The sequence below is a fragment of the Propionibacterium sp. oral taxon 192 str. F0372 genome (assembly GCF_000413315.1).
Taxonomy (GTDB): Bacteria; Actinomycetota; Actinomycetes; order Propionibacteriales; family Propionibacteriaceae; genus Brooklawnia.
In genome coordinates this window covers 1200736-1258406 of the sequence record NZ_KE340297.1, presented here as the reverse complement: position 1 = coordinate 1258406, position 57671 = coordinate 1200736, and the positions used below count along the sequence as shown (strand labels likewise).

Below are 57671 nucleotides of genomic sequence, written 5' to 3'. Positions count from 1 at the left end.
AATGGAAGAAAGCAGATGTTTTGCGTATTGGGGTAGTAGGTCGCAGTCCATTGCGGATGTTGGTCGGCAATGGGCTGGGTTCATTGCCGATATCGGTAGGTTGAATCCTGCCCTGTCTCACTGGTTCACCCAGGGCAAAAAACGCTACCGCCTCGACAAACCTGTCGACCTTGACGCGGCCTCACTCACCGCTCGCCTCGAAGCAGGACGACACTGGAGTGATGCCACCATCGAAGAACCCCAACGATACATCATAAAAGAACTCGGATTTTCGGATATACTGGTGAACAATCCACAACTTGATGTAGCTATGGCACTACAAGCAGGGGCATATGATCTTCCCAAAACTCTTCCACTCAACTCCTGCTATCTAGAGTTTCGTGATCCTCGTGAGGACACCACCGGGATCTACGACCCAGACATGGCCTTCAACCTCGTGAAATGCCAGATCACCCACTGGAACCCCGACGCCGTCACATGGGAAAACCGTCCTTGGCTGTACCTCCAAGACCCTCCCGATTTTTATCCCATAGTCGGATGGATTAACTACTTCAAAAACGTTCACCTCACCGACGTACCCATCGGCAAAACAATCCCCTTCAACGAAGGAACCATCATCCAAACAGCACCCCACTACCAAGACGTCACCGACCACATGATCACCACCCTCCACCACCACCTGCTGGCCAACGGAACCCTCAAACCCATCCGATAACACCGGCCTTCCACGCCCGAGGAAGAAGGCTCCGACATCGATGTGATGCCGGAACGGGCACGTGGACACCACCGAGCCATGCACATACTCAGCAGTTGATCCTCGCCCGCCACAACTGCCGCCCACGGTTGACAGGGCTGCCACACCAAGCAGCTAGGGTTGTCACGTGCCCGTGCTTGCAATAGGGGTGTCGCACCACCAGACGACCACCGACGAACTCACCGCGTTCTCGCAACAGCTGTCCGCAGCAACCGGTGCAATCGCTGGTCTCGAAGGAGTCAACGGGCTGATCACCGTCGCCACCTGCAACCGGTGCGAGGTCTACCTCGACGTAGACAAACTCCACCACAGCGTCCGGCAGATCCGCGACATCCTCGTCGCCCAGAAAGCCACCGAACTTGCCGGACGCATCGACGTGCGCACCGGCTGCACCGCGGTCACTCACCTCTTCGAGGTCTCCTGCGGCCTGGACTCGATGGTCATCGGGGAAAACGAAATCGTCGGGCAGGTGCGCGCGGCCCTCATCGGGACCCCGCACTCCTCCCCCATGCTGCACCGGCTTTTCCAGGCAGCCCTCAGCTGCTCCAAGCGCATTTCGGCAGGCACCACCCTGCGATCCCTGGGACGGTCGGTCGCATCCATCGGCATCGACCTCGCCGAACACCGGCACGGTCCGGTCAAGGACCACGAAGTACTCATCCTGGGCACTGGCTCCTACGCGGGGGTGGTCACCGCCGACCTGCAACGACGCGGAGCCAAGGTCATCGTTCATTCAGTCTCCGGCCGAGCAATCGCCTTCACCCGTAGTCATCCTGGTACACAAGTTTCGGCAGAAGACCTGGACGACGCCCTGCACTCCTGCAATCTGGTCGTGTGCTGCTCGGGCACCGGGGTACGCACCATCACCCCCGAGCTGGTTCGCCGGGTCACCCAACGACGCAACGACGAGCTGGTGATCGTCGACTTGGCCCTGGGCCGCGACGTGGACCCGGTCATCGCCGGAATCGACGGGGCACGACTGATCGACCTCGACGACATCGCCGCCCACGTCCCCGAAGGCCAGGTGGAGGCGGAACGCACCGCCCACCACATGGTTACCGAGGCCGTCAAAGAGCACATGATCAACGAGCGCACCCGGGAAGCAGATCCCGCCATCCGCGCCCTGCGTGACCAGATGAATCACCTGGTGGAACGCGAGATGGCGCACATCGCTGCGCACACCGACCCGGCCACTGCCGACACTGTGAGCCGCACCCTGCACCGAGTCACCAATGCCTGGCTGCACACCCCCACCGCGCAGGCCGGGAAAGCAGCCCGCGAAGACCGCATTGAGGAATTCACCCGCGCCATCGAACTGGCCTTTGGTTTAGACATCAAGCGCTGAGGAGGGGAGACAATGACCGCACTGAGACTCGGCACCCGCGGATCACTGCTGGCCCGCACCCAATCGGGGCTGGTTGCCGATATGATCACAGCAGCCACCGGGTATGAAGTAGAACTCGTCACCATCCGATCCGAAGGTGACGACCTCACCATCCCACTGGATGCCCCGAAACGCCCAGGGGCTTTCGTAGCCACCCTGCGCGACGCCCTGCTCAGCGGAGAGGTCGACCTAGCGGTGCACTCGGCCAAAGACCTACCCTCGGCACCGGTGCCCGGGCTGACCATCGCCGCCTTCCCGCCTCGCGCCGACCCGCGCGACGCCATCTACTGCCCCGCGGGTCTGGGCCCCCACGAACTACCCACCGGAGCCCGGATAGGCACCTCCAGCCCACGGCGGGCAAAAGGTCTCCACCGGGTGCGACCCGATCTGCAAATCATCCCGATCCGTGGCAACGTCGACACCCGCCTAGCCAAGGCGGATTCCGGGGAGGTAGATGCCTCGGTGTTGGCTGCAGCCGGCCTCGAAAGGCTGGGATACGCCGGGCGAATCACCGCATTCATCGAGCCCGAACTCATTCTTCCTGCCCCAGCACAAGGGGTATTGGCTGTCGAATGCCGCACCGAGGAACTCGCCGGGCAACTATCGGTGATCGATGACCTGCCCACCCGGCTGGCCGCCGTCGCCGAGCGTTCGGTGCTGGGTGGGTTGGAAGCCACCTGCACAACCGCGATCGGAGCCCTCGCCACCTGGATCGACGACATCCACCTCCAACTCCACGTCGAGATCAGCGAACACCGTGGCATCAACTACGCCAGGATCTCCCGCACAGGCGTGGTGACAACACAATTCGAGGCCACCGCTCTCGGGGCGATGGTGTGCGACGCGCTGCTGGGTGATGCACGCCAATGAAGATCCTGCTGGTTCGCCCCGATCGCAACACCACCGACGAAAAAGCGCTTGCCACGGTGGGGATCGACTCGATAACAGTGCCGCTGCTGCAGATGGTGCAGCCCGCCGACACCGGTGATGCAACCGGCCTAGCCGTACGGATGTCCCGGGGTGGGGTTCTGTTCCTCACCTCACCACGCACCTGGCAGGCCTGGGCCAATCTGGTTCCCGACCTGGAGGCTCACTTGGCCAGGGGTATCGCTGCCGGTCTGGAGATCTGGACGGTGGGTGCCCGTACAGCAGCCTCCCTACCCCAGGTAGCTGCGAAGGTGACCCACACAGGCTCCGGGGTGAGCGCCGCCGATCTGCTGGAGGAAATCGATAATCTGCCTCCCGGTGTCGCCCTACTACCCCAGTCCGCCCTGGCCAGACCGACCCTGGCGATGGGGTTGGGATTGCGGGGTTGGCAGGTGCACACTGCGGCGGTCTACTCCATGGTTCCGGTCCCCGATCCCGCCCTGCCTGACCCAGGCGAGGTCGACGGGGTACTGCTGCGTTCCCCCTCCGCGGTCCGCGCGCTAACCGAGCACTGGGCAGCAGGCACAGTCCAGGTGTTCGCCGTCGGCCCATCCACCACCGCGGAAGCCGAGCATCTGGGCTGGCAGCCGGTGACAATCACACACACCGCCCCCGACCACGTCGCCGAGACCATCCGCGCCACCGGCTGAACTCACTGAGTCCGCTCCTACATCCTCGCTCGTATGAGAGGACTACCCACAGTTCTTGACTCCAGGTATTAAGTGAAGAGACTCAAGATCAGCTAGTCCGTAGAACTCATGTCAATACTCAACATCAGTTAATGACCAGGGATACCCCGCCGCGTACCCTGGCGAGGGGTTAGCCTTGGTTCTGTTGCTGTATCCGAGAATAGATGGGAGTGTTATATGACTGATCCGATGCAGGAGTTGAATACTCGCTCGCGACGGCATGCGGCTGAATGGCGGCGCCGAGGGAAACAGTTGAAGGCTGCCATCGTCAACAGCAATGTGACAGCCAATGATGGTTTGACACAATTGCGCCTTTCAGCTTCTGGGGAGATCCAGGCCATCGGGTTCGCCGAGAGCTTCTCGTCAAAATCGATGATCGAGATGAGTACTTCAGTGATGAGGGTCCAAGGAGCACTCACCGATTCTCTTGGCATTACCGACGGCGTGGAGCGTCGCCATATGCGTAACATTCGGCTCGCCCGCAATGTTGCTGAGGATGATCCGGACTTCCCGATTGAGATGTGCCAGGTGACCATCCCACCAATGGCCGACATGGGTCCTTACACACCCCCTGCCGGTCTGGCTGAAGCGGTCGCGCGCATGGCAGAGGAGGGCTCCGCAGTTCTGCGCCCATACATGGATCCTGATGCTCCGGATCAGGGCTACAACGAATGGGCACGAGCTCGAAGTGAAGCAGTAGTTCGGGCAACCATTGAGGCCGTGAACTCGGCAAGAGAACACCAGGTGGTGACCGAGCATCTGACAGTGACGGTGGACCGGTCGGGCCGGTTATCCTCGGTGAAGTTCCGCCCTGCCATTGAACGATTGTCTGCTATGGAACTTGCCACTGTTCTCGCCGAGGCCATAACCGAGGGGCTCGGCGCGCTCCGCATTGATCCTACAAACATCATCCGGGAGGTTTGACATGTCCGCTCTTTCCTTTGACATGTTGTCGTTCATGGAAGCTGGTCTCACCAATGGCTCAACACAGATGACTGTGGTGGGAGAAGCTCTCAAAGATTTAACAACTATTCTCGTTCCACCGGACACCACGGCTTTTGGACTGATCATGAAAGGTTCGGTGGAGACCGCCGAGCCCTACACCACTAATTCACATCAGGAATTCTTGTCATCGGTCGGGAAATTGGTTCTTTCGATCGGTGATGAGTTGGCGGCATCGGCGGCAGACTACACGGCGACCGAGACAAATAACAAGGATGTCGCTTCGAAAATTCGCGAGCGCATCGATTCGCTCAACAATTGATAGGGAGTGGTCATGGTAGCAGCACTCGAACAGATCAATCAGGCCACTTCCATTCTGGAGGAGGGCTACAACACCTATAAGGATGTTCCGGAGTCCGATACGAGCCTGATCGACCAGCTTGGCTTGATTCTCAATGCCCAAGATTGGGTCCCAGGCGGCTTGATCACCGAACTGGTTTCCTTCTTCGTAGAGGTTCTACCAGATTTCCAGGATCTTCTGGATAAACTTGCTGGTGATCCTGAAGGGATCAAGAGTTGCGCCCAAGCGATCAGCAAGGTCGGGCAGGACGCAGGGATGGCTCAAGCTGTTGCCTTCCACGCCGCGACTCAGGCCGCAGGACAGAACTGGAGCGGGCCAGCGAGTGATGCCTTCAAGGAAATCGCCAAATCGACCCAGAATCTGTGCAAGGCATACGCGAAACTTCCAAACCTCATCGGAAAGATGGAAATGGTCGTGGCCGACAATGTCGGCGCGCTCCGGAAGGTTCTGCGCGACGGCATCCACGAAATGATTCAGCATATTGCCAGTCAAGTCATGCTCGGCTTGGGGTCCGGGACCGTAATGATCGGAGGATCCACAGTCGGAGGAACAATTGTAGGCGGCGCAACTGGATCATTCGAGGGCATGAAAGAGGGCTGGGAATCTGGCGGAGTCTGGGGAGCCACCAAGGGACTATTCACCGGTGGTGCTGAAGGGGCAGTCGAGGGCGCTAAGGAGGGTTTCGAAACTGGGAAGAAAGCTGCTATAGCACAAGCCATCGCGTGGGCCTACGAGTTCGCTGCAGATTGCCTGACACATTTTGTTGACCTGATGAATGATACGGTGTCGACCGGCGCCCAAGCCATGGGCAAAGTGAGAGGCGCCGGAGAAACACTGCACCGGGCCGGATGCGTGCTCCGCGGGGAGAAGGACCCTGGTCCCATGGGTGCTCCTGCCGCCGAGGGTTCACGCGCCGACCAGATGAAGGGCAACGAACCCCACGCCGAGGACTACGGCATGGCTTTGCTGAATCAGCACTTCGATCCGCCGAACACCGGAGATGTGCCCATTCCTGGCGCTCCCGAAGGTTGTGTCTATCATCAACTCGATCCGAACAATGAGCATGACAGAGAGATACTCAAGAGCTTGGGAATCACTCCAGACATGCTCCAGGATGAGAATGGCTTTGCCGCAGGAGTCTACGTTGCACAGGACAAAGATGGGAATTTCGTCGATTCGAACGGCAATCCACTTCCGGCTGACCGTCCTCAAGTGAGTGTTGTCATGGGAGCAACCGGTGACGGCCCCGGGCAAACAGCCATAGGCGGTGCCGATGCAGATGTCTACGAGGACGGAGTGGGGTCCATGACAGTTTCTCCGCAGACCGCCAATGCCATCGGGCTGGCCACCGCCCTGGAGCAAAGCGGTCATGGCGACGACACGGTCTATACCGGATACTCCTTGGGCGGCCGTCTCGCTGCGGAGGCTGCAATGGCAACCGGCGGAAGCGCGGTGACGATGAACGCCGCTGGCGTCTCCGATTCCACCTACGACCAGATTGCTGCAATGACCGGACAGACCCCCGAAGAAGTGCAGGCCAATGCCAATAACAGCATCAGAACCTACTCGACACCCGATGATCCGTTGACACTCGCCCAGGAGAAACTTCCTGGCGTTTCAGGGTCTATTCATGATGCGCCGGGTACGCATTACACCCTTGAAGACCCGGATTCCTGGGATCCTAGCAAGGGACACAGCATCAACGACGTTGTGGGTTCAATGCAGGACCCCAATAGGAACAGCGATCTCAGGAGCCAGCATCCAGGTGCTGGGGAGTGGAATAAGTAGGAGCACTGAGCCTTCTCATCGCTGCATGGGGGGGAACCAGTGCCGCTACTGGTCCCCCATGCGCGCTCGCGGAACAGCAGCCCACGCATCAAGAACTCCTCAATGAGCTTGTTTCCTGGGTTGTCTCCTTCACATCCGATCTGGCTCGCTGCTCGGAGAACCGTTGTTATCCACAGGTTTGACCCGAGCAGCCTCCCGGATGCCGGACACCCCACCCGAGCACTAGGGTTGGGCTCATGAACATCACCCACCGCCCGCGCCGTATGCGCCAAACACCCGGGGTGCGCCGTCTCGTCGCCGAGACCCGCCTGCACCCGGCCGATCTGGTGCTGCCGATGTTCGTGGTCGAAGGCCTCGACGAGCCCCGGGAGATCTCCTCAATGCCCGGGGTACGCCAGCACTCCCTCGAATCCTTGATCATCGCTGCGCGCGAGGCGGAGGATGCTGGTATCGGGGCCATCATGTTGTTCGGCATCCCACAGCGCAAGGACGCCATCGGATCCGGGGCATCCGATCCCGAGGGCATTCTCGCCAGAGGGGTACGGGCCTTGACGAAGGTGACACATCTGCCGGTCATCGCCGATCTGTGCCTGGACGAGTTCACTGACCACGGCCACTGCGGGGTACTCGACGAATCGGGCCGGGTGGACAACGACGCGACCTTAGCCCGTTACCAGCAGATGGCTCTCACCTTGGCCCGGGCCGGGGCGACAATGCTCGGCACCTCCGGGGCCATGGACGGACAGATCGCCGCTTGTCGAGCCGTTCTTGACAAGGCTGGGCTCACCGACACCATGCTGCTGGCCTATGCCGCCAAATACGCTTCGGCCTTCTACGGTCCATTCCGCGAAGCCGTCGATTCTTCCCTGGCCGGAGACCGTCGCACCTATCAGCAGGATGCTCCCAACCGCATCGAGGCCTTACGCGAAACCCGCCTTGATCTGGCGGAGGGGGCCGACATTGTCATGGTCAAACCCGCTCTCGCCTATCTGGACATCGTTCGCGAGGTATCGGACATGGCCGATGTCCCGGTCAGCGCCTATGTGGTGTCCGGCGAATACTCGATGATCGAGGCCGCAGCCGCCAATGGGTGGATCAGCCGCAGGGCCGCCATCTTGGAGGCACTCACCGGCGTGCGCCGGGCCGGGGCCTCCATCATCGTCACCTACTGGGCCGTCGAGGTGGCCAAATGGCTGAGCGAACGTCCCGTCCGGCACTCCAACCGTCACGATGACAAGCACTGCCCACGCTGACCAGATGATCGAGGAAGACATGAGCACCAGCAAAGAATTGTTCGCCAGGGCCCGCGCAGCCATGCCCGGCGGGGTATCCTCCCCAGTCCGGGCCTTCGGCTCTGTGGGAGGCACCCCACAGTTCGCCGCCGAGGCTCACGGCACCTGGATCACCGACGTCGAAGGGCGACGCTACGTCGACCTGGTCGGTTCCTGGGGGCCGATGATCCTGGGCCATACCCACCCGCAGGTGGTGGATGCGATCAATGCCACCGTCGCGAAGTCTTCCTCTTTCGGTGCCCCGTGCGTGCCGGAGCTGGAACTGGCCGAACGGATCATCTCCATGGTCGATCCAGTCGAGCGGGTGCGCTTCACTTCCTCAGGAACCGAAGCGGTGATGACCGCGATCCGTCTGGCGCGCGGGGTAACCGGGCGCGAGGTGGTGGTGAAATTCGCTGGGTGCTACCACGGACACTCGGATTCGCTGCTGGCCTCCGCGGGGTCCGGCGTGGCGACTCTCGGTTTGCCTGACTCACCCGGTGTCACCCGGGGCACCGCCGCAGGCACCGTCGTGCTGCCTTATGGGCGTCTTGATCTCCTGGATGCCCTTTTCGCCGAGCGGGGCGATGCGATCGCCGCAGTGATCACCGAACCGGTGCCGGCAAATATGGGCGTGATCGTCCCCCCACAAGGATTCAATGCCGGGTGCGCCAAACTCTGTCATGACAACGGAGCACTATTCGTGCTCGACGAGGTGCTCACTGGTTTCCGCTTGTCGTCAGCCGGTTACTGGGGTCTGGTCGGCCCAAAGGAGGGCTGGGCGCCCGATCTATTCACCTTCGGCAAGGTGGTGGGCGGCGGTTTCCCGCTGTCTGCCCTGGCGGGGCGAGCCGAGATCATGGACCAGCTAGCACCGGCCGGTCCGGTCTACCAGGCAGGCACGTTGAGCGGCAACCCGGTCGCCGCGGCGGCGGGACTGGCAACGCTAGAACTTTCCACCGGGGTGCACCCCCATCTCGACGAGTTGTCGTCGAGGCTGCAACAGATGGTCATCCGCGCGCTGGACGAGGCCGGGGTACCGCACACGATGAATGCCTGGGGCAACCTGTTCTCGGTGTTCTTCACCGACCGGCCGGTCACAGACTATGACTCGGCGAAGACCCAGGACACCGCCCGGTTCTCCCGTTTCTTCCACACCTTGCTCGACGAAGGGGTGTGGATGGCCCCGTCATGTTTCGAGGCGTGGTTCGTCAACGACGCCATGGACGAGGAGGCCTTCGATGTACTGGAGACCGCCCTGCCCATCGCGGCAGCTGCTGCGGCCCGAAGCTAACGACGTGATCTCTGGGCCATATCCCGACGTGGCCGGTGAGTACCGGCTCATGAAGGGCACTGGCAGCTACATCTTGGAGCTGGAGACTCACGACGTCGAGGAGGCCGACCGGGAGCAGGATGCCCGGTACAGCCGGGAACTGATGATCGGCTGGTTTGAAGCCACACACTCCTGAGGTTCGAGTATTGGCCCTGAGATTCAGGTATTGGCACCAGACCGGGGATCACTCGCGACCGGAGCGATCCTTCCACCCTGCCGAGGCCCGGGTGATGACCACCGGACAGAAGGCCTCGCGCAGCACATGGCGGGATGTGGAACCAAGTAGCAAGGATGCGAACCCTCCCCTTCCCTTCGAGCCGACGACCAGCAACGAAGCCTGTTTTGAGGCTTCCACCAAAGCGGCCTCGGGACGCCCCCGCACCGCCTTGACGGTGACCGGGACCCCGGGATGAGCGTTGCGTTCGTCGGCAATGAGCTCGGCAGCCTCGACGGCCATTGCGCGGTCCATCTCCTCGGCGTCAAGATGCCACACCTCACTGGATGCGACGTCGTAGGGACTGAAATCCCAAGCGGCAAGCGCGATGAGCGGCACTCGTCGCAGAGATGCGGCCTGAAAGGCCCGGGAGATGGCGAGGCTGCCCTGGGGGGAATCATCGACACCCACGACGACGGGGGCGTCAGGACGTTCCTCGGCCTGATCAGGGATGACGACGACAGTTCCCTTGGCATTCGACACCACGTGTGAGGCAACCCCGCCGAGCATCTTTGCCAGGGCAGGAGTTCCTCTCCCACGCGCACCAACGACGATTTGATCAGCCACCCCGGCGACCTCTGTGAGCACCTGGGCCGGGTGCCCCTCGACGACGGCGGTCTCCACGACAAGATCTGGGTATTCGGCGCGGATGGCATCGGCGGCCTGTTCGACGAATCGCTCGGCTTCAGCGCGGGCTACCCGCATATATTCCAGCCCGCCGTCGAGCATCATCGACGTCCCGCCAATGTGGGCCTGGAGATTGAGCGGCGCAATGGCGTGGAGGATCAGCAGCCGGGTCTCCCCGACGCGCTCCGAAGCGTGTTTGGCCGCCCAGCGAATGGCCTGCGAGGACTGCGATGAGCCATCGGTTCCGACGATCCATCGACCCTCACCATGGATTTCCTGGGACACGAGACACCTCCCAATTGTGGTGAAACTATCCTATCTGCGCAGGTCGCCAATGGATCGGCGGTCACATCCCGATCCATCCATGCAGACAGAGACGGTGTTGCCCACTAGCCCAGAAGGTATGCACTAGCCGTTTTATCTGAGTGATGGCGATGGGCGCGATCATCACTCCTCAGCCAAGTGCCCGCAACCTGGACATGACGGCATCCACATAGCCACCGCCAAAAATGATGACGTGCACCAGCAGCGGTGCCAGTTGGTACCACGGCACCCGCTGCTGCCAGCCGTCGGCCAACGGATGAACCTGTTGATAGGCGGCGAATGTCGCATCCCCGAAACCGCCGAATAACTGCATCATCGCTAGATCGGATTCGCGGTGCGCGTGGTACGCCACCGGATCGACGAGCCAATTCTCGCCACTCGCATCAACCAGCCGGTTCCCTGCCCACAGGTCGCCATGCACCAGCGACGGTGGTTCCGGTGGGCCACACAATTCACCCAGACGGGGTTCGAGGACATCAAGCAGCCGCAGGGCTTCGACCGGGAGCCCCGCCTCGGCGACTGCGCGATTGATCAATGGACGCAGGCGGCGTTCCAAGAAGAATTCCGGCCACGATGAGGCCGGGGCCATGTTCACCTCGACGGACCCCAGGAAACCGATGTTGTCACCGTCGAGCCCACCGAAACCCTGTGCTGGACGGGTGTGCAGTTCGGCCAGGCCTTCTCCCAGCCGGGCATCTGATCCAGGGCAGCGGTGACCCTCGTCGATCCATTCCATGAGGATCCCACGTTGGGAGACCGCCAATACCTCGGGAATGTGCAGGCTGGCGGGTGCGGCTTGCCGCAACGCCCGCAGACCGCGCGCCTCCCGTTCGAACATCAGTGGCTGCGGGTGTGGGTGGGTCTTGAGGAAGACCGGCCCGTTAGAGGTGTCGAGCCGATAAGCACGTGCGGTGTCGCCGCCGTGAACCGGCACGATGCGGATCGAGCCGAGCCCTGCGACGAGTTCCTCTGGCAGTCGCATACTCCAAACCTACCCGGCCTCCCACATCGTTCACGGAGAGAAGCGAGGCGCGGCCCTTGCGAGGCAAGAATCACATGTGAGCCGCAGTCCCACCATTGGTGCCTACCCCACCGGTTCCGCGAGAAACTCATGGAAGGCACCCCTCGCCCACACCGGGGACTTCGTGTTGCTCTCATCACCGGTTGGCGTCCGAGGCCATCGACCCGCTAGGCTGATCTACGGAGGATTCGCCTAGAGGCCTATGGCGCTCGCTTGGAAAGCGGGTTGGGTTCACGCCCTCACGAGTTCGAATCTCGTATCCTCCGCCGCCTCAATGAGGTAAAATGTCCTCGGACCGAAAAGGGTCCGAGGACATTTTGTCTCATCGCCCATCAAGATCAACGTGACTGATGAGAGCCTGCAACCAACCGCAGAATGGTCACATCGTTACCAGGAGATGACACAACCATCGAGCGACTCATTCACCGTAGTGGTGTTGGCAATGCGCGATGAGAACACCATCATCATCAATGCGGAGTCGTGCTCGTCGGTCATGCACCGCAACCAGTAGCCGTCTCCTTGAGGACTGGCACTCGGTCGCCACAGCCCCGCCCGGACCCGGTGAGGCACGACATCTTCACCGTCGGCGATGACGGATTCGAGTACCTCGGCGTAGTGGGCGCGAACAACATATTGATCATTCCTGCAGCTCAATCATCGACGACGGGGTCTGGGTGAACTTTGATAAATCTTGTCGCTGGCTTGTGTGAACCTCACCGTGCGCGTAGCATCACAGTCATAGCTCCCCACCGTCCTCCGGGATTGGTGGGGTTTTTCACTGAGGAGCACAATGCCCGTTTCGGCACCGCCGCCGTTGCGTGCGACGATCATCATCGACTACCAGAACATCCACCTGGTGGGGCACGACACCTTTGCGCGACCGACTCCACTACACAAGACGCTTATTGATCCGATCAAGTTCGCAGAACAGCTCATCAAGACACGAAACGATGCTCAGAAACCGGGGTATAGCAAAACAGTCATTGAACGTGTTCTTGTCTACCGCGGGCTCCCTTCCAGCGAATACGATCCTGCCGACAACGCCCGGAACCTTGCGCAGCGGAACCACTGGCAGCGGGATTCCCGGGTGAAGGTCAGCCTGCGCCCCTTGCGCTACCGCCTGAATCGTGATGCCTCAACCCCCTCTACGACGAGGACGGAAGGCCTAGCATCATCGAGAAACGCGAAAAAGGGGTCGACGTGCTGTGTGCACTGACGGTTGTTCGTGAGGCTCGGCGTTCAGACGGCGTCGTCATCCTGGCTTCACATGATAGCGACCTCGAACCGGCTCTTGACGAGGCGGTTGATCTGCAACAGGCCAAGATCGAGACGATGTGCTGGCAGCCTCCTAGGCCTAATTCATTTATCTACCAGCTGCGCTGCGAACGCCAGCGTCTGTGGTGTACGCGTATGAACGAAGAAGCCTTCGTCGCATCAAGGGATCTCACACCGTACCGCTGAAGATCTCTATACGGATCAATCGGTACCCTCAGCGAACGAGCCGCCGAACGGCCAGTTCACTTGGTGGCGGCGGGGAGCCACACTGCGGACCAGCCCATGATGGGCTCTTTCCAGCCAGTGGCAGGCTCCTCCAGAGGGATGAGGCCCACACCGGTCGGCGCGCCGTTGGAATAGACCATGCCGTCGCCCGCATACATGGCGACGTGTCCGTAGGGATTGCCGATCGGGGTACCGTCGTACCAGATGAGGGCACCGACCGGGATGTCCTTCATGTCGGTGTGCATCTGGCCAGCAGCCTTGATCGCCTCGGCGGCCTGCTGGGCACCAACGGTGCCCGCGGTCGAGTAACCGTAGAACTTCGACACCAGCGCGAGGCACATGTTCCCGTAGCCCTGGTCGCCGACCATCGATTTAGCGGTTGCCATGGCCTGCTCAACGGTCTGCGGGGTCAGCTGACCGGGAGCGATATTGGCCGATGGATCGAAGGACTTCGCCGCCGGGATAACCTCGCCGATGGCAAGCTGCTGGGAGGGCATCCCTGCGGCTTCGGAGAAGGACTGATTGCCGACCGCCGCGGTATCGGACAGCGCGGCGGCCCCGCCAGACGCTGCGAGAGTGGCGGCCAAGGCGGCCCGCTCGGCGGAGCGGGAGATCTGGCTGGAATCACGCTCGGCCTCAAGGACCATCTGGGAAGAAACGTCAGAGGAAGCAGAACGGGATATCAGGGCACCAGCAGACACCGAGCCGATCATCGCGGCCATTGAGACGCCGAGGGCGAATTTGCGACGCGGACGACGTTTGGTGACAGTCTGCGCAGGGGGGAGCTGGAAGGCACGGGCAGGTGCCGCGGAGGCTGCGACCGGGGTGACTGCGGGCTCGAAATCGATCGTCTCGACATCGGTAGGCACCTCGGCGAGGCGACGCCGCGCGGTGCAGGTGGTCTCGTAGTCAAGCTCAAATGTGGCCCGCCGCGGCGCGGGAGCCTCAACCTGAGCGCGCCTAGGGGTGTTGAGAGCTTCTGCGGTGAGGGTGCTGTCGATCACCTCAAGAGCTCTGCGTGCAGTCATCCATCAACCCCATGCTTTCCAGGGGAGCCCCCGGCTCCCGCCTTCAACCTGAGAAAATCATAAGAGGTTTCCCAAGGGTTCACAAATGAATCGTTACGAACGTTGCCAACATTTCCATCGATCCTCGCCACAGCGGTTCATCCGGGTCGTCGAGGGCACTCGGGAACGCTGCGGACGGGCATCTTCAGCAGGCAAGAGGCGCGCTCAGCTCTCAACTCTTTCTCAGCGGGGCCCTGAGAAAACCCCGGGGGGAATACACCGAGGACTACCCTTAGGGCGTGATTGAGGTCTCAGCCGTCTGTCTGTTCGACGATGACCACCGGGTGCTGACCGTGCGCAAACACGGGACCCGGGGATGGATGCTCGTGGGTGGCAAACCAAAAAGCGGGGAGACCCCGCTGGACTGCGTGGTCCGGGAGGTCGGCGAGGAACTCGGGGTCGATCTGGATCCCGGGTGCCTTACCCAGCTGGGAACCTTTGAATCCACCGCTGTCAACGAGGGTGTCCCATTGCTCGCTCACGTCTTCGTCTCCGGTCAGCGGATCACGCCCCGGGTACGTGCCGAGATCGCCGAGATGCGCTGGGTCGATCCCACCGATCCGGGCCCCGGCCAGGCACCGCTCAACACCGATCTCGTGTTCCCGCTGCTCACTGCCCAATGAGCAAGACTTTGCGGTAATCCAGCCGGGCACCCGAGCTTCGGCACCTCGCGTCGATTCCATCGGCCTGCGATGATTGCACCCCAGTTCACCCGTGGGGTGAACTCAGATGACCCGGTGAACGGCCCGGGCAATGAGCTTGGCGTTATTCGTCGCGGTGATCGCCTCATAGACCGATTCCATGGCAGCCTTCAGCCCGTCGGGATCGGCCGCATACCAGCACGATAGGAAGGCACGGGCACGGCAGAAGATCTTGGTCGCGGCTTCCAGCGCATCCTGGTCACCGGCGGCTTCTGCCGCATCCACAGCAGCCCAGTACCGCTCATCGGTCTCGACGGTCAGCACCTGAAGCATGTCGCGTTCGTTCGATGGTCCGTACAGGCCATCCTCCACGACATCGATGAGCGCATTAGCCGTGATGTCCTCTCCGCCAGTCCACTTGAGGGCCTCACGAGCCGCGGCAACCGCGATGCGACGTAACCCTGCGGCATCGGCGGCCCTGATGTCGTCGATGAGCCCCGAGGGGACGATCTGTGGTTCTTCGGCTGAGGTCACTTGATTCTCCTGTGCGTCGTCAGACTTGCTCCATTGTCCACCTTCCGCGACTTGCCACGTTGTCCGCTCTTCCGGGAAGGTTGCCAAGAACTATTCCAGCGTTATGAGGAAAGAGAAAAAGCGATCCGTCACTGGTGCCCTCAGATCACCACCAATGCACCGGCAGCCAGCATTGAGGTGATCAACGTCGCGATGTCGAAGGTGCGCTGAGCGACGTGCTTGACGACCAGCGTTCCGAGCCAGGTACCGACGAGCACCACGGGCAGCAGCATCGCGGCGGTGCCCACCACCCGAGGCGTGAACAATCCGAGGGCGGCGGCGATCATTGCCAGCCAAGCCCACATCACCCCAGAAGGCTACTCGCCAAATGATGGGATACTGACCACCGCCAAATTCCACCGCACCGTGATCCACGGAATCAGTGCCGAGCAGCCAGCGGTCACGAATTAGGGAAGGAAGGAACCTCGGTACATCACCCGGTTGACGCTCCAGTCAGCATCGAAGACGACGAGATCGGCCCAGTGGCCCGGAAGCAGACGCCCCACCCCCTCCAGCCCAAGGTAGTCGGCAGGGTTCGCAGTGGCGGCGCGCAGCGCGACCTCGGGGCTCACCTTGGCGCCGATCGCCACCTGTACTGCCCGCGACAGGGTGAGGGTAGATCCAGCGATGGTGTTGGTCCCTGCGATGTGGGCGATCCCGTCCACCACCTCGACGGGCAGATCGCCGAGTACATAAGACCCGTCGTCACAGCCCGCGGCGGCCATCGCATCGGTGACCAACACCACCCGCTGCTTGGCGCCCATCACCCACCCGGCCAACTCCGGGCGCAGGTGCACCCCGTCGACGATGAGTTCGCACCACACCCGGTCGTCGTTGAGCAGGGCCAGCACAGGTCCTGGCCTGCGATGATGCAGCCCCGGCATAGCGTTGAACAGGTGGGTGGCTCCACGCACCCCCGCCCCAATCGCCTTGATGGCCTGCTCATAATCGCAGTTGGTGTGCCCCAGCGCGGGCATCACCCCACGCGAAGCCATCAAACCGATCGACTCCATGGCTCCCGGCCTCTCGGCCGCGATGGTGACCATCCGCACCGCACCCCGTCCGGCATCCAGAATCCCGGCCACTTCTCCGGGCAGTGGATCACGCAGCCGTTCGACGGGATGGGCACCTTTGTATTCGGGCGCGAGCCACGGCCCCTCCAGATGGATGCCAGCCAGCTCACCGCTCTCGACGAAACCGGCGAGCATCTCGATCTGTGCCCGCAAATCGGCCAATGACTGGGTGACGGTGGACGCGATCATCGTCGTCGTGCCATGACTGCGGTGCAGCCGGGCGGCAACCAGAGGATCCTCGGTGAAGGCGACTCCACCCCCGCCATGATTGTGGGTGTCGACCAGACCGGGAGCCAGGGTCACTTGCCCCAGGTCAAGATCAACTACACCACCATCCCCTGCGGCGTCCACCGAGACGATGTGCTCCCCTGCGACGACGACCACCGCGTCGGCCAGCATCTGCTCCCCGGTGAACACCCGCGCTGCGCGAATCCTCATGGCCGCCCTTCAGTGCTCATAACCGTTCTTCAGTATCGCTGCCATTCGGGCTTATTGTCGCGGATGAAGGCGTGGAAATCCCCAGTGGTCAATCCAGCGGCGGCGGCCTCATCGACGACGACGGTCGCGAACCGGTGCAGTTGCAGCACCGAGGCAGGCACCATCGCGGTGAGCGGTCCCTCGACAGCGGCCCGTACCGCATCAGCCTTGCTCTGCCCATTAGCCACCAGCACCACCTCGCGGGCGTCGAGAATGGTCCCAAGCCCCTGGGTCAGACAGTGGATGGGCACCTGCTCGGGGGAATCAAAGAATCGCGCATTGTCGGCGCGCGTTCTAGGGGTCAAAATCTTGATCCTGGTCCGCGACGACAACGAGGAGGTCGGCTCGTTGAAACCGATGTGGCCGTTCGCCCCGATGCCCAGGATCTGCACATCGACGCCACCCGCAGCGGCGATCGCTGCCTCGTACTGTTCGGCGGCCAAGGCCAAGTCGTCGGCGAAACCGTCGGGCACGTGCACCCGCGAGGGATCCAGCCCCAGCGGTTCAGTAACGGTGCGCCGGATCACCTCCGCATAAGATTCCGGATGCCCTTGAGGTAACCCGACATACTCGTCGAGGGCGAAAGCCGAGGCATGCGAAAGATCGATGCTGCCTGCAGCAACCAGGGCGGCAAGTTCCGAATAAAGGGCGAGCGGGGAGGAACCGGTGGCGACCCCCAGCACCACCGAAGGCCCAACCCGACGGGCCACCTGGGCCACCTTTGCTGCGGCGACGGCGCCAACTTGAGCGGCGTCCTTGCAGATCACGACTTCCATGAACCTCTCCAGCATTCCAGCGCCTCGGCGCAATACGTCGAGGCGATCACAATTGAGTCACAAATTCTCTGGACCGATGATGCCCACTCACTACCTCAGGAAGCCTCACGACAACCGGCCAGCACATGCAGGATGGGGTCGTAGTGAGCCCTCACGGCCTCCAGATATGCATCCAGATTACCGGCGACGGCGGATTCCAGCATCCGTTCGTGGGCATCCGCGGTGGCTTTGATTTCTTCCCGGCCTGCCTTGGGGAACCTCGCCCCGATGGCCGTGTGAATGTCCCAGAAAGCGGTCACCAGCTGGGAGTAGACATTGTTGCCGAGTTCCCTTGCCAGCAGCAGGTGGAAACGACGGTCGGCATCGGCAAAATTCTCGCCACGTCTGGCGCAAGCATTGATCTCCTCGACGCACTCTTGCAGTTCGACCGCATCTGTCCCGGTCAATCGCTCGACGATACGGGCACCCAAAGACAGGTCGAGCCCCCTGCGCACCTCGACGATTTCCTCGAGCAGCCCGGCGTCGGAGCCACGCTGCATGATGCCGCGGAAGACCATGGCATCGACCAGGGGACGCATCGACAGATCGCCCACGAATGTTCCCGTACCGTGCCGTACACAAAGGATGTCAAGCGCCACCAGGGTACGCACAGCCTCGCGGACATTGGACCGGGATACACCGAACTCTTCCATGAGCTCGGCCTCCGTCGGTATCAGGTCTCCTGGATGAAGTCCCCTTGCCAAGATGAGGTCCTTGATCGCTGATGTGGTGGTCTGTGCAGCATCACGTCCCTGTTTCATCGCTTGCCTCCCATGAGGTCAACGTGTTTATAATCGCATCATATCAGACATCGGACGTCTGACATTTAGGAGACTTTCATGAAGAACGAACCGGCTCTCGACACTTCCCGTCGTGGATTCATGGGCCTCGTGGGGGCTATCGGCGCGGCATCGGCGCTGGCCGGAACCCTGTCGGCCTGTGGCCGTAAGCAGGACGGTGGCACCGCGGGGGCAACCGCTGGCGCAGCATCGGCCAACCCCGAGGGAACCATCACCGCAGCCATCTCTTACGAACTGGGCACCAATGGTTTCGACCCGATGACCACCACCTCGGCGCTGACCATCGCGGCCAACTGGCACGTCTTCGAGGGTCTCTACGAGATTCTTCCCTCAGGAAATCGCGAGGTCTACCCCGCGCTGGCCAATGGGGAGCCCACCAAGGCCGACGACACCACCTACGAGGTCACGTTGCGTGAAGGCGCGGTCTTCCACGACGGAACCGCCGTCACCGCCGACGACGTCGTCTTCTCTTTCGAGCGCGTGATGAACCCGGACAACAAGTCCCTGTACCGCGCCTTCATCCCGTTCATCGAATCGGTGACCGCCAAAGACACCACCACCGTCACGATCAAGCTGAAATACGCCTTCTCCCTGATCGCGGAGCGGCTGGCAGTTGTCAAGATTGTCCCCAAAGCCGTCGTGATGGCCGACCCGAAGGCATTCGACGCCAATCCCGTAGGTACCGGCGCGTGGAAGATGACCGACAACTCGGCCACTTCGAAGCAACTGGTTTTCGAGCGCAATGCCGATTACACCGGCGAGCGCCCGGCTAAGGCCGCAAAGATGATCTGGAAGGTCATGCCCGACGAATCGACCCGCACCAACGGTCTGACCTCGAAGGCCGTGCAGGTTATGGATTTGGTTCCCGATTTGTCGGTCGAGACCCTAAAGGCCTCGGCAACCGTCGAATCGGTGCAGGGCTTCTCCCTGCTGTTCGCGATGTTCAACTGCGGGTCTGCACCATTCAACGAACTCAAGAACCGTCAGGGCTTCCTCTACGCCCTGGACATGAACAAGATCATCCAGACCGCCTACCTGGGCAATGCCTCACCGGCCACATCCTTCCTCCATGAATCCCATCCCGAGTACAAGAGGGCCTCTACCGTCTACTCCTTCGATCTGGACAAGGCCAAGTCGTTGTTCGCCGAGACAGGGCTCACCTCGATCCGCCTGCTGTGCACCGACCACGGCTGGGTGCAGAAGGCCACCCCGATCATCAAGGAGTGCCTGGAAGCCGCGGGGCTGACCGTCGAGTTCAGCCAGGACAAGTCTGCCGCGGTCTACAACGCGATCGACGGCAAACCCGAAGCCTACGATGCGGTGATCGCCCCTGGCGATCCTTCGGTCTTTGGCGCTGATCCCGACCTGCTGATGCGCTGGTGGTACTCCGGTGATACCTGGACCGATTCCCGGATGCACTGGAAAGGCCAAGATTCCTGGACCAAGGTGCAAGAGTTGCTCGACAAGGGCGCTGCCGCCTCTGGCGCTGAGCAGAAGAGCATCTGGGGTGAGCTGTTCGACTTCATCTCGGACAATGTGCCGCTCTACCCGCTGTTCCACCGCAAGTCGACCACCGCCTGGGACGCCGGCACCTTGGTCAATTTCAAGCCGATCTCGCTGACCGGCCTGAGCTTCGTGGATGTGGGCACCAGCCTCGCCTGATCCGCACCCGGGACCAGCACCGAAGCCTGATGCCGGTCCCACCGGGGTGGACCGCCCGCAACGGGTCCCGTGAACGACGTGGATTCCACGTCCCGGCGGCCGACGAATGAGCCGCAAAACGCCTCGCGGGGGTGGCGCACATCACCCCCGCGAGCACTCCCAATCCACTGTCAACGATGACAACCCGGACCGAAGGAGAACCCCTCGTGACCACTTTGCTGAGACTGATCGGACGGCGCTTGGTCGCCTTTCCGGTCATGGTGCTCGGTGTGACCCTCTTGGTCTTCTTTGTGATGTCTTTCTCCCCTGCCGACCCTGCCCGGTTGGCTCTCGGCGAGGCAGCATCGACGGAGGCCCTTGAGGCATACCGGGAGGAGCACGGGCTCAACGACCCGCTGCTCGTGCGCTACATCCGCTTCCTGGGCGGGATGCTCCATGGAGACCTCGGCACCTCGGCCGGGAACGTACCGGTTACCGAATTCGTCTCCAAGGCCTTCCCGATCACTCTGCAGCTGACCCTCATTGGCCTGCTCATCGCCGCGGTGATGGCTCTGGTCTTCGGGGTGCTCGCCGCCCTGTATCGGGACCGCTGGGTCGACCAGGTGATTCGTGTGCTATCCATCGCCTGCCTGGCCACCCCATCATTCTGGCTGGCTATCCTGCTAATCCAATGGCTGGCCAATGTGCCGGGTGGCGCGGCATTATTCCCGGCGGTCGTCTCTCGGTGGGTGCCCTTCGCCGACGACCCGGGAATCTGGTCCAACAACATCTCGCTGCCGGCCCTGGCCTTGGCGGTGCCGGTAGCCGGATCGCTCACCCGCGTCGTGCGCACCTCAATGGTCGAAGAACTCGACCGCGACTATGTGCGCACCGCGATCGGCGCCGGGATTCCCAAACACGTGGTGGTCGCCCGTAACGTGCTGCGCAATGCTTTGATCACCCCGATCACCGTTCTCGGCCTGCGTGTCGGCTACCTGATGGGTGGCGCGGTGATCATTGAGATCATCTTCAACATCCAGGCAATGGGCCAGTTGATCCTCGACGGCGTGACCCGCAACGACGTCTTCTTGGTGCAGGGCGTGACCCTCACCGTGGCCATTGCCTTCATCGTCGTCAACATCATCGTGGACGTGCTCTATGTCCTGGTGAACCCGCGAATCAGGACGGTATGATCATGCGTCGTGGACTAACCGAGAAACTCTCCGAGCCGGGGCTGCGTCTCAAGCAACTGCCGCTCGGTTCCGCAATCGCCCTGGGCGTACTGGTGCTGGTGGCGCTGATGGCCGTCCTCGCTCCATGGATCTCCTCCTTCGATCCGCTGGCCTCGGGCACCCCGATGACCCGGCCGGGAGCCGAGCACTGGTTCGGCACAGACCACATTGGCCGCGACATCTTCGCCCGCGTCGCATACGGAGCCCGGTCCTCGCTGATCATCGGCCTGAGTGCCACCCTGGTGGCCCTGGCTGCGGCCTCGGTGCTGGGTTCGCTGGCCGCGACCGGCGGCAAATGGTTCTCCGAGGTGCTGATGCGCGTGCTGGACATCATCATGTCCTTCCCCGGCATTGCCCTGGCGGCAGTCTTCGTCGCCGTGTGGGGCTCCTCGCTACCGGTACTGATCTTGGCCATCGCCTTCCTCTACACCCCGCAGCTAACCCGCGTGGTGCGCGCCAATGTGCTGTCCCAGTTCGGTGAAGACTACGTCTCGGCCTCGCGGGTGATGGGAGCTCCCATCGCTTGGATCCTCATCCGGCATGTCGCCCGCAACTGCATCGCCCCGGTACTGGTCTTCGCCACCGTACTGGTCGCTGACGCGATCGTCTTCGAGGCCTCGTTGTCGTTCATCAATGCCGGTGTGAAGCCGCCCAACCCTTCGTGGGGCAATGTGCTGGCCGATGGCAAACAACTGCTACTCAACGGTGGGTGGTGGGCCACCTTCTTCCCCGGCTTGGCCATCTTGGTCACCACCTTGGCGTTGAATATCCTGTCCGAGGGCATGACCGACGCCATGGTCTCTCCCAAGTTGCGTCGCAAGGTGGAACTGGACGACCCCGCCGAGAGCACTAGTCACCGCACATCCCCGGTCCTCGCATCCAGTGCCGAGATGGTCTCCCTCGGTGACCGGCTGGAGATGCTGCGCACCGCCGAGCAGACCCGCACCGACCGTTTCGTATACACCGAAGATGCGGCCCCGCTGCTGGATGTGAAGAACTTATCGATCCGCTTCCCCGACGCCCACGGCGAGGTCAACGTGGTCGACGACGTATCCTTCATGATCCGCCCCGGTGAGACGATGGGACTGGTCGGCGAATCGGGATGCGGCAAGTCGATCACCTCCATGGCGGTGATGGGTTTGCTGCCCAAGACTGCCCAGTTGTCCGGGAAGATCGAGTTCAACGGAGTGAATTTGCTGGGGCTGTCGCCCAAGGAGCACAACGATCTGCGCGGCCATGAGATCGCCATGATCTATCAAGATGCGCTGTCCTCACTGAACCCGTCGATGCTGATCAGGGCCCAGATGAAGCAACTCACCTCGCGTGGCGGTCAGCGCACCGCCGAAGAACTGCTGGAGTTGGTGGGTCTCGACCCGGTGCGTACGCTCAGGTCCTACCCGCACGAGTTGTCCGGTGGCCAGCGCCAGCGGGTGCTCATCGCCATGGCCCTGACCCGCAACCCGAAACTGGTCATCGCCGACGAGCCAACCACCGCCTTGGACGTCACAGTCCAAAAGCAGGTGGTGAACCTGCTCAACGAACTGCGTGAAAAGCTTGGCTTCGCCATGTTGTTCGTCTCCCACGACCTGGCCCTGGTGGCCTCGGTGGCCCACCGAATCACCGTGATGTACGCCGGTCAGGTGGTGGAGACCGGCCCGACCACCGACATCCTCACCGATCCGCGCCACGAGTACACCCGCGGCCTGCTGGGTGCGGTGCTGTCCATCGAATCGGGCACCGGGCGGCTGCACCAGGTTCCGGGTGTGGTTCCCTCACCGCGTGAATTCGTCGCCGGTGACCGATTCTCGCCACGTTCCTCGCATCCAGAGATCGGACGCGACACCAAACCGGTAGTGCGCACCATCCCCGGAACCACCCACTCCTATGCATCCCATCCGGAACTGGAGGCACTGTCATGAGCGAACAGACCACACCCACTCCCGGCGGGCCCGTGCTGGAGCTACGTGGAGTACACGTCATCCACAAGACCCGCACCGGTGGGCTGTTCCGCCCGGGAACAGTGCACGCGGTCAACGATGTCGACTTCACCGTGGCCCGGGGCGAGACCGTCGGAATCGTCGGTGAATCCGGCTGCGGCAAGTCGACCCTGGCCCGCGTGCTCGTCGGCCTGCAACGTCCCACCAAGGGAACGGTGCTGTTCCACGGCGAGCAGATGCGCTACGACGCCACGACCCGCCGCAAGCTGGGCCGAGGAGTCTCGGTGGTCTTCCAGGATCCGGCGACCGCGCTGAACCCGCGGATGGTCGTGCGCGAACAGCTGATGGATCCGATGCGGGTGCACCACATCGGCACCGAGGCCGAGCGCCTTAAGCGGGTGAGCCACCTTCTCGAACTGGTCGGCCTGCCACAATCAGCCCTCGACGTGCTGCCCCGCCAGATCTCGGGTGGCCAGCGCCAGCGCGTGGCCATCGCCCGGGCCCTGGCCCTGGGGCCCGACGTAATCGTCGCCGACGAGCCGACCTCTGCCCTCGACGTCTCGGTGCGCGCCCAGGTGCTCAACCTGCTCACCGACCTGAAGGCAGAGCTCGGCACCGGGATGGTCTTCATCTCCCATGACATCTCCACCGTCCGCTACATCTCCGACCGGATGGCCGTGATGAATGCCGGGCAGATCGTCGAGACCGGCCCGGCAGAGAAGCTCTTCAACAACCCGGAACACCCCTATACCCGCACCCTGCTGGGCGCGGTTCCGTCTCTTTTGTGAGGAAAGAAATGAATATTCTGAACGGCATCGTTCCCCCCGTCATCACACCAATGAACCCCGATGGTTCGGTGGACTTCGCGAGTCTGGATCGGCTCGTGGAGCACCTGATCACCGGCGGGGTCGATGGGCTTTTCCCGATGGGTTCCTCCGGTCAGGTGGCCTACCTGAGCGACGAGGACCGTGAGAAGGTCGTCGCCGCGGTGATCGCCAAGACCGCAGGGCGGGTCCCGGTGCTCGTGGGATGCCCCGACATGTCGGCCACCCGCGCCATCGCCCAAGCCCGTCGCGCCGAGGAACTGGGCGCCACCGCAGTGGTGATCTCCGCCCCGGTCTACGCGCTAAATTCCCCCGACGAGATCGCCGACCATTTCCGAATGGTCGCCGCTGCCGTCGGCGTACCAGTCATCGCCTACGACGTGCCGGTGCGCGTCGGGCGCAAGCTGACCGTTGACACCTTGGTCACCCTGGGTACCGAAGGGGTCATCATGGGCGTCAAGGACTCCTCGGGTGACGATGTCGCCTTCCGTCGCCTGCTGGCCGCTAACCGGGCCGCGGGGTCCCCGCTGGTGGTGTCCACTGGCCACGAGATCATGTGCGACGCTATGGCCTTGATCGGTGCCGACGGCATCGTTCCCGGCCTGGCCAACGTGGATGTCACGGGTTACGTGCGGTTGTGGAAGGCGGCCCAGTCCGGCGACTGGGAGGCTTGTCGTGCCGAGCAGGAGCGCATCGCCCGGCTCTTTGAGATCGCCTTCGTCCCGCAGGGCCGTTCCGGTGACGCAGGTGGCATCGGTGCCTTCAAGGCGGCCGCCGCCATGCTGGGAATCATCGACCATCCGGCAATGCCGGCCCCGCTCAAGACCCTGACCGAGGCCGACAACCAAGCTATCGAGGCGATCCTGCGTGAGGTGGGTCTGCTGAAGTGAGCACCGTCGGGGTCGACCTGGGAGGCACCAAGATTTCTGCGGCGATCGTCGACGCCGACGGCAAGCTGCACGCAGTGACCACCCTGCCGACGCGGGCCGCCGAGGGCCCCGAGGTGGTGCTCGACCAAGTGGCTGAGGCAGTCCGGTTGGCTGCGGTCTGCGGAAGCCCGGTTACTGCGGTGGGCGTGGGCACCGCGGGAGCGGTGGATCCAGCGACCGGCACCATCGTCTCGGCCACCGACACCTTTCCCCGCTGGGTCGGCACCAATCTGGTGACCGGCTTGCGGGAACGCCTCGGCGAGGTGGAAGTGGAGGTGCACAACGACGTTGACGCCCACGCCCTGGGTGAATCGTGGCGGGGGGCCGGGGCTGGAAAGGCCTCAATGCTCATGGTAGCCGCCGGAACCGGGATCGGCGGGGCGTTGATCCTGGACGGGGTGCTGCGCACCGGAGCCCACCACATCGGCGGGGAGATCGGGCACATCCCGGCTCCCGGAGCCGAGGGCCTGACCTGCACCTGTGGTCGGGAAGGCCACCTGGAAGCACTCTCCGCAGGGCCTGCCATCCACCGCCGCTATCTGGCCTTGGGCGGCGAAGAGACCTTGAGCGACACCAAACAGGTCGTGGCGGCCGCCGCAGGCGGCGACGAACTTGCCCAGCGCATCGTCGTCGAGGCGGCCACCGGGTTGGGCCGAGCGATCGCCGGAATCCTCACCACCGTCGACCCCGACGTCGTGGTGGTCGGCGGTGGGCTGGCCTCGGCGGGGATGCTGTGGTGGAAGGCGATGACCGAGGCACTGCACGGCGAACTGGTGAGCGGGCTGCAATCAATCCCGGTGCTGCCCGCTGCCCTAGGGCAGTCCGCGGCGATCATCGGCGCAGCGGCTCCCCTGATACGACACGCCCCCACCCTTCACTGTGCGCAATGAGGAAGAACACGGCCAGGAGAAGACAGGAGAGAAGATGACCAGCACCGACACCGTGTTGCACTCGCTCAAAGGGGGCCTGGTGGTGTCCTGCCAGGCTTATCCGGGTGAGCCGATGCTCGACCCGCGGACCATGACCCAGATTGCTCAAGCCGCCGAGACCGGCGGAGCCGCCGCCGTTCGAGGCAAAGGCATCGACGACCTTCGCGGGATGCGCGAGGCCGTGTCGATCCCGATCATCGGCATCGTGAAGGTTGGCGACGAGGGAGTGTACATCACCCCCACCTTGACCGATTGCTTGGCGGTGGCCGCCATCGGGGTGGAGATCGTCGCCCTGGACGGCACCCGGCGTCCCCGGCCCGATGGGCTCAGCCTGGCAGAGACCATCGATGGTCTCAAGCAGGAATACCCCGAGGTGCTGGTGATGGCCGACTGCGGTTCACTCGGTGACATCGAGGCCGCGGCAGCGGCCGGAGCCGACATTCTGGGCACCACCTTGGCCGGGTATTCCGGGGAGCGCAGAAAGACCCCAGGCCCAGACTATGAGCTGATCGCCGAGGCGGTGGCGCTCGGGGTGGGCCCAGTGCTCGCCGAGGGACGGATTCATACCCCGCAGCAGGCAGCAAATGCACTTGCCCAAGGCGCGTGGACGGTGTGCGTCGGTACGGCGATCACCCATCCCGCCTCAATCACCAGCTGGTTCGTGGAGGCTTTACGCGCCTGAGCGGCATCGCCGCTGTCATCCTCATTCGAGCCAGTCCTGCCGATCCGCCTGAGACTCGTCGATTCCGTCGCTCTCGTCCTCTGCCTCGTCCGCGGCCAAGGAAAGGTTGCGCTTGCGCCATACCGCCAGCAGGCTGCCCCCCACGCCGACCACGATCCAAGCCAGCAGCAGGAGAAGCGGGGAGACCAAGGACGCGCCGGTCACCAGGCTGCGGATGGAACGCAGTGCCGGGCGCAGTGGGGAGAAGTGCTCCACAGCAGTAAAGAAGGTGGGGACCGTCGAGACCATGCCGGTGGCCGTCGCAAGCACACCGAGAGCGACCACGATAAATCGCCCAGTGCCCTTGAGCCATCCAGCCAACGCCTGGTTGACCGCAATGAATGCCGTGGAGATGAGCAGCAAGACCATCGTCAGCTTGGTGAGGCCGCCGAGCCCGAGGCCAAGGACCACACCGCCGAAGACACCGAGCACCACGGCCTGAACTGCGCCAACGGCGAACCCAGGCCACATGGAGGCCCACGCCACCTTGGACAGCGGCTGCGAGGATGCGAGTTCCTTGGACGGCACTGGGCGGACGATGAGGAACGTGGCCAGGGCACCGAACCACAGCCCGAGCCCCAGCAGCAGGATCACGGTCTGGGTGATCGGCGAGGACAACCCACCCACTGAATTGCTCACCGGCGCGGTGACGACGGTGGATAGCTTGTCGCGAGCGCTCTCATCGAAGCTGGGCACCAGCTCTGCACCAGAGGCGATCTGCTCGGCGAAGGTACTCGTCGAGGTCTGCAGCTTCTCGGATGCGTCGGTCAGATCCTTGGTCTTCTTCGTCTTCAGCTCGGTGAGCTTGTCGTTGGCGGTTTTGGTGTCCGTGGTGTAAGTGTTCACCCCGTCGACGTAGGTGCGGGTGTCCTGGTTCAGGGTGGTGGTTCCATCAGACAAGGTCTTGGTGTCAGTCGCCAACTTGGTCACACCCTCACCCAGGGAAGGCAACTGCTGGGAGGTCTGAGTGACCCCATCGTTGAACTGAGCGGCACCGGTTGCCAGGTCATTGGCACTGGTGGCCAGCCCACCCGCATTGTTGACTAGATCCTCTGCCTGCCCGGCGTGATCGCCCAATCCGGTGGAGATTTTCCCGGCACTGGTGGCAAGACCTGGGATCTCGCCCAGGCCCTGGGCATTTTTAGCCAACTCACCCGCCGCAGCCGAAAAAGCCTGAGCTCTCGGGGAAAAACCCTCAACTTTCTGTTTCAGGTCCGCTGCATCCGTAGCCATCTTGGCGGCCTTTCCTGGCGCCCCATTCTCTGATGACCCCAAACCCGACTGGTCAAGCTTGGCGGTTGCGGCAGCGATACCCGCCTTGAAACCGATAGCCAGCACCGCGCGGCACTGCTCATCAGTCAGTCCTTGGGCAAGACAGGCCTCCTGACCTTCGGCGTTCCATGTGGTGGCCTCCAAGGCTTTTCTATAGGTGTCCACCGCATTGCTCACCTCGGCAGCACTCGTGGACACTGTGTTAGAACCACTTGCAATCTCCTGGGTATCTGGGGCTGCAGGCAGATTTGCAGCTTTCTGCAGTGCAGAAGTATTGGTGTTCAGCGTATTCAGGTTCTTGGCGAGCTCACCTGCCGCATTCGCCTGATCCCGCAGCGCAGTGCCGACCGCAGCGCCGTTGTCGGTGTAACTCTTGACCCCGGTATTCACGGTGCTGGCGTTGTTGGCCAGGTTGGCGGCATCAGGAGCGAGCCGGTTCACCCCGTCGAGCAACGGGGTAAGTTTCCCGTTGAGATCTTGCATCCCGGTGTTGAGATTGCCCGCATTGGTGGCCAGTTCACCGGTGCCGGTCGTCAGCCGGGTCCCGCGGTCGGTGGTCTCCTGGTTTTTGGCAGTGATCTTCGTGACATCCTCGTCCAGCTTGGTGATGTCCTCGGAGGCCTTGTCGAGATCCTCGTCAATCTTCTTGGTGGATTCAGCCAGCTGCCCGGCAGCGGTGGCGATGGTGACGAACTGCTCGCCGGTGGTGTTAAAGCCAACGTAGATGTTGTCCAGGTAGGTGCCGGTGAGGGTCGAATTCAGCTTGTTGACCGCCAAGGACGCGACATCGCGTGCGATCTGAGCATCGGCAATCGAGGACGCCTCAGAGGTCTTCACGTCGATGGTTGCCTGCTGGGCGGCTTCCGCGTCGTTACCGGAGAAGGATGTGGCCGCCGAGGAGAAATTCTGCGGGATAACCACCGCCACCGCATAGGTGCCGTCGGCCAGCCCCTTGGTGGCCTCCTCCTGGGTGGCCGAAGACCACTTGATGTCATCATCCTGGTTGACGATCGCCGACGAAAGCTCCCTGCCCATCGAGACGGACTGCCCGTTGATGGTTACCGGCTGGTCGTTGTTGACAATCGCCGCCGAGATGTTGGAAATCCGGTTTCCCGAATTCCACGTTGTCAAGGCAAGCCCTGCGACGATGAGCAGCGGCATGACCATCAGGCCCACGATGGACACCCAGCTCAGGCTGCGATTTTGTCTCATTCGTTCGATCTTCATTGCGTCTTCCACTCACTCGGCGATCACCGCGGCGGGGCTCGGCCGCGGGCTGCACCCACTGATCCGATGAGGGTCGGCAGGCACTGCGACGCCGACACCAAGGATGATGCCGGGCATCCGGGCCGAAGCCATCTGGTCTGATCACGGCACCCCAGCATCCCGTGGCGAGCGGGATCAGGGAAACGCAATACAACGGGGGATGATGGCACCGACCCGACGCATGAACATTACTCCCGGAGGGGGTGCACAACATCCCTGAGACAGCGATCGGATACATTGATGCATCATTGTTGCCACTTCCCGGTCGCCGTGCATAGCCCGGCTGGAGTGACGGCCCATTCCACCGCTCGCCCATCCCACCAGTTCCGATCGGGTATGCAACCAGCAGGATCCAGGGAGAAGAAGGTATCTCACTCACCCAAAGGTGTTCACTCACCGTGACGACCAGGAGATACTGCATCTAGACAGCTCAGACCATCTGAGCGACTCAGGCGTTGTTTCGCCGCTGCCTGCGCTCGGCCCAGAAACCGGGCGGGAAACCGGAATACCAGACATAGGCACCGATGAGCAGGGTGCCCGCAGGCAGCCATACCGCCCACCACGGGAAGTGCGGCACCTCGGGGGCAGCCCCCGCGTTCTCGACATCCTCAATCGGAGTGGGGGTGACCCGCACTCCGGTGACCAGGATCCGGTGGGTGTTGATGCCTAGCGGAGTACAGGTGACCAGCGTCACCAGATCCTCCCCTGGTTCCATCCTCAACGACTCTGTCTGGGAAGGTTCAACGATCTTCGTCTCGCGCACCTCGTAGGTGAGCACCTCACCGAAGACCTCCAGGACGAACCGGTCACCCACCTGAACCTTGTCGAGGTCGGTGAACAGCCGGGCATCGGCCAGACCTCGATGGGCGGTGATCACGGCATGAGTGTTCTCCCCACCCACCGGAAGCGACGTGCCTCGCAGGTGCCCGGCATTGCGTAACAGGGTCTCGTCGGAGGTGCCATGCAGGACCGGCAGGTCGACGTCGATGGCAGGAATCTTGAGCCGGGCCATCAGTCCATTGGCGTCGGCCCGGAGAATCTGGTCGTAGTCCAAAGTCTCGTCGGAGCTGGTACCCGAACCGGTCGGCTTGTTGGTGTCAGCCTCAAGAAGCGCACCGACGCTCAAGGCGTCGTTGTACTCGTGTGCCTGGCGCAGCTGGGTGACCGCGTCAGGGTAGGTGTTGTCTACCTGGTTCTGGTAGTTCTCCACCACTTTCGACTGGGCATACTGGGACAACCAGCTGGCCACGGTCGGATAACTGGCGATGAGCATCCCGAAAAAGGCGAGCAGGGCGATGACCAGCGTTACCCAGGAAAGCCGCCAGCGTTTGGGGGTGTCGTTCCTCACTGTTCTCCTCAATCGAACATGGTAAGGGGTGGGAGGCAGTTCACCTCCCACCCCCTATTCAGCGATGGTCATCGCATACGGTCTGCAGACCGCAGCGAATCAGGCCTGGACGTGACGACGACGGGCCAGCACCAGGGCGCCAGCAGCGACGATCATCACCAGACCACCGGTCAGCATGACCACCTGGCCGGAACCACCGGTCAGCGGCAGGCCCGGAACATCCTGCTTGGTGTTGTTGATGTCAACGGTGGAAGCAGTGGCAGTGCTCCCCGGAACCACCTTGAGAGCGGTCAACTCCTTACCGCCGGTCGGCAGCACGTAACCAGCCGGAGCTGCGGTCTCCACCAACACGTAGCAGCGGTGGGTGTTTCCGTTCTCCCACTCGGTATTTGCGAAGGTGTAGTCACCCAGAGCGTTCCTGGTGAGCCTGTTAGTCTGCGCCTGAGGCACCTGACCGCCACCTGGCGGGCCAGGCGGGCGCCCCTTGCCGGTGTAGTTGGCCTGTCCCTTGTCGACGAACAGACCGGCGATCGACACGATGCCATCGGCATCGGAGGTGAAGGTGTCCACACCGTTGATGGAGATCGGGTCACCGGTCTTGGTGGTACCGCAGGCACCGGCGTAGGGAGCATCGGACTCGTAGATCTGGAAGGAAGCACCAGACAGCGCCTTGGCGTTGTCCGCGTCCTTCTTCACGATCTGAGCCGCACCCCAGGACTGCTCAACCTTGTTGGTTGGAGTGGTGGGAGGGGTGCCCGGAGGCGGAGTGGTCGGCGGAGTGTCCGGAGGAGTATCCCCGGGCACGGTGTCCAGATAGAGCTCCGCAATGTTCGGGATGATGCCGTTGGCAGGAATCGAGTTCACCTTGGCCGAGAAGGTCACGGTGATCTTGGCATTCGGCTGGGTCTTCAACCAGGCCAGACCATCCTTGGTGAATCCGACGCTCACCGGGTCGCCCTCGGTCTTGGTGTAGTAGGCGGCGTCGACGTCCACGCCACCAGCCTGCACCGACACAACCTTGCCCTCAGTCAGGCTCCCATCAAGGTCATCGTTGATGACGAAGTACTTGAATTGGTCGCCCTCGGCGATGCTCGGAACAGTCACCTCGACCGGGAAGGTCACCTGCCCACCAGTCTGCAGACCATGGGCGGACACATCGATGCCCTTGGTGGGCGTCTGGACCACGGTGTTCTTCGGGTAGACGTTCACGTCGTACAGCCATTCACCGTTTGCCCCGGCGACATCGTTGTTCACGGTGTTGTTCGGGAAGGGAATGGTCACCAGGAAGGGAGCAGCCTTCTTGAGGACATTGGCCGGGGTAAGGGTTTCGCAGACCAGGTAGGCGCCCACCGGCAGCTGACCGATGGTGACCTCGCCCTGCGCGTTGGTGAGGCCGTTGTCATGGCCGCTGTCGAAGGTGGCGGCGCCACCAGCCGGGAGGGTCAGCTTCGGGGGTGCGAAACCTCCACCACAGGCATCCGCCGGGACGGTGTAGTCTTTCAGGCCGTTCCACGACGCCTGCTGGGTGAGATCGAGGTTCGTGATCTTGTAGGCCGTGAACTTGACACCAGCGACGGGCGTGCCCTGGGTGTCAGGAGTGCCAGTCACCGAGCCGGAGGTGGCCTGCGAACCAGACTCCTGCTTGTGAATGATCAGCGAGCCCTGGGTATCAGGATTGATGTTGCCAGCACCGAGGTCAGCAGAGGCCACGTTGGGAAAACCCAACAAGCCGATGGCCAATGCCCCGATTCCGGCAGCAACACGGCTCGCAACGCGAGTGGTTGTGCTCATTGGTTGGCTGTTCCTTTCAACAGTTGTTACCCATGATTTTTTGGGTTACTCAATGTGGGTTGGGAGATGGGAGCGGCACACAACCGCGCCCTCTCCACGTGGGCGAACTGCCCCCGAATCAGTTCTTCTGTGCCCGGCGCCTCCTCCAGATCTGGAGACCCGCAGCCAGCGCACCAAGCGCACCGCCGCCGATCAGGAATATGTAGGCTCCAGTCCCACCAGTTAGCGGGATGGAGGGAATCTCGGTTTTTTCATTGGTGAAAGGAGCCGAGAAGTTGTGGTTGATGACCTTGCCGGTGTCGGCATCCACCGTGATGCGGAAGGTATGCCTGGTCTTGTCAAGCTTGTACCCGGCGGGTGCCTTTGACTCGACGAGGGTGTAGTCCTGATCCTGGTTCCAGGCAAGACCACCCACGGTGAACCGGCCCGGAGCCGGGTCCTCGTCGTGCAGCCCGGTGCCAGTGCAACTCCCCGTTGTGCAATCGGTGATGATCGTCTCCTGCCCGCCCGGAGCGATCAGTTTCCACTCTGATCCGGACAGCGGCTTGTTGTTGTCGGCATCGGTCTTGGACCACGAGACCTGCCCGGTCAGCCGCGGATTCACCACACCGTTATCTACGACATGCTCACCGTCGGTAAGCCCCGCGCTCAAACGCCCCGCGTTGACCTCATCGAAGCTGAGGGAACCTTGTACCGCCGTGTATCCCGCGGGTGATTTCGACTCGGTCACCGAGTAGCTTCCCCATTTGAGTCCGGTGAGCTGGAATTCGCCGTTACTGGGATTCTGGTCAGCATAGGCACCGGCCGGGCAGGGGGCCGAAGTGCAGTCGGTCACGGTCGTGGCCGGTGGCACACCTGGGCCACTGAGGGTCCATTCGGAACCGCCCAGCTTGTTCCCGTCGACGTCAACCTTCTTCCAGATCAACTCGCCGGGTTTGGCCGTGTTGGTGATCTCACAGCTCACCCGATCCTGGCCCGCGATTGTCAGTGTGGCGTTTCCCTGCCCGTCATCGTTGCGGACGGTGGAGCCGAATCGCTCTCCCACAGTGCCCGGAGTCTGCTGGCAGACCCAGTTTGCGGCTTGATAGGCAGCAGCATCAGAGTGGGAGGACTGCTCACCAAGGGTAAGATCTCCCGCCCCGACGGCCTTCGGGTTGCCAGTGCTTCCCGCGCCCTGGACCTTGACCGTGTTACCCGCCTTGCCGGTCAGGTTCCACTGGTCGACCCCCAGCGCGGAGTCTCCGGCGTAGGCACCATCCACCTTCTTCGTCAGCTGGACGGTGGGCACACGAACGGCCACCCGGTAGTCCTCAACCTCACCCGTGGTCGTGTTGCCGACGGGCAGCAACGCGTTTGAATCATTGGTGATACGGAACCTGGCGTAGGTCTCAGTCCCAGTGCCATCCTCACCAGCCACGGACCGCACAACGTCGTCGGGTACCTTCCAGGTCAGTTTCGCCTTGCCAGTCGACGGACAGGGGACCTCGTCACTCTTCTCCCCGCTATCGAAGGTTCCGTTGTGATTCCAGTCAACCCAGCCTGCGACCCGCCCGGACCCGCCGCAGGCCACCACCTGCGAATAGTTCTGCCCGGGGGCGGTGCGTATGCCGTCGGCGGGGAAGTTCACGCCGTCTTCGTCATCAACCTGCGGATCATTATTGTCATCGCCCAAGGCATCGTCGGAATAGGGTTGGGCGCCTTCGGCATCAAGGCTGTTGCCCAGATGGGGCGAGCCATTCTTGACATCGAGATAAGCCTGCTTGATGGTGAACAGGTCGGTATCGCGGGTTACCTCGCCCTGGTTCCAGGTCGGCTGGAACAGCGAAGACGCTGTCCCATAGGACTTAGGAGCATCACCGAAGTCGGTGGCGATGATCAATCCGAGAGCGACGGCCGAGTAACCAGCCCCTTGAATGGTGACGGTTGCCGAGGTGGCCCCCTCCATGAACATCACCGCATTCGGCCCACCCAGACCATTGGGGCGGGAGTACCTGCCACCGTTTTGGTAAACACATTCCTTACCGTCAGGTATGAGACGCATAGCCCCATCCGCCATGAATTTGGCAGTGGCCGTGGTCGGGCATCCGTCGGAGCGAAGCCTGTCAAGCAGGCGCCATGTGACCGGCTGAGTGGTCGCTGCCTGCACCCATTCGTCGCTCCACTCGCCGTGGAATACCTTGTTAGCGTCGTCCCAAGTGCCGCTGCGCTTGGAGGATGCCTCCGCGTCGGCCACAACTAGTCCCGAAACCGGGACGTTTTTCACCGAACCGTCGGTTCCCCGCAGCTCTGCCCGGCACGAGAGATTCACACTCACCCGAGAGTTGTAGCCGGTCGGCTGATGGCTGACACCCGGCTCGGGCCACCAGCCGCCATCCCAGGTTTTGGCTCCGTTATAGGCATAGCCATTGGCCAGCCCGATGGGCATCTGGTTCTTGTTGACGTAATCCTTGGGGTAAAGCATGCCGTTTTCCCAGACCGGCTTACCACCCTTCCACTCACCGGGTCCGCCGATGTTGTAGAGGTTGTCCAGCGTGTCTCCTGCCCAGGCACCGGGAACAGTAGCCACCAGCGGCCCGTAGGCCTGCTCATCGGTCAGCGGGTAGGGGCCACCCGCATGGTTGTTATCTAGGTGCTCACCGTGCCCAAGATGTTTCAAATCGGACAGCGTGCAGGTGGTGACCAGGCGCCCAGCCTCACCCATATCGCGGTAGTTGACGAAATTCTTGGTTTCTTTAGCGTTCAGAACCGGAACGTTCGGCTTGGGATTGCCCGCGAACTGAGCATAGTCGGCCCATTGCAGCCACTGGATCGAGTCGATGAACCGACCAGAACCTCCTGTGGCGAACACCGCAGGCAATGCGTCATCCGCTTGTGATTGCGCAGAAGCGCCCACGATTGCCGAGGCACACGCCATGCCGGCGCACACGACAGCAGCAGCCAGTTTCCTGAACCCCATATTTCCCCCTGCGCGGCATCCCCTCTTCGACCGAACCCCCCGGTTTCGGCCCATATCGCGCTTCACTAACAGTAACTGCCTGTGGGATCCAACTGCAAACTGCTCAACGCAACAGCGCATTTAGAGTTGTCGATACGAGTGGCACGATCTCGCCCGTATACGCGATGCGAGCGGCGCTTCCAACGGAGGAAGACGGGGCGACCCCTCTACATGCCATGTCTCAGGCAGCACCCCATAGCCGGGGCCTGAACTCACTGAATGGGAAGCTGGGTGCTGGTGTCGGTACTCACCTCGGTCATGGCACAGCCGCCTCGTACCTCGGGTAGTGGAACCACCTTCGGCGGATGATGGCGGGTCAGCCACCGCCACACCGTGCCGCCATTCGACTGGTTCCCGGTGACAACGTAGTTGAGCATGTTCTGGTTGCGCAGGGTCTGCAACGACAGGTGCTTGGATTCCGCGGTGCCAGCGATCAGCAGCCTGTCTCCGGAATCGATAGCGAAATCTTCTCCCGGCAGTTGAATGTTTTTGTTGCCCCGGCGCACCAGCAGCACCATGATCGCCAGTCGTTGCGACCGGTCATCCGGGTCGGCCATCAGATGAGCGACCGTGTACCTACCACCGGCATCGACGAACTCGGCCAGAGCCGGGGTGGTCTTCTCCGCAACCGTCAAATCCCACACCTCGGGATTGCGGCCCGGGTCCAGAGCAGCAAGTTTGGCGTGGATGACCTCACATTCAGCCTCGTTGTGTTGCGGAATCAGGCGCAGGAAGCGGTTGAGCAACGGGGTGGTGATCCGGGCCAGGAACTCCTCGGCAACGAGCCGCGAGGACACCATCAACAGTTCCTGATTGAAGGCTTCGAACAGTGGAGCATTCGACAGATTGTTCTGCCGGTTGACGATGTACAGGTCGTGGTTGAGAGCCCTTGCGGTCACCGCAACCGCCAGATTCTTCGTGTCTGAGGAATTAGCCGTCACCAGGCCAACGGCACGCCCGATGCCGGCCGCCTTGAGGTCTTCGGAGCGAGTGCCAGTAGCACACACATCAACCCCACCCTCGTCGTAGTGCAGGGTGTCGACTACCGAGATGTCCATACCGGTGGCCCGCAGGGAATCGGTGACGGCACGCCCGAAACGGCCATAACCGGCGACGATCCAGTGCCCGCGCGGCGGGGCGATTGTTTCCGCGGATGGCTCTCCGGGCAGACCGGTGAGTAATTTGCGCAGCTTGTAACGCTTCGGTGCGGTGACCGCCGCGGCTAAGTAGTCGGCGAAGCGCGCGAAAGGATTCACCACGACATCGCCACCGAAGACTCCGATGTGGGTTTCGGTACCCTCGTTGCGAATCCGGGCCAGCACCGGGACACGAGGCTTGAGTAGCCGCACCGTCACTGCGATGCCCTGGTTGACGGTGTCGTCGTCTGTGAGGGCCACCACGCCCTTGCAGTTCGGGTTCATCAACCCGGCGAGTTGCAGTAGCCAAGTCTGGGACGCGTCACCGGTGGCAATTGGTGGGTCGACGTTGAAACCATCGAAGCGCATCTTCTGCACCCGATCCTGGTTGCGTTCTATGGCAACGAAGCGCAGCCCCAGATGATCCAGGCCGTGACACAAGGTGCGCCCAGTGTCACCTAGGCCGCACACGATGTAGAAGGGCTCACGAATGTTGTGCACGGTCTGCGAGAACCTGGCCACCTGCACCGCCGACTGGAAGCCCCTGTCACGCAGCAAGCCGATGACAGCGAACAGGGAATAGCTCCATGCCGCGACCGAAACGTAGATGGTGAAGGTCATCCACATCCGTTGCATGGCGTTGTAGGGGTGTGGCACCTCACCGAAGCCGATGGTGGTGGAGGTGTAGGAGACGACGTAGAAGGCTTCGAAGAAGGTCAGCGGCGCAGCGGGTTCCCCCTCGCTCGTCGTGCCAGGGATGATGGCCAGCCCCAGGGTACAGATGGCGTAGACGAATACCACGAGCAGCAGGGGAAACCTCATTCTGCGCAGGATGAGGAAGAAGACGTCGCCCAGCACCTTGGGGCGGGTGGTCACCTGTCGTGTCTTCATGACAGTTGAAATGTACTCGTTTGGGATGCGCTCAGTCTCAGCGCCGCGACGGCATGATTTCCGAGACGAGCAGCACCACCGATACCACATTGGCCAGCAGGGCACCGCCCGACAAGGACACCACGACGGACATCGCCTCGCCGGTCAGACCGCCGGCCTGCGATCCGGTAACGATCCACACCGCGGCTGCCGCGATTAACTGGAGATCGGCTACCAGCGAGGTGGCTAGGTGAACCGCGCCCAGTTGAGTGCGATCACCAAATTTCAGGATCGTGGCAATGAAGGAGGCCACCAGAGCAGCCGCGAGCTCAATGCCGTTGTGCAGGTGTACGGAGTCGAGCGGGCCCAGGAAGAAGCCGAAGTTCAGGGCCGCTGCCAGGGTGATGAAGAAGCCGAAGACGACCTTCTCCAGATTCATCGGATCCTCCACAGGTGGGAAACAATGTTGCCCGGCCAGCCTACGACCGCGGGGAATGGTTCTTCCATCCGGACCACATTGATGAGTTGCCCGGAACAGGGTTGGATAGCGTTGGGTTATGACCTACCGACTCGCTCGCACCGAAAGACACCAGCTGGCGGAGCTGTTGAGCGCCGTCGGCCCCGACGCACCGACCTTGTGCGCGGGCTGGGACGCCCATGATCTCGCCGTGCATCTGCGGTTGCGGGAGACCAATCCTTTGGCTGCGGCCGGGATGCTCATCAAGCCACTATCTGGCTATCTTGCTTCACGGTCACGCCGACTGCGTGCCGAGGTTGACTTCGATGAGCTGGTGGGGATGATCGCCGATGGGCCCCGGTTGCCGAATCCGCTGGGACTGCCGCGCATCGACGAACGGCTTAATGCCATGGAATATTTCGTGCACCACGAGGACCTGCGCCGGGCTGTCGTCGGCTGGACTCCGCGGGTGCTTGCCTCGGCGGCCGATGAGCAACTGTGGTCCCACGCTTGCTCAATGGCGCGGTTGCGGCTGGGCAGGCTACGCATCGGAGTACTGCTGGAACGAGTCGTCGATGGTCTGCCTACCGGCGAGCGGGTGGTTGTCGCCACCGGACCGCGCCCGGCGACGATCACCGCAACCGGCGCCGAGCTCCTGTTATGGCTTTACGGACGTCACGAGGTTGCACGCATCGAATTCAGCGGCGACGATTCCTCGGTCGGCAAGCTCAAGAATGCACAGTTGTCAGTGTGAGTGATACTGGGGTCGACTGTGCAGTGGAGCCAGACAATGCTGCTTTCCAATCTCACATCAAGAGCTGTGGGTGTCTGTGACCCGAGGGGTCCAATCGCCGATGGGGTCATCGAGCGGGAGCGCTGCGACGGCCAATGCTGGAGGCAAGCTATCGATCTGACGAGAACGTCTGTCCCAACATCAGCACGTCACGCTGCATGAACTCATCTCAGATGAGACCCTTATTCCGCAACAAATCGAGACCCGAATCGAAACCAAGTCCTTCGAAGATGTCGGCACCGTCGATCATGTAGGCACTCATCAGCGCATCCAATGCCTGGGCCTCACGACCTTCCTGATCCTTCAATGCCATGCCCAACACACACCACGCCATCTGGTTCTCAAGGCCACCGGGGCACTTAAATGCCTCACGCACCGCACGCTCGGCTTCCCTAAGGTATCCCTCTCGGTAGCAGGATTCCCCTAGCAATATGTAGAGTTGAGTCGCCAGCTCCCAGTGCGACAACGGCTGCGGAAGAAGATTCAGGCCCTCAATCGCCAGCGGAATCACCTTGGCATAGCTCTTCTCATCGAACAGTTCCTCGATACGATCCCATAACACGACGATTTGGTCATATGGCTCGTCCGGCAGCTCATCCGGCAACTCTGAATCCGAGCCTAAATCAGCCGCTGGAATCTGCACATGTAAAGAACCATACCCAGAAAAATCAAGGAACCAGTCGCCGTATTTTTTACTCCAACTCTTGCCATTAAACGCATCTGGCCCATACATGTCGTAAATTCCCTTGGCGCGCTCGTAAGCCTCCTCAAGGTCACCCGACTCATAGGCCAACGCAATGTCGTAAATCGCCGATTGCGGGCTCATCGGCCGATCCGTGCCCAGCACTTGGTGATACCTCTCCACCCACACCCGAGCATCCGACGGCCGACCATGCGTCAGGAAGTACTCTGCAAGACTACGGCACTCAGCCTGGAGGTAGAACCGGGCGTCCTCCTCACTACGACGCTCCCACGCCACCTGCCACAGGCGCTCGAACAACTCCAAGCCACGATCAACGTTTCCACCCCTCAGGGCTGTCCTCGCCTCAGCATCAAGCGCCTTCAGATCAACGTCGCCACAATCCATCATAACATCATCCCCATCTTGGAATCATTCATGGAATCGTCCAGAAAATTCTAAATTTCCTTCCAGACGATTGATCGTGTTTGAAGATTTTCTTGGCAAGCTTGAGGAAGTGCAGGTGTTTCTCGGCGAATTTCGCGAAGAACTCACCATTGATATCATCAATACACTTGGGAGTTATCCCAGTACTTGGGAGTCATCCCACTGACTTTGGATACTCCACTCATCCGAGCATTCCGTTCATGATCATCTCCACCGCGTAGTTGATCGCTGCCTCAATGGCCCATTTGGCCGCTTGTCTGGCAGCAAGCACAGCACCAGAGGCAAGACCAGCGGTGGCTACCGCTGATGCGATGGAAGCCGCAAGGATGGCCAGTTGGGCGATCACCGCTACCTTCATCGCCAACACGATCCCGGCAATGATTCGCAGGCCGATGCCAACACCCGTCGCAGCCAAGGACAGGTCGTGGGCAGACTTCATCGGACCTTCGGCATCGGAGTGCCACGTCTTGAAGGCCTCCACTGAAGCCCCAGAATTCTTGCCGAGCACCTCATTCGCGATGCCATTAACCGATTCTACGCTCGTCGAAGCCTTCTGGCTCAGTTGATCCCACTGTCCACCCCACTGGTTCAGCACCGACTCATCGGTCGAGGGCCAGTCGTAACCAACATATTCGAGAGCGGTACGCAACCACCCCGGAAGCATCAACCCCATGTCACATTCCTCCGAGAAATTCCATGATTGACTGTGCGAGATCCGTGTTGTCGGCCTCCGTCGCCTCATACATGTCAGCGGTCTCTTGCATCATCTGACCCTGCGTGTCAACCGATTGACCGATGCCCTGGATCGCCTCCTGGAAAGCCTGGACCACCGGCGGGTAGATCATCGCGATGGCTGCATCGGCAAGGGTTCCACCATCATTGCAACCACATGCCTCCACGTCGGACACTTGTTCCAGTAGGGATGCGATCTCCGAACCGAAGGAGGTCCCCGCACCGCTCATCTTCTCCCCGGCGCTGCGCCAACTGGCGGGATGAAACTGGATATCAGGCACGCTCGATCGCCTCCTCAATGCGCTCGAATTGCTCGCGAGTGGCTTGGGTGGCGAAGCCCTGAAGATCACGGATGTTCTTCGTCAGATCACCGAACGATCCGCCCAAAGCAATCAACTGCTCCTGCGATGCGAGGGCAGCCTGCCGCAGCGCATCGTTGAGGACATCGCGAAGTGTCCGCTCGATGGTCTGCGGCGATTTACTGCGGAGCCAGGAAGCGTTGAACTGCACATCGGTTATTTCCATGTCAGTCATCTCGACCACCACGAAACCATCCGCATCCTGAGCATGAACGCTGATTGGCTTCAGGGCATCTGCATCCGGGAGTTCATCCGCAGGCATGTTGTCGATCGTGTCCGCAACCCGTGTTAGTCGCGCAAAGACATCCGCCATACTCTCGGCCATCCGTACTCCATTCGCATCAAGTACCGGCAGGGGGTTCCGCCAAGTGCTCACATGCTACGTGGCCCGGGTGTCATGTCATTCAGATGCCCAGTCGCCAATCCATCGGTGCACTCATCCTCAGTGGCGCCTGAGACCCTGCATGCCGCATCTTCGCTGATCAGCCACACCACGTAGAACGCCCGACGAACAGGCCAGATGCCCACATGCGCTCCGGATGAGATAACCAGACGCTGATGATGAACGAGGCGGGGCGGAGTTGCGCCGTCACAACTCCCGCATACGGTTCTCGTGATCAGCGAGTTCGTCCAAGAGGAATCGGTCCCGCAGCTCCTTCAGGAACTTGATCACTTGCACACCTCTCGTTGAATCCTCAGGGTTCTTGACGCATCCGAAGCTACGCACTGACACCGAAGAACCGGAGAAATCTGGCAACTTGGTTGCAGGCAAGTCTACTGCAACCAAGTTGCCAGCCGTTTCCGAGACAGGCCCAAGACCTTGGCAACCGTCATGAGACCCTGTCTGAGCAATGCCCAGGTCTGGTTCACTGGGGCTATGGTGCAAGATTCCCTGAATGCCGCAATCAACCTGCGTCTGGCACTGCTGGAGCTCCCGACAACCGCGAGCGACAACGAGGACCTTGACCTGGTGGAGCCACTGCTGGCCCGTCAGCGTGAACTGTCCCGCCGCCTTTCCGACCGCCTGTGTCCTGCAGACCAGCGCATCCAGGATTTCCTCGACGATTACCTTGCTGACGTTGAGGCCTCCCCACAACTCCCTCGTCAGACCCTGATCCTCGACCAAGCAGGACTCGCCCGCGGTCTGTCTCTGCCCTGTGACGGCGACGAATTCCACTCCGACGTCGTGGCGTCTTACCGCTTGGTGAACGGCGTGCTGCACAACCCTCGCAATGACCGCCGCACCACCGCCGGGGTGTTCCACATCGCTCAAGGTGGTCTGCCTATCCCCGACGACAAGATCGCTGTACGCAAGGATGTCTTCGCTCGCATCCTGGAGCTTTCTTTCCAGCCACCCCACGCCGACATGCTGTTGCCCTACACTGCAAACCAGCCCACGCCGTCGTCGTGTTTCGCTTCCCTGTTCATGCGCCCCTTGGTGGTGCCCGCTGTGCCGGGTCGTGGCCCGGTCAAGACGATGGAGATCCGCTTCATCGTCCCGGGTGGGTTGGTCTGCAACCTCGACTTCGTCGAAGGGATTTTCGGCAATGCCGGAGACCCACAGCTGCCGGAGAACGACGCTGCCCTCGATCCGATCGGCTGGTCGGGACATACCGGGCTCGTCGTCTTGGCCCCCCACCTGACCACCGTCACCAAGAAATCTCTGGGTCTGCCACACATTGACGAGGCCACCGAGCGGGAGCGCCGCGATGGCCAGTGCTGGAGCGATCCTGGCGAGCTCTACAACGACGGCAAAGCCTTCAAGGTGTGTGCCCGCGACGAGCGCGGGGTCATGGTCACCGTCGTCGCGGACAACTACTTCGGCTACTGCAAGAAGGAAGTCAAGACCCAGCTCTCCTATGCGGCGAACCTGCTCGGCGCCGCGGAGGAAGAGCACTCTGGTGGCGCCCTGGTGTACCCGGCCTACAACCTGGGCCAGGATTTCCACGACACCTACACCACCCCCGACTACACCTTCGCCGATGTCGTCGCCCGCAACCCGGAACGCTGGTCGATGAATCCCGACGGGACCGCCACCGATCTGCGGAACCCCCGCGTCATCCTGGTGCCCGCCGGTGCCTGTTACTCAATGCGCGACCAACAGATCACCTGGAGTGACCAGGCCGGGGAGCACCACACCAAGCTGCACACTGGCAAGGAGTACATGACCCCAATGGGGTACCGTGTCTACGCCAAGCACCGTGAGCTAGACGAGACCCAGTGGCATTTGATCGGCGTCTCGCCAATCTCCACCCAGGCCCACAAACCAGCCACCGTTTCCGGGGGCGGCAAATCCGAGATCTCGAAATCCCTGGCCGATGCCTTCGTCTTCGACAACGCCTACACCGCCGATTTCGAGGCTGACATTGAGGCGGTCCAAGCCCTGCTGGACAAGGACTACTCCGAACGCTGGGCTGATGCCTCGCAGAACGGCTCCGACCGCCGCGAGTTGCTCTCCCCTGAGCGTTCCCTCGGCTCGGTGATCAAGCTTCTCACCCCATCTAAGCTCTATTGCGAACAGTACAACGCCTTCTTGAACCAGATCCCCTCGCACATCAAGGAACTGGTGTTCACAGTCAAGCGCTTCTACAAGCCCGAATGGGGTGCCGACTGGCGGTCCCATTTCTCGGTGGGCATCATGAACGGTCTCCAGGGCAATGCACTGCGACTGGATGGGGAGAAAGTCATCGCCAACATGTTGCGCGTCGGTTTCCAGCCCGACGGTTCCTGGCGGTTGTTCTCACTGCGTCCGGACTTCTCACCCGCGATCAAGGTGCAGACCGAAGACGACATCACCGTCTCGACGGTGTGCGCTCCCTTCGAGACCCCGGCAACCGGCTCCGGAAGCCAGGAGAGCCCATCACGCAAATTCGTCATGAACTGCGAACAGCTACTTTTCCAACGCCCTGACGATGCCGTGATCCGCGGCTACGACAAGCAGGCCGAGCGTGATCTCGCCGGGCGCGATACCTTCATCTCCAATTTCGAACCGCTCACCCACGACGAGGCCCGGGCCCTGGAGGAAAACTCACCGGTCTATTCCCAGTACACCGGCCCGATGCGTAAGTTGATCTCCGAGGTAGCCTTGATGGGCAACGACCAGCATCCCAGTTGGTGGATCGCTTCCGACCAGTCGCGGATCGTCGACGGGAAGCGTTCCAAGAACCCGCGCTACCTACAAACCCGCCCCGACGTCGCCAATCCCGAACTAACCATGACTGCCGAGGTGGCCTCCAAGTTGGTGCGCAAACTGCCGACCGACGCCTTCGCGCCGCTCTCGGTGGACATCGTCGCCGCTGGCCGCCGCAACAACCCGAAGGAAGCGGGGGTACCGCCGCTGTGCGTTTACAACCCGCTGCATTACATGGAGCTGCCGGAACTGTTCATGGAGTTCATCTCCTCAATGACCGGCAAATCCCCTTCGACCACCGGCGCCGGTTCCGAGGGCGCATTGACCAAGGGCCCCTTCAATGCCCTGCTTCCCATCATCGACCTCAACTCGGCGCTGCTCTCCTATGCCTTGACCGGCTACGACGGCTGGCTGTCGTCGGCAGGGTATATCGGGCCAAACGTGCAGGTGGCCCACGACATTTCGATGCTGATTCCGGAATTGTTCTGCCGGATGCTGCCCGCCGAGCGGGATGCCGCAACACTCATCGCGGGCGGTTTTCTGGAGAAACTGGAAGATTTCGAATTCGAGGGCCGCACGGTACTCGCCTCACGGCTGGGTTACCGCATCAACCAGCAGTTCACCACCACCTATTTCGGGCGCATCTTCCTGCACCCCGACGTCGTATTCACCGACGAGATGCTGGCCCCCGAGCTGCAGGATATGGCCATCTTCGCCGAATCGATGGATACCATCGTCACCACCCACCAGCGGGTGGCCAAGGCATACTTCAGAGATGGTGGCATTGAGCTGGCAGTGCCCCCGCTGCGCGGGCTACTCGAGATCATGGCCGACGGACACACCGCGCAGGGCTGGACGCTAGATTCCCCCGAGTTCCGGCGCATGTTCGACCGCGAGATGATCCTGGCCTCCGACTGGTATGCCGAGCGGCTCAAGGTGAAAGCCTCCCTGGACGCCAAGCGCCAGCAGGCGACTGTGGAGGCCTTGGAGGCCTTCGCCGCTGAGGCGACCGAGCGGGTGGCCCAGCGCCTCGACCTGGCTGGGCGCACCGAACTGGCCCGCACCGAACTGAACCGGGTGCGGTCCGACAGCTACCGCCAGTCGCTGGTCGGCACCATCGGGGTCCAACCGAAACTGCACTGAACCACCAACCGGTGGCGTCGTGTCCCGCCCAGGAGGCCACCGTGTCCGGTCGCAAGCCTGTGGAGGACGTCGCGACGCTGCTCTCAGTTCAGCCAGCCGGTTCCCAGATGCACCGAGACCTTGTCGGTGATCCCGGTGTCCTTCTCCCGCCAGGAAAGAGTAACAAGGGTGCCAGGTTCGAGCTGTTCGATCTGTTCGAACAGCTCGCCGACATTGTCGACCGGTTGCTCGTCGAGGGCAGTCACCACGTCACCCACATCCAATCCAGAGCCCTCCAGCGGGGAGAGCTCCTCCACCTTGACGACCATCGGGGTGTCGATACCGAGTTCCAGACCTAGCCGGGGTCGTGGCCCCAGCCGGATGTGGCCTGCCTCCTTCCCGGCCCGCACCTGATCGGCCACGGCAATGGCCTGTTGAATCGGGATCGAATAGGTGTGATGACCATCGCCGGTGTCTTCGGAAATGGCGGTGGTCATGGCGACGACCTCCCCGTCGGCGTCGATGGTGGGCCCACCGGAATACCCAGGAACTGCAGATGCGGTCGTGGTGATGAGGCCCAGCAGTTCGGTGTCGTGCGAGCCCTGGAAGTTCGAGGGGATGCTCACCTTCTGGTCGATGCCGACAATCTCTCCGCTGGTGGTGCGCAGCACTCCGTTGCCCCTGGCATTGCCGACGCAGGTGAGCCTCTCCCCCACCTGCGGTGGGATGGTGTCAATCCGGGCGGGGGCGAGTCTGTTAGCACCCTCCATCTGCAATACGGCAATGTCCGCCCACATGTCACGCCCCAGCACGGTGACCTGGTGACGTTCCCCATCTGGGCCGTTCACCCCCTCAATGGAGATGGTGTCTTGAACGACGTGGTAATTCGTCACGATAATCCCAGAGGGGTCGGTGATCACACCGGTGCCGGTCGAGAAGTAGCCATCGCCCAGATCGCCGAAGAGTAGAACAACCCCGACAGTGAGTTCTTCGGGGGCAGGTGCCTCGTCGGTGGGTTGTTCGCCGGGATCCTCCGGAGCCGGGGAAACCGGGACCGCAGGAGCCTGCTGGATGGCCACATAGCCCTGACCGTAGTTCAACAGCAACTCTCCACCGACTGCCACCACGCAGATCAATAGAACGAACACACCCAACGTGACAGCTACGTTGCTGCGAGGCGTCCTGTTGTTCATGGCGTCATGGTACCGGCGACACCGGTCGCTGCCTGGTGCCGCCGGTCCTCGGATCAGTCGTCAAAACCACGTGCCACCAGTGCCTCACCCATGGCGTCGGCGTCACGCAGTGCCCGCACGATCAGGGGAACCGCGAAAGCCCGGATGTCGCGCACGGCACCACGTGCCGTCTGTGCCTCCGAGATTTCCCGGGAGAGCTCGTACACCAGCGGCACCACGCGGATTCCGAGCAGCAGGATCAACCCAACCCGTTCCGGATCAACCCCGAAACGACGCAATACCCCGAACAACCGCACCAAGACATCGACCAAGTCAGTGGTTCGCGTGGTCAGCGTCACCAAGCTCGCGACGGCCACCAGAACGAGGATCATCCCAGGAACGGCGACGGCCTTCTGCCACGTCGCGGTGATCCACGTCATCGCAGCGATGACGATCATGAGCAGCATCATCGGCCGGATCTGATGCCACATCAGCCCAAGGCCTAGACCCGCCGAGAGATAGACCACCCCAACAACAGCGAAGGTGGCCAGCACCCACCACCAGGTGCCCTGGATGACCACCGATGCGGCACCGATCATGAACAGGGCAAGCAGTTTCGTCCAGGCCGGTGCCCGGTGCAGCCAGGAGGTACCCGGTTGGTACAAGCCAAGGGTGGATTTCATCAGTCCATCAACGATCTGTAGTGGGCCAGGGCCGGGGCAGGGGCGTCGTCGGCCACCAGACGGCCCGCGTCGAAGACCAGCACCCGGTCAAAATCGGTAAGCAAATCGAGATGGTGGGTAGCCAGCACCACTGTCTGATCCAGTTCAGCGACGAGCCGTGCGAAGCGACGGGCATTGCGTAGGTCGAGCAGGGTGGTGGGCTCGTCCATGATGAGCAGCCTCGGGGAGGTGATGAGCACCGAGGCCAGGGCCAGCAGCTGCTTCTGCCCACCGGACAGGAGATGAGCCGGGTGGTCACGGTGCGAGCTGAGTCCGTAGTGCTCAAGCATCGCGGCCACCCGGTCGCTAATCTCCTCACGCGTCAGACCGGAGCGCCGCAACCCGAAGGCCACATCCTCGGCGACGGTGGGCATGATGATCTGGGAGTCGGGGTCAGTGAACAGGAAACCGGTCATCCGCCGCACCGTGGCTGGCTCGGCGGCGACATCGATTCCGTCGACGAGCACCCTGCCCTGCGTGGGGGCAATCAGGGCATCAAGCATCCTCACGAAGGTCGATTTTCCCGACCCATTGTGGCCGACCACCCCGATACGGGTCTGATCGGCGTCCACGTTCACATCGTCGAGCACCAACCGGGACAGTGGGCCTTCCCCATAGCGGTGGGAAAGATGTTCGACCCGGATGTGGACCACTGTCTCAACCCTCCGGTTGCGAGAAGCTGTCCTGGGCCCCCCGGTTCCGGTGCGGGAGCAACCGCGGATAAGCGGAGTGCACCCCCTTAGCGATCACTGCAGCTATCACCGCCTTCATGGTATCGCCAACCAGGAAAGGCGCGTTAGTGACCAAGGCCTTCTGGAAGCTCATGTCGGCCCGCAGCATCAGACCTGCGATACCGAAGCAGTAGAGCACGACGATGCCCCCGAGCAGATGGATACCGATTCCCTCCCACAGCTTGTAGGGAGCGCCCACCTTGTAGGTAGCCCAGCCCATGAACCCGGCGACAATCGGCCAGCCGACCAGGAACCCGACCGAGGGACCGAAGAACACACCGGTACCACCGCGACCGCCAGCCAGCAGGGGAAGCCCGATGGCGACGAGCGCCAAGAACAGCAGCTGCGAGGCAAAGCCCCGGTAACCGCCCAAGATCGCCCCGGCCAGCATCACGCCCAGGGTCTGCGCGGTGATAGGGAGCGGGCCAACGGGTATCGGCGGGATGATTCCCAAGGCAGCGGTCACTCCGGCAAAAACCGCTATCAGGGCGATGTCACGAGCCGGATGTATGGTTTTTCCCATCAAAGTCCTCTCTCGAATCCAACCAAACCCTAACAGCGTTAGATAGGTACTGGCACACCACCCCCACCGACTTCCGCCGCCGTCCCAGCGCAGCGTGATCAGCAAGACCCCCAAGCACGGCGTCATGCGGTCACATTGCGAGGGCACGAGAGACAAACTGCACGGTGCATCAGAGACAGCGGAAAGGTCAAACCACAGTGGTACCCGAGACGCCTGCCTTCGTTCAGTGAGCTCCAACTGTGTGGCACTCAGCCACAACACAGGCCCTGTTCGCCACTGGCAGAATGATCAAGAAATTCTCGACAGAAGCGCTTGTGAAACAGGTATTCTCGGCGAGACGAGGGAGCGATGAGCCCTCCGGAGAGCTGTCGTCGGCGCACACCCTCTGCTCATCAGACCCCGGTGGGATGCTTCTGGTCATTAGTGGAGCCAACATCGCGGTAGTCTTCCGCGCATGGACGCACAGGTACTCGCGCGTTGGCAGTTTGGAATCACGACTGTCTACCACTTCTTCTTCGTGCCCGTCACACTCGGTACTGCATGGATAGTCGCCATACTCGAGACACGATGGCGGCGTACTGGTGACATCCAGTGGCTTCGCATGACCAAGTTCTTCGCCAAACTCTTCCTGATCAATTTCGCTGCCGGCGTGGCCACCGGCATCGTCCAAGAGTTCCAGTTCGGCATGAACTGGTCGGAGTACTCCCGTTTCGTGGGTGACGTTTTCGGCGTCCCGCTCGCCCTGGAGGCGCTCATCGCCTTTTTCTTCGAGTCAACCTTCATCGGGCTGTGGATCTTCGGCTGGGACAAGCTCGGTCCGCGCACCCACAACCTGATGATGTACTTCGTCGCGCTTGGTTCGACGCTGTCGGCCGCCTTCATCCTCGCGGCGAACTGCTTCATGCAAAATCCGGTCGGGGCCACCTACAACAACGGTCGCGCCGAGCTCATCGATTTCGGGGAACTATTCACCAACCCCTTCTTCCTGGTCACCTTCCCGCATCAGATCGGGGCCGGATTGATGGCCGGTGGCTCGCTGCTAGTCGGCATCGCAGGGTGGAAACTCGCCCAGGCGGCCAAGGAATCCACCGATCACCCTGACGCTGATGTGCTGCGGCGCACCGCTCGCATGGGTGCCTGGACGCTGCTCGCAGCCACCCTTGTGGTCTTCGGTTCTGGACATGCTCAGGCCCAAGTCGAGGCCGAATTCCAGCCGATGAAACTCGCCGCATCCGAGGGCCTCATCGAGACCACCAATGCCGCCGGATTCTCGATCGTCGGTATCTTCACCCAGCAACGCAATGCCGAGGGAATCACCGAGGTCCACGAGGTTTTCTCCTGGGAAGTTCCCTACGTCCTGAGCTTCTTGGCCTTCAACGACCCGAATGCGGAGGTGAAAGGCATCGCAGATCTCACCAACGAATACCTGACATCGGGCTATCAGAACGTCAACGGCGAGACCACCCGGCTGCAGAAGGAATTCGTCTCCGAGCTAGATACTCTCGGCGTCGATCCGGTGCCTAACGTCATGATGTCCTACTACTCTTTCCGACTGATGATCGGCCTTGGCTCGCTGGCTGCTCTCGGCGGGCTGGCCATGCTGTGGGTCACCCGCAAGGGCGGAGCGCCGAAGGCCAACAAGGTCTGGAGGATCGGCCTGGGTGTGTTGCCCTTCCTTCCAGTGCTCGGCAACTCTTTCGGCTGGATCCTCACCGAGATGGGTCGTCAGCCGTGGGTTGTCTACGGAGTGCTGCCCACCTGGATGGCCGTCTCACCGAATGTCAGTGCTGGAGAGGTCCTGGCCTCGATGGCCGCCTTCGGTCTGGTCTACGGGATCATCGCCGTAATCGTGTTGAAGCTGTTCTTCGTTCACGCAGCCAAGGATCTACCCGAGGTTACAGAACCTACGCTCGACAAGCACCCCGACGCCCCGATCTCCTTCGCCTACTGACCCGGAGTGGTTGATATGTCACACGAAACTCTGATCACCATCTGGTTTCTTCTGGAAGCTGTCCTGTGGATCGGTTTCTTCTTCCTGGAGGGCTTCGACTTCGGCGTCGCTATGCTCTATCCGGTCATTGGACGCGATCCTCGCGAACGCCGCGTCATGATCAACGCTATCGGCCCAACCTGGGACGCCAATGAGGTGTGGCTGATCGCCGCTGGTGGCGCGATGTTCGCGGCTTTCCCTGGCTGGTATTCGGCGCTGTTCGCAGGCCTTTACCTGCCGCTGCTGCTGGTGCTGCTGGGCCTGATCGTGCGCGCCATCTCCTTCGAATACCGCGCTCTGATGCCCGACGACAACTGGCGTGATTCCTTCGACTGGTGCTCCACCATCGGTTCGCTCATTGTCTCGCTGGTCTTCGGGGTCGGCTTCGCCAATATGTGGATTGGCATGCCAATGGCCGGCGATCCTGCGTACGTGACCAGTTCCTTCTGGTCGCTGTTTTCCCCCTTCGGTCTGCTGGGCGGAATACTGGCCGTGGCATTGTTCATGGTGCACGGGGCTGTCTTCCTCTCCCTGAAGACCTCCGGAGAGGTCCGGGAGAAAGCAAACCGCGTCGTCAAGGCCCTCGGCCCAGTGGCCCTGCTGCTGCTGGTGGCCTTCATCGTCATTGGCAACATCGCCTACCCGGCCTCAGACAACCCCTTCCTCGGCGACGGGGCGACGATGGCCATGTGGATAACCGGGGTAGTGTGCGTCGTCGCCCTCGGTTTCGCGGTCGTGATGCACAACCGTCAGGATCCTTGGCGTCGCGAAGGTCTGGCCTTCCTCGGCACGGGGGCGGCCATCATTGCGCTGTTCGCCAGCCACTTCATCAAGATGTACGGCACCTTGGGCTTTGCCCCAGCGCCGGGCACCGAATTCAATGCTGGTGTGGCGGCCTCCTCGCAGGCCACCTTGTCGCTGATGTCGATGGCTGCCCTGGTCATCATGCCGATCGTGCTGGCCTGCACGGCATGGTCCTATACGGTGTTCCGTCGCCGTTTGTCGGTGCGGAACATGCCGCCGGAGCCTAGTGAGGCCGCAGAAGTACTGGCTAAGAGTTAATGGCTGCTCCACTCGACAGGCGACTGCTGCACCGTGCGACAGCGGCCAAGATCTTCCTGGTCGCTGTCGGCGCGACCGGAATCCTCAACGGGGTCGCCGTCGTCGCCCAGGCCTGGTTGATCGCCCACCTAGTGGCAGGGGTTTTCGACACCGGCGGGTTCCATGCCGCTCCCCTGCCTGGTTTTACCGCAGGATTGTGGTGTCTGGCCACGGTCTTCGTCGTGCGAGCAGTGTTGGTCTGGGCCACCAGCCGCTGGGCGCATCGCGCGTCGGCAGCGGTGAAATCCCAGCTGCGCATTGAGTTGATGCGCGCCCGCCTGAAACGCCCCAGCGACGCCACCACCACCTCCTCCCAGCTGATCCACCTCGTCACCCAGGGACTGGATGCCTTGGACGGGTATTTCGCGAAATTCCTGCCGCAGATGATGATCGCGATCTTCGTCCCGGCCGGGATCTGGGTGATCATCACCATTACCGACTGGGTCTCCGGGATCATCGTGGCCATCACGATTCCACTGGTCATCGTGTTCATGGTGCTCATCGGCCTGGCCACCCGCTCCGAGGTGGACAAGCGCCTGGCGGCCCAGACCAAGCTCGCGAATCACTTCGCCGACCTAGTCACCGGCCTGCCCACTTTGCAGGTTTTCGGCAGGGCGAAAGCACAGTCGAAGGGACTGGAAGTCACCGAGCAGGCCGCCCGGACTTCCACCATGAAGACCCTGGCAATGGCTTTCGCCTCCGGTGGAGTGCTGGAGTTTATCGCCACCTTGTCGGTGGCCCTGATCGCAGTTAATGTCGGTTTCCGCACCGTCGACGGGGCATTCGACCTGGCCACAGCCTTATTCGTGTTGATGCTCGCCCCGGAGGCCTATCTACCGATCCGTCAGGTGGGCGCCCATTTCCATGATTCTGCCGACGGCACGGCGGCTGCTCAGATGGCCCTGGACATCATCGACGCAGCCGAGCGGCCCATCGGCGTCATTGACGCGGCTGGTCTGGGAGCGATCACCGTCGTCTTCGAGAATGTCGGGGTGCACCACGAGGGGGCAGCCCGGCCCTCACTCAGCGGACTGAATCTGGAGCTCTCCCCCGGACGGACTGTCGTCTTGGTTGGCGCCTCGGGAGCCGGTAAGTCCACCGCTTTGTCAGTACTGATGGGATTCACCACCCCCACCACCGGGCGGGTCACGGTCTGCGGAGTCGACCTGGCAGATCTTGACCCGGAATCCTGGCGGTCCCGGATTGCCTGGGTCTCCCAGGATCCGGGGATGGTACGCGGCACGATCTCCTCGAATGTACGCATGGGTAATCCAGGTGCCGACGATGATGCGGTGCGCAGCGCTCTCGACCGGTGCGGTGCCGAATCTCTGGCCCTGGACCGTCCGATTGCCGACGACGGTGAGGGGCTGTCAGCCGGTGAGCGTCGTCGCGTCGCCATGGCCCGCGCCCTGTTGCGCGTCGAAGCCGGTGGAGTTGATCTGCTCGTGTTGGATGAACCCACGGCGGGTCTCGACCAAACCACCGAGACCCGGGTCGTCGAACTGGTGCGCTCGATGGGGGTCTTGGTGGTGGCGGTCACCCACCGCGATGCGCTGCTCAGCATCGCCGACGAGATCGTTGAGGTCGGATCGGGGGTGCGGTCATGAGCGATCGGTCGGCCACAATGCCCCAGGTAATCGGCTTGACTCGTTCCCTGATCCCGCGCATGCCGCGTGGCTGGCTACGATTTACATCGTCACTCGCTATGGCCGTGCTCACCGCAGTCTCCTCAATCGGGTTGATGGGGTTATCGGCATGGTTGTTGTCGCGGGCCGCAGAGCATCCCCCGGTGATGTACCTGACTGCCGCCGCGGTCGGGGTCAGATTCTTCGGCATCGGGCGGGGCGTATTCCGCTATCTGGAACGTCTGGTCGGCCACGAGCTCGCCTTCAGAATGCAGTCCCTACTGCGGATGGATTCCTACGCGAAGCTGGCCGACACTACCTTGCTAGGGCGTCGCTTGGGTGATCTGCTCGTACGGGTCATCGCCGACGTGGAGGCGATCGTCGATCTGCTGGTGCGGGTGATCATGCCGTTTTGTTCGGCGATGGTGGTCATCGCTGGTACTTCGGTGCTGCTGGCCCTCTTCTCACCGGGCGCAGCACTCCTGCTGCTGGTGACCTCCTTACTCTCGGGCGTCGTCATCCCATGGGCGGCCCAGCGATGGTCGCACGCTGCCGACATCCGGGCGATTCCGGCACGCGGCGAATTGGGGGATCTGGTGCGCGAGATGACACTCAACGCGACCGATCTGGTGGCCCACCAGATGGGCGAGAAGCGGTTGGCCGAGTTGGCCCAGGTTGACGACGATTTGCGGGCCGCGGAGGCACGCGGAGCCTGGACCCGCGGAGTGGCCGGCGCCGGACAGCTCTTTTTCACCGGGATGACCGTCGTCGGCGGGCTGGTGATCGGCGGGGCTGCGGTGGTGTCTGGACAGATGCCCGGACGCGATTTGGCGATCCTGGTCCTGGTCCCGTTGGCCATGCATGAAATCTTCGCCGATTTCAGCCGGGCCGCGCAGACCCTCACCAGATCGCGCTCGGCGCTAGGCCGGGTGCTGCAGGTGTTGCATGCCCCGGCGATCGGAACCGGAGACCGGGTGGTGGATCAGGATGCCACCACCGTGGGGCTGGTGCTGGAGGGTGTGGGTGTCGGCTGGCCGGATGCCGGGGAAATCCTTGCTGGGGTCGATCTGCACGTTGCCCCCGGGGAGCGGGTCGGGATCGTCGGGGCCTCCGGGCTGGGCAAGACCACCCTGGCAGTCACCATCATGGGTATGATCCCGCCGACGGCGGGAACGATCAGCGCCCCAGCGTCGATTGGTTATCTTGCCCAGGATGCTCACATTTTCGCCACGTCAGTCGCCGAGAACATCCGTATCGGCAACAAGAACGCATCTGACAAACAGGTTGCCCGGGCCATGGAGCGGGCTGGTCTCAGTCTGGATCCTGAACGGGTGATCGGCGAGTTGGGAGCGACCCTCTCAGGCGGGGAAGCCCAGCGAATCGCCCTCGCCAGGGTGCTTGTCGCCGATCGCATCCCGGAGTTGATGATCTTGGACGAACCGACCGAGCATCTCGACCGGCAGAGTGCCGAAGCTCTGCTCGACGACCTGTTCGCCGCCACCAACCAAGCTGCAATGGTGGTGATCACCCATGACCATGATCTGATGAGCCGATGCGATCGGATCGTCGATCTGTCACAGTGGGCACAACGTTCGGTGCGGTGAAGCGCTCAAATTCCAGGAGCAGCCGAGCGGGAATGAGGGGTGAGTAAGTCATGAAAGTTCTGGGTATCATCGGAGGCGGCAAGCTGGGCCGTGCCATCGCACGTGCCGCGCTCACGAGCGGCTGGACAGTACTGGTGCACGACCTCGCGCCTGTTCCGGAATTGTTCTCCCTCGTCGACGGAAATGAAAGTGCCAAGCTGGTGGATGGACCGGAATTGGCGCAGCACAGCGACGTCATACTGCTTGCGGTTCCCTTCGAGGCATCGGCTGAGCTCGACTGGTCACTGTTCACCGACCGGATCGTGCTCGACGCGATGAACCAATGGTCGACGATTGGTGAGACCGAGCACGCACCAGCTATCTCGACGACCACGAGCGTACAGGCCCGCAATCCGCAGATGCGGTTGGTGAAGTCGCTGAACCATTTCAGCTACCACGACTACCGAGACGACAAGCGGGCGCTTGATGTCGCCGCGCACCGGGCCATGGCGGTGATTTCTGATGACATTGAGGCAGCTGCGGTAGTTGCCGGTCTGGTTCGTGACATTGGCTATGCGCCGGTGATTGCCGGGATGGATTGCGCCCATCTGCTGGATCCGAAAGGCCCGGTTTTTGGTGCCGACGTCGACGAGCCTGGGATGCGCGTCTTGTTGGGTGCGACCCGGAATCATTGAGCCTAGCTCAGGTCTAGCGCCTGCGAAATTGCCATTACAGGAAGCAAGAATCGGTCATCGGCGGTCAGCGTTTGGGGATGTTGCCTTCGAGGTATTGTTTCTTGTCTTTGCGGTCTGCGAGGTTGTGGGAGTTGGCTTCCCAGTGGAGGGTGCCGTTGTCGCCGCCGGTGAAGGTGATGCCGCTGATGGCGGCTACGTCGATGTGGGGTGAGGTGAGCAGGCTGGTGATGGTGTTGGCGATGGTGTCGGGGCCGTAGTCGTTGATGGCAAAAGGTGGCCCGGCCATACCGGAACATGTCAACGGTAGGGGGGTGGTGGGTTGTGTGGTGGTTGCCCCGATGCTGGCGTGGCAGGGTTCACCTTGAGTGTTGATGGTTTCGCCTGAGGAGATGACGATGCGTCGGCTTTCGACGTCGTACAAGATGTCGCTGATGTTGGGTGTGCCGAATAGTTGGGTGACTGCTTGGTCGATAGCGGTGTAGCTTTGTGCGGTAGTGAGGTCGAGGGCGGGGATGAGCAGCGGCTCGCCATTGATGGTGGCTTTACCATCGACGGCGGGATGATCTTGCCTGTTGTTGCATTCGACCCAGGTGGCGATAGCCCCCGATGGGGTGGTGGCGGCACGGGCTGTGGTGGGGGCGCAATTGTCTTCTTCCTTATGTGTAGTTTTGGCGAGCTCAGTCAACGTATCAATGGACGGGAAAGCACTCACATCCATCAACACACCCACAGGAGGATCAAAGGATCCTTGACTAGCGACTTTCCCATCATTGAGGGCATACGAGCCGGTGGTACCGTCGCGGGTGGTACTCACCGACACGTTATCGCGTTTTGTGGCTCCTGCGACCGTGACGTCCATGGCGAAGATTTGGTTTCCGGTGACCGCGGTGATCTCGGCGAGTTGATCTTTCGGGGATTTGGTTGGTGTGCACCCGGCCAGTGACGCGGCCACCGTCACCGCGGCCGCCATACCGGCTGCTGCCCGAACCACTACTACCCGATGATGTTGCCAATCCATGACCAAACCCCAATCCATCTACAATCGCACACCAACTCAAACCAACCCTTGCCGTGCACCACACACACGCCCGGCGCACGGCAGGAGTATGTGGTCAGATCCAGGCATTCGTGGCATCAACGCCCCCCGAAGCGTAACACTGGCCGCCGGGATCCTCGCTCACCTTGGTGGCACCATTATAGGAGCCATCATTGGTCTGGTTCTGGCGAGCCGAGTTAACCGCTTCTTGGAGGGTCGTACCGATCTGCGTGGATGCCTGAATCCACTTCTGGCCTTCACTCTCTAAATTGTTCGTGAAATCAATCAATCCACGAACAATGGCATCCACCGAGCACGTGCGCTTGTAGAAATGAAAATCATCCCACCGGGAATCGCCCATGGCCTCGAAATTCTGCTTGGTTTCAGGAGGAGTATCGGCGCCAGTCGTCAAGCCTATCTGCCTGTCGAACTCGTCGACGAGGGCATCCACGACGGTTGCTTGCACCTGCACCAATGCATGCAAAGCATCCCGTGAATTACGAGCCAACGACTCCAAGGCAGCGACCTCGGTGGTGCGGTCGTTGGCGTCTTGCCGGTAGGCATCTCCCGCATCGCCTTGCCAGCTTTCGGTCTTGGTGGTCTGGGAATCCTCCACGATCTTGTGCAGATCGGTCATCGCCTTATGCCAGCCGTCGTACGGGCTCTGATTGTTGACCGACGCGTCGGCCGTCTCGATCCACTTACCAGCCGAACCGGTGCCACCGCTAGGAGAAAACCCTTCAGGGAAACCCGCCGACATGCCACCCATCGCCGTGGAACCCACCAGCGAATCCAAATTACGGCACATGGTCTGCTCGGCTTTCAAGAAGTTCGCAGCAGTCGCCTCCGCGTCATAGCCATCGCACAACGGCCCATCGGCCGCCGCCTTGGCATTCTCAGCTTCTGCGCGGTCATTGGTCAACGCGGTGGAAAACCTAGCGACCAACGCATCCAACACATTCTTCAGATTCTGCCCATCAAAGATCTGAACAACAGTCCCTTCCCCTTCTGCGGGCGTGAAAGACCCACTGGGAACCTGTGCAGCATGACTGAAATTACTCATTTCTTGAAACTCACTTTCATCCCAAGAGCAGCATTCGTTTCCTCCGTCTGCGCGTAATCATTCGAAGAATTTAATAACCGAATCGCCACCCATACTGAAATTGATCCTATCGACTGATCAAATTGATTTTCTACCCCGATTAATTCTTCACCCCGCAGATCACTTGCTAGCCACAACAGTCAGAACGAGAAACCATTCCCCAGCTTCCCGAGCAAGATTGATTTTCTACCCCGATTTAC

The 57671-nt window shown here is 61.8% G+C and carries 52 protein-coding genes and 1 tRNA gene; 28 read left to right on the top strand and 25 right to left on the bottom strand.

Features of this window, described 5'->3' with window-relative positions; all coding sequences use genetic code 11:
- Position 1: 1 nt before the first annotated feature.
- From HMPREF1531_RS05845 to HMPREF1531_RS13630, 10 genes are all read left to right on the top strand, one after another.
- Positions 2-715, top strand: a complete 714-nt coding sequence (locus HMPREF1531_RS05845) for an Imm52 family immunity protein (protein ID WP_016669005.1) — start codon at positions 2-4, stop codon at positions 713-715.
- A gap of 166 nt (positions 716-881) precedes the next feature.
- A complete protein-coding gene (locus HMPREF1531_RS05840; RefSeq protein WP_016669004.1) occupies positions 882-2099 on the top strand; it encodes a glutamyl-tRNA reductase in 1218 nt (405 codons plus the stop codon).
- A 12-nt stretch (positions 2100-2111) separates the two neighbouring features.
- A complete protein-coding gene (gene hemC, locus HMPREF1531_RS05835; protein WP_016669003.1) occupies positions 2112-3008 on the top strand; it encodes a hydroxymethylbilane synthase in 897 nt (298 codons plus the stop codon).
- On the top strand, positions 3005-3715 hold the full coding sequence (locus HMPREF1531_RS05830; RefSeq protein ID WP_016669002.1) for a uroporphyrinogen-III synthase: 711 nt from the start codon (positions 3005-3007) through the stop codon (positions 3713-3715). The genes hemC and HMPREF1531_RS05830 overlap by 4 nt, the downstream gene beginning before the upstream one ends.
- A gap of 216 nt (positions 3716-3931) precedes the next feature.
- The gene (locus tag HMPREF1531_RS05825) at positions 3932-4678 is read left to right on the top strand and encodes a hypothetical protein (protein WP_016669001.1); all 747 of its coding nucleotides are present in this window, start codon (positions 3932-3934) and stop codon (positions 4676-4678) included.
- A gap of 1 nt (position 4679) precedes the next feature.
- Positions 4680-5018: a hypothetical protein gene (locus HMPREF1531_RS05820; RefSeq protein WP_016669000.1), complete on the top strand. Its 339-nt coding sequence runs from the start codon at positions 4680-4682 to the stop codon at positions 5016-5018.
- 12 nt (positions 5019-5030) lie between these two features.
- Entirely contained in the window at positions 5031-6845 is a 1815-nt protein-coding gene (locus HMPREF1531_RS05815; RefSeq protein WP_016668999.1) for a hypothetical protein, read from the top strand.
- A 236-nt stretch (positions 6846-7081) separates the two neighbouring features.
- Positions 7082-8098 (top strand): porphobilinogen synthase, encoded by a 1017-nt coding sequence (gene hemB, locus HMPREF1531_RS05810; protein ID WP_016668998.1) that lies wholly within the window; start codon positions 7082-7084, stop codon positions 8096-8098.
- A 19-nt stretch (positions 8099-8117) separates the two neighbouring features.
- Positions 8118-9410 carry a glutamate-1-semialdehyde 2,1-aminomutase gene (gene hemL / locus HMPREF1531_RS05805; RefSeq protein ID WP_016668997.1) on the top strand — a complete coding sequence of 431 codons (1293 nt, stop codon included), beginning with the start codon at positions 8118-8120 and terminating at the stop codon, positions 9408-9410.
- A gap of 4 nt (positions 9411-9414) precedes the next feature.
- A complete protein-coding gene (locus tag HMPREF1531_RS13630; protein WP_198010998.1) occupies positions 9415-9585 on the top strand; it encodes a hypothetical protein in 171 nt (56 codons plus the stop codon).
- Positions 9586-9633: 48 nt separating this feature from the next.
- On the opposite strand, the gene HMPREF1531_RS05800 is transcribed toward HMPREF1531_RS13630, so the two are convergent.
- Positions 9634-10575 (bottom strand): universal stress protein, encoded by a 942-nt coding sequence (locus tag HMPREF1531_RS05800; protein WP_016668995.1) that lies wholly within the window; start codon positions 10573-10575, stop codon positions 9634-9636.
- Between the two features lie 169 nt (positions 10576-10744).
- The gene (locus tag HMPREF1531_RS05795) at positions 10745-11596 is read right to left on the bottom strand and encodes a fructosamine kinase family protein (protein WP_016668994.1); all 852 of its coding nucleotides are present in this window, start codon (positions 11594-11596) and stop codon (positions 10745-10747) included.
- A gap of 220 nt (positions 11597-11816) precedes the next feature.
- Here HMPREF1531_RS05795 and HMPREF1531_RS05790 point away from each other — a divergent pair.
- Positions 11817-11901, top strand: a tRNA-Ser gene (locus HMPREF1531_RS05790).
- A 121-nt stretch (positions 11902-12022) separates the two neighbouring features.
- Here the strand turns inward: HMPREF1531_RS05790 and HMPREF1531_RS13625 are convergent.
- Positions 12023-12289 carry a hypothetical protein gene (locus tag HMPREF1531_RS13625; protein ID WP_156860190.1) on the bottom strand — a complete coding sequence of 89 codons (267 nt, stop codon included), beginning with the start codon at positions 12287-12289 and terminating at the stop codon, positions 12023-12025.
- Between the two features lie 136 nt (positions 12290-12425).
- Between HMPREF1531_RS13625 and HMPREF1531_RS12860 the strand changes: the two genes are divergently transcribed.
- Entirely contained in the window at positions 12426-12851 is a 426-nt protein-coding gene (locus tag HMPREF1531_RS12860; protein ID WP_016668993.1) for a hypothetical protein, read from the top strand.
- Positions 12852-13152: 301 nt separating this feature from the next.
- Here HMPREF1531_RS12860 and HMPREF1531_RS05780 read toward each other — a convergent pair whose 3' ends face one another.
- A complete protein-coding gene (locus tag HMPREF1531_RS05780; protein WP_016668991.1) occupies positions 13153-14163 on the bottom strand; it encodes a CHAP domain-containing protein in 1011 nt (336 codons plus the stop codon).
- A gap of 278 nt (positions 14164-14441) precedes the next feature.
- Between HMPREF1531_RS05780 and HMPREF1531_RS05775 the strand changes: the two genes are divergently transcribed.
- Entirely contained in the window at positions 14442-14825 is a 384-nt protein-coding gene (locus HMPREF1531_RS05775; protein WP_016668990.1) for an NUDIX hydrolase, read from the top strand.
- A 102-nt stretch (positions 14826-14927) separates the two neighbouring features.
- Here HMPREF1531_RS05775 and HMPREF1531_RS05770 read toward each other — a convergent pair whose 3' ends face one another.
- From HMPREF1531_RS05770 to HMPREF1531_RS05755, 5 genes are all read right to left on the bottom strand, one after another.
- The gene (locus HMPREF1531_RS05770) at positions 14928-15377 is read right to left on the bottom strand and encodes a hypothetical protein (RefSeq protein ID WP_016668989.1); all 450 of its coding nucleotides are present in this window, start codon (positions 15375-15377) and stop codon (positions 14928-14930) included.
- 140 nt (positions 15378-15517) lie between these two features.
- Positions 15518-15724 (bottom strand): hypothetical protein, encoded by a 207-nt coding sequence (locus tag HMPREF1531_RS13615; protein ID WP_156860189.1) that lies wholly within the window; start codon positions 15722-15724, stop codon positions 15518-15520.
- A gap of 99 nt (positions 15725-15823) precedes the next feature.
- Entirely contained in the window at positions 15824-16927 is a 1104-nt protein-coding gene (nagA, locus tag HMPREF1531_RS05765; protein ID WP_016668987.1) for an N-acetylglucosamine-6-phosphate deacetylase, read from the bottom strand.
- A gap of 29 nt (positions 16928-16956) precedes the next feature.
- Entirely contained in the window at positions 16957-17742 is a 786-nt protein-coding gene (gene nagB, locus HMPREF1531_RS05760) for a glucosamine-6-phosphate deaminase (protein WP_036897332.1), read from the bottom strand.
- Positions 17743-17837: 95 nt separating this feature from the next.
- Positions 17838-18542: a FadR/GntR family transcriptional regulator gene (locus tag HMPREF1531_RS05755; RefSeq protein ID WP_016668985.1), complete on the bottom strand. Its 705-nt coding sequence runs from the start codon at positions 18540-18542 to the stop codon at positions 17838-17840.
- 78 nt (positions 18543-18620) lie between these two features.
- Between HMPREF1531_RS05755 and HMPREF1531_RS05750 the strand changes: the two genes are divergently transcribed.
- The 7 genes from HMPREF1531_RS05750 (at position 18621) to HMPREF1531_RS05720 (ending at position 26755) form a co-directional block, all read left to right on the top strand.
- On the top strand, positions 18621-20243 hold the full coding sequence (locus HMPREF1531_RS05750; protein ID WP_016668984.1) for an ABC transporter substrate-binding protein: 1623 nt from the start codon (positions 18621-18623) through the stop codon (positions 20241-20243).
- A 206-nt stretch (positions 20244-20449) separates the two neighbouring features.
- Complete coding sequence (locus HMPREF1531_RS05745) at positions 20450-21415, top strand: ABC transporter permease (protein WP_016668983.1); 966 nt, start codon at positions 20450-20452, stop codon at positions 21413-21415.
- 2 nt (positions 21416-21417) lie between these two features.
- A complete protein-coding gene (locus tag HMPREF1531_RS05740; protein ID WP_016668982.1) occupies positions 21418-23373 on the top strand; it encodes a dipeptide/oligopeptide/nickel ABC transporter permease/ATP-binding protein in 1956 nt (651 codons plus the stop codon).
- Positions 23370-24179, top strand: coding sequence for an ATP-binding cassette domain-containing protein (locus HMPREF1531_RS05735; protein ID WP_016668981.1), 810 nt, complete (start codon positions 23370-23372; stop codon positions 24177-24179). The genes HMPREF1531_RS05740 and HMPREF1531_RS05735 overlap by 4 nt, the downstream gene beginning before the upstream one ends.
- 8 nt (positions 24180-24187) lie before the next feature.
- The gene (locus HMPREF1531_RS05730) at positions 24188-25105 is read left to right on the top strand and encodes a dihydrodipicolinate synthase family protein (RefSeq protein WP_016668980.1); all 918 of its coding nucleotides are present in this window, start codon (positions 24188-24190) and stop codon (positions 25103-25105) included.
- Positions 25102-26034, top strand: coding sequence for an ROK family protein (locus HMPREF1531_RS05725; protein WP_016668979.1), 933 nt, complete (start codon positions 25102-25104; stop codon positions 26032-26034). The genes HMPREF1531_RS05730 and HMPREF1531_RS05725 overlap by 4 nt, the downstream gene beginning before the upstream one ends.
- Positions 26035-26068: 34 nt before the next feature.
- Entirely contained in the window at positions 26069-26755 is a 687-nt protein-coding gene (locus HMPREF1531_RS05720) for an N-acetylmannosamine-6-phosphate 2-epimerase (protein WP_016668978.1), read from the top strand.
- A 21-nt stretch (positions 26756-26776) separates the two neighbouring features.
- Here HMPREF1531_RS05720 and HMPREF1531_RS05715 read toward each other — a convergent pair whose 3' ends face one another.
- The 6 genes from HMPREF1531_RS05715 to HMPREF1531_RS05690 form a co-directional block, all read right to left on the bottom strand.
- Positions 26777-29293, bottom strand: a complete 2517-nt coding sequence (locus tag HMPREF1531_RS05715; protein ID WP_016668977.1) for a YhgE/Pip family protein — start codon at positions 29291-29293, stop codon at positions 26777-26779.
- Between the two features lie 487 nt (positions 29294-29780).
- Positions 29781-30680: a class C sortase gene (locus HMPREF1531_RS05710; RefSeq protein WP_016668976.1), complete on the bottom strand. Its 900-nt coding sequence runs from the start codon at positions 30678-30680 to the stop codon at positions 29781-29783.
- Between the two features lie 99 nt (positions 30681-30779).
- Positions 30780-32471 carry a SpaH/EbpB family LPXTG-anchored major pilin gene (locus HMPREF1531_RS05705; RefSeq protein ID WP_016668975.1) on the bottom strand — a complete coding sequence of 564 codons (1692 nt, stop codon included), beginning with the start codon at positions 32469-32471 and terminating at the stop codon, positions 30780-30782.
- 118 nt (positions 32472-32589) lie between these two features.
- On the bottom strand, positions 32590-35427 hold the full coding sequence (locus HMPREF1531_RS05700) for a CshA/CshB family fibrillar adhesin-related protein (protein ID WP_016668974.1): 2838 nt from the start codon (positions 35425-35427) through the stop codon (positions 32590-32592).
- A gap of 251 nt (positions 35428-35678) precedes the next feature.
- On the bottom strand, positions 35679-37493 hold the full coding sequence (locus HMPREF1531_RS05695; RefSeq protein WP_016668973.1) for a potassium channel family protein: 1815 nt from the start codon (positions 37491-37493) through the stop codon (positions 35679-35681).
- Between the two features lie 37 nt (positions 37494-37530).
- The gene (locus tag HMPREF1531_RS05690) at positions 37531-37911 is read right to left on the bottom strand and encodes a DUF6394 family protein (protein ID WP_016668972.1); all 381 of its coding nucleotides are present in this window, start codon (positions 37909-37911) and stop codon (positions 37531-37533) included.
- Positions 37912-38029: 118 nt separating this feature from the next.
- On the opposite strand from HMPREF1531_RS05690, the gene HMPREF1531_RS05685 reads away from it, so the two are divergent.
- Complete coding sequence (locus HMPREF1531_RS05685; RefSeq protein ID WP_016668971.1) at positions 38030-38683, top strand: TIGR03085 family metal-binding protein; 654 nt, start codon at positions 38030-38032, stop codon at positions 38681-38683.
- Positions 38684-38891: 208 nt separating this feature from the next.
- Here the strand turns inward: HMPREF1531_RS05685 and HMPREF1531_RS05680 are convergent, their stop codons facing one another.
- A complete protein-coding gene (locus tag HMPREF1531_RS05680) occupies positions 38892-39812 on the bottom strand; it encodes a hypothetical protein (RefSeq protein ID WP_036897326.1) in 921 nt (306 codons plus the stop codon).
- A 73-nt stretch (positions 39813-39885) separates the two neighbouring features.
- On the opposite strand from HMPREF1531_RS05680, the gene HMPREF1531_RS14310 reads away from it, so the two are divergent.
- The gene (locus HMPREF1531_RS14310; protein ID WP_269593249.1) at positions 39886-40014 is read left to right on the top strand and encodes a hypothetical protein; all 129 of its coding nucleotides are present in this window, start codon (positions 39886-39888) and stop codon (positions 40012-40014) included.
- A 15-nt stretch (positions 40015-40029) separates the two neighbouring features.
- On the opposite strand, the gene HMPREF1531_RS05675 is transcribed toward HMPREF1531_RS14310, so the two are convergent.
- From HMPREF1531_RS05675 to HMPREF1531_RS05665, 3 genes are read right to left on the bottom strand one after another with little or no spacing between them, the layout of a single operon-like run.
- A complete protein-coding gene (locus HMPREF1531_RS05675) occupies positions 40030-40521 on the bottom strand; it encodes a WXG100-like domain-containing protein (protein ID WP_016668969.1) in 492 nt (163 codons plus the stop codon).
- 1 nt (position 40522) lies between these two features.
- On the bottom strand, positions 40523-40861 hold the full coding sequence (locus HMPREF1531_RS05670) for a hypothetical protein (protein ID WP_016668968.1): 339 nt from the start codon (positions 40859-40861) through the stop codon (positions 40523-40525).
- Positions 40854-41264 (bottom strand): YbaB/EbfC family nucleoid-associated protein, encoded by a 411-nt coding sequence (locus HMPREF1531_RS05665; RefSeq protein WP_016668967.1) that lies wholly within the window; start codon positions 41262-41264, stop codon positions 40854-40856. The genes HMPREF1531_RS05670 and HMPREF1531_RS05665 overlap by 8 nt, the downstream gene beginning before the upstream one ends.
- 552 nt (positions 41265-41816) lie before the next feature.
- Here HMPREF1531_RS05665 and HMPREF1531_RS05660 point away from each other — a divergent pair.
- A complete protein-coding gene (locus HMPREF1531_RS05660; protein WP_036897323.1) occupies positions 41817-45212 on the top strand; it encodes a hypothetical protein in 3396 nt (1131 codons plus the stop codon).
- A gap of 83 nt (positions 45213-45295) precedes the next feature.
- Here the strand turns inward: HMPREF1531_RS05660 and HMPREF1531_RS05655 are convergent, their stop codons facing one another.
- The 4 genes from HMPREF1531_RS05655 to HMPREF1531_RS05640 are packed head-to-tail and all read right to left on the bottom strand — an operon-like array spanning position 45296 to position 48339.
- Positions 45296-46384: a S1C family serine protease gene (locus HMPREF1531_RS05655; protein ID WP_016668965.1), complete on the bottom strand. Its 1089-nt coding sequence runs from the start codon at positions 46382-46384 to the stop codon at positions 45296-45298.
- Between the two features lie 53 nt (positions 46385-46437).
- Positions 46438-47046 (bottom strand): energy-coupling factor transporter transmembrane component T family protein, encoded by a 609-nt coding sequence (locus HMPREF1531_RS05650; protein WP_016668964.1) that lies wholly within the window; start codon positions 47044-47046, stop codon positions 46438-46440.
- The gene (locus HMPREF1531_RS05645; RefSeq protein ID WP_016668963.1) at positions 47046-47738 is read right to left on the bottom strand and encodes an energy-coupling factor ABC transporter ATP-binding protein; all 693 of its coding nucleotides are present in this window, start codon (positions 47736-47738) and stop codon (positions 47046-47048) included. Before HMPREF1531_RS05645 ends, HMPREF1531_RS05650 begins: the two co-directional genes overlap by 1 nt.
- A 4-nt stretch (positions 47739-47742) precedes the next feature.
- Positions 47743-48339 carry a biotin transporter BioY gene (locus HMPREF1531_RS05640; protein WP_016668962.1) on the bottom strand — a complete coding sequence of 199 codons (597 nt, stop codon included), beginning with the start codon at positions 48337-48339 and terminating at the stop codon, positions 47743-47745.
- Positions 48340-48793: 454 nt separating this feature from the next.
- Here HMPREF1531_RS05640 and HMPREF1531_RS05635 point away from each other — a divergent pair, with 454 nt between their 5' ends.
- From HMPREF1531_RS05635 to HMPREF1531_RS05615, 5 genes are read left to right on the top strand one after another with little or no spacing between them, the layout of a single operon-like run.
- Entirely contained in the window at positions 48794-50290 is a 1497-nt protein-coding gene (locus tag HMPREF1531_RS05635) for a cytochrome ubiquinol oxidase subunit I (RefSeq protein WP_016668961.1), read from the top strand.
- Positions 50291-50305: 15 nt separating this feature from the next.
- Positions 50306-51391: a cytochrome d ubiquinol oxidase subunit II gene (gene cydB / locus HMPREF1531_RS05630; protein ID WP_016668960.1), complete on the top strand. Its 1086-nt coding sequence runs from the start codon at positions 50306-50308 to the stop codon at positions 51389-51391.
- Positions 51391-53037, top strand: coding sequence for a thiol reductant ABC exporter subunit CydD (gene cydD / locus HMPREF1531_RS05625; protein ID WP_016668959.1), 1647 nt, complete (start codon positions 51391-51393; stop codon positions 53035-53037). Before cydB ends, cydD begins: the two co-directional genes overlap by 1 nt.
- Complete coding sequence (gene cydC, locus HMPREF1531_RS05620) at positions 53034-54659, top strand: thiol reductant ABC exporter subunit CydC (RefSeq protein WP_016668958.1); 1626 nt, start codon at positions 53034-53036, stop codon at positions 54657-54659. The genes cydD and cydC overlap by 4 nt, the downstream gene beginning before the upstream one ends.
- 50 nt (positions 54660-54709) lie before the next feature.
- On the top strand, positions 54710-55333 hold the full coding sequence (locus HMPREF1531_RS05615; RefSeq protein WP_016668957.1) for an NAD(P)-binding domain-containing protein: 624 nt from the start codon (positions 54710-54712) through the stop codon (positions 55331-55333).
- 64 nt (positions 55334-55397) lie between these two features.
- Here HMPREF1531_RS05615 and HMPREF1531_RS05610 read toward each other — a convergent pair whose 3' ends face one another.
- Together HMPREF1531_RS05610 and HMPREF1531_RS05605 are read right to left on the bottom strand one after the other, a co-directional pair.
- Complete coding sequence (locus HMPREF1531_RS05610; protein WP_156860187.1) at positions 55398-56351, bottom strand: hypothetical protein; 954 nt, start codon at positions 56349-56351, stop codon at positions 55398-55400.
- A 94-nt stretch (positions 56352-56445) separates the two neighbouring features.
- Complete coding sequence (locus HMPREF1531_RS05605; RefSeq protein WP_016668955.1) at positions 56446-57432, bottom strand: hypothetical protein; 987 nt, start codon at positions 57430-57432, stop codon at positions 56446-56448.
- Positions 57433-57671 lie beyond the last annotated feature (239 nt).

What these genes read in the sequence shown, in the direction of transcription:
- HMPREF1531_RS05845 (WP_016669005.1), top strand. Translation starts at nt 2, where the DNA reads ATGGAAGAAAGCAGATGTTTTGCGTATTGGGGTAGTAGGTCGCAGTCC.
- hemC (WP_016669003.1), top strand. Translation starts at nt 2,112, where the DNA reads ATGACCGCACTGAGACTCGGCACCCGCGGATCACTGCTGGCCCGCACC.
- HMPREF1531_RS05830 (WP_016669002.1), top strand. Translation starts at nt 3,005, where the DNA reads ATGAAGATCCTGCTGGTTCGCCCCGATCGCAACACCACCGACGAAAAA.
- HMPREF1531_RS05825 (WP_016669001.1), top strand. Translation starts at nt 3,932, where the DNA reads ATGACTGATCCGATGCAGGAGTTGAATACTCGCTCGCGACGGCATGCG.
- HMPREF1531_RS05820 (WP_016669000.1), top strand. Translation starts at nt 4,680, where the DNA reads ATGTCCGCTCTTTCCTTTGACATGTTGTCGTTCATGGAAGCTGGTCTC.
- HMPREF1531_RS05815 (WP_016668999.1), top strand. Translation starts at nt 5,031, where the DNA reads ATGGTAGCAGCACTCGAACAGATCAATCAGGCCACTTCCATTCTGGAG.
- hemB (WP_016668998.1), top strand. Translation starts at nt 7,082, where the DNA reads ATGAACATCACCCACCGCCCGCGCCGTATGCGCCAAACACCCGGGGTG.
- hemL (WP_016668997.1), top strand. Translation starts at nt 8,118, where the DNA reads ATGAGCACCAGCAAAGAATTGTTCGCCAGGGCCCGCGCAGCCATGCCC.
- HMPREF1531_RS05795 (WP_016668994.1), bottom strand. Translation starts at nt 11,596, where the DNA reads ATGCGACTGCCAGAGGAACTCGTCGCAGGGCTCGGCTCGATCCGCATC.
- HMPREF1531_RS12860 (WP_016668993.1), top strand. Translation starts at nt 12,426, where the DNA reads ATGCCCGTTTCGGCACCGCCGCCGTTGCGTGCGACGATCATCATCGAC.
- HMPREF1531_RS05780 (WP_016668991.1), bottom strand. Translation starts at nt 14,163, where the DNA reads ATGACTGCACGCAGAGCTCTTGAGGTGATCGACAGCACCCTCACCGCA.
- nagA (WP_016668987.1), bottom strand. Translation starts at nt 16,927, where the DNA reads ATGAGGATTCGCGCAGCGCGGGTGTTCACCGGGGAGCAGATGCTGGCC.
- nagB (WP_036897332.1), bottom strand. Translation starts at nt 17,742, where the DNA reads ATGGAAGTCGTGATCTGCAAGGACGCCGCTCAAGTTGGCGCCGTCGCC.
- HMPREF1531_RS05755 (WP_016668985.1), bottom strand. Translation starts at nt 18,542, where the DNA reads ATGAAACAGGGACGTGATGCTGCACAGACCACCACATCAGCGATCAAG.
- HMPREF1531_RS05750 (WP_016668984.1), top strand. Translation starts at nt 18,621, where the DNA reads ATGAAGAACGAACCGGCTCTCGACACTTCCCGTCGTGGATTCATGGGC.
- HMPREF1531_RS05740 (WP_016668982.1), top strand. Translation starts at nt 21,418, where the DNA reads ATGCGTCGTGGACTAACCGAGAAACTCTCCGAGCCGGGGCTGCGTCTC.
- HMPREF1531_RS05735 (WP_016668981.1), top strand. Translation starts at nt 23,370, where the DNA reads ATGAGCGAACAGACCACACCCACTCCCGGCGGGCCCGTGCTGGAGCTA.
- HMPREF1531_RS05730 (WP_016668980.1), top strand. Translation starts at nt 24,188, where the DNA reads ATGAATATTCTGAACGGCATCGTTCCCCCCGTCATCACACCAATGAAC.
- HMPREF1531_RS05720 (WP_016668978.1), top strand. Translation starts at nt 26,069, where the DNA reads ATGACCAGCACCGACACCGTGTTGCACTCGCTCAAAGGGGGCCTGGTG.
- HMPREF1531_RS05715 (WP_016668977.1), bottom strand. Translation starts at nt 29,293, where the DNA reads ATGAAGATCGAACGAATGAGACAAAATCGCAGCCTGAGCTGGGTGTCC.
- HMPREF1531_RS05705 (WP_016668975.1), bottom strand. Translation starts at nt 32,471, where the DNA reads ATGAGCACAACCACTCGCGTTGCGAGCCGTGTTGCTGCCGGAATCGGG.
- HMPREF1531_RS05700 (WP_016668974.1), bottom strand. Translation starts at nt 35,427, where the DNA reads ATGGGGTTCAGGAAACTGGCTGCTGCTGTCGTGTGCGCCGGCATGGCG.
- HMPREF1531_RS05695 (WP_016668973.1), bottom strand. Translation starts at nt 37,493, where the DNA reads ATGAAGACACGACAGGTGACCACCCGCCCCAAGGTGCTGGGCGACGTC.
- HMPREF1531_RS05690 (WP_016668972.1), bottom strand. Translation starts at nt 37,911, where the DNA reads ATGAATCTGGAGAAGGTCGTCTTCGGCTTCTTCATCACCCTGGCAGCG.
- HMPREF1531_RS05685 (WP_016668971.1), top strand. Translation starts at nt 38,030, where the DNA reads ATGACCTACCGACTCGCTCGCACCGAAAGACACCAGCTGGCGGAGCTG.
- HMPREF1531_RS05680 (WP_036897326.1), bottom strand. Translation starts at nt 39,812, where the DNA reads ATGATGGATTGTGGCGACGTTGATCTGAAGGCGCTTGATGCTGAGGCG.
- HMPREF1531_RS05675 (WP_016668969.1), bottom strand. Translation starts at nt 40,521, where the DNA reads ATGGGGTTGATGCTTCCGGGGTGGTTGCGTACCGCTCTCGAATATGTT.
- HMPREF1531_RS05665 (WP_016668967.1), bottom strand. Translation starts at nt 41,264, where the DNA reads ATGGCCGAGAGTATGGCGGATGTCTTTGCGCGACTAACACGGGTTGCG.
- HMPREF1531_RS05660 (WP_036897323.1), top strand. Translation starts at nt 41,817, where the DNA reads ATGGTGCAAGATTCCCTGAATGCCGCAATCAACCTGCGTCTGGCACTG.
- HMPREF1531_RS05655 (WP_016668965.1), bottom strand. Translation starts at nt 46,384, where the DNA reads ATGAACAACAGGACGCCTCGCAGCAACGTAGCTGTCACGTTGGGTGTG.
- HMPREF1531_RS05650 (WP_016668964.1), bottom strand. Translation starts at nt 47,046, where the DNA reads ATGAAATCCACCCTTGGCTTGTACCAACCGGGTACCTCCTGGCTGCAC.
- HMPREF1531_RS05640 (WP_016668962.1), bottom strand. Translation starts at nt 48,339, where the DNA reads ATGGGAAAAACCATACATCCGGCTCGTGACATCGCCCTGATAGCGGTT.
- HMPREF1531_RS05635 (WP_016668961.1), top strand. Translation starts at nt 48,794, where the DNA reads ATGGACGCACAGGTACTCGCGCGTTGGCAGTTTGGAATCACGACTGTC.
- cydB (WP_016668960.1), top strand. Translation starts at nt 50,306, where the DNA reads ATGTCACACGAAACTCTGATCACCATCTGGTTTCTTCTGGAAGCTGTC.
- cydD (WP_016668959.1), top strand. Translation starts at nt 51,391, where the DNA reads ATGGCTGCTCCACTCGACAGGCGACTGCTGCACCGTGCGACAGCGGCC.
- cydC (WP_016668958.1), top strand. Translation starts at nt 53,034, where the DNA reads ATGAGCGATCGGTCGGCCACAATGCCCCAGGTAATCGGCTTGACTCGT.
- HMPREF1531_RS05615 (WP_016668957.1), top strand. Translation starts at nt 54,710, where the DNA reads ATGAAAGTTCTGGGTATCATCGGAGGCGGCAAGCTGGGCCGTGCCATC.
- HMPREF1531_RS05610 (WP_156860187.1), bottom strand. Translation starts at nt 56,351, where the DNA reads ATGGATTGGCAACATCATCGGGTAGTAGTGGTTCGGGCAGCAGCCGGT.
- HMPREF1531_RS05605 (WP_016668955.1), bottom strand. Translation starts at nt 57,432, where the DNA reads ATGAGTAATTTCAGTCATGCTGCACAGGTTCCCAGTGGGTCTTTCACG.